This window comes from Bradyrhizobium zhengyangense (assembly GCF_022012435.1).
Taxonomy (GTDB): Bacteria; Pseudomonadota; Alphaproteobacteria; order Rhizobiales; family Xanthobacteraceae; genus Bradyrhizobium; species Bradyrhizobium zhengyangense.
In genome coordinates this window covers 510,274-567,944 of the sequence record NZ_JAKLUA010000002.1, presented here as the reverse complement: position 1 = coordinate 567,944, position 57,671 = coordinate 510,274, and the positions used below count along the sequence as shown (strand labels likewise).

Annotated in this window: 50 protein-coding genes (1 of these 50 running past the window's edge); 16 read left to right on the top strand and 34 right to left on the bottom strand. The window is 63.4% G+C overall.

The annotated features are described in order from the left end of the window. The 16 genes from L6637_RS11030 to L6637_RS10955 form a co-directional block, all read right to left on the bottom strand. Positions 1-357: the start of a YeeE/YedE family protein gene (locus tag L6637_RS11030; RefSeq protein WP_237870580.1), read on the bottom strand. 699 nt of this gene lie to the left of the window's left edge; 357 of the gene's 1,056 nt are visible here — the first part of the coding sequence; it begins with the start codon at positions 355-357; the stop codon falls past the left edge of the window. A gap of 2 nt (positions 358-359) precedes the next feature. Further along, positions 360-1,364, bottom strand: a complete 1,005-nt coding sequence (locus L6637_RS11025) for a quinone oxidoreductase family protein (RefSeq protein WP_237870578.1) — start codon at positions 1,362-1,364, stop codon at positions 360-362. A 75-nt stretch (positions 1,365-1,439) separates the two neighbouring features. After that, positions 1,440-2,771, bottom strand: coding sequence for a phenylacetate--CoA ligase PaaK (gene paaK, locus L6637_RS11020; protein ID WP_237863702.1), 1,332 nt, complete (start codon positions 2,769-2,771; stop codon positions 1,440-1,442). 30 nt (positions 2,772-2,801) lie between these two features. Then, positions 2,802-3,251 carry a hydroxyphenylacetyl-CoA thioesterase PaaI gene (gene paaI / locus L6637_RS11015; protein WP_237870576.1) on the bottom strand — a complete coding sequence of 150 codons (450 nt, stop codon included), beginning with the start codon at positions 3,249-3,251 and terminating at the stop codon, positions 2,802-2,804. 55 nt (positions 3,252-3,306) lie between these two features. Further along, complete coding sequence (gene paaE, locus L6637_RS11010; protein WP_237870574.1) at positions 3,307-4,389, bottom strand: 1,2-phenylacetyl-CoA epoxidase subunit PaaE; 1,083 nt, start codon at positions 4,387-4,389, stop codon at positions 3,307-3,309. 2 nt (positions 4,390-4,391) lie between these two features. After that, positions 4,392-4,895, bottom strand: a complete 504-nt coding sequence (gene paaD, locus L6637_RS11005) for a 1,2-phenylacetyl-CoA epoxidase subunit PaaD (protein ID WP_237870572.1) — start codon at positions 4,893-4,895, stop codon at positions 4,392-4,394. Continuing rightward, complete coding sequence (gene paaC / locus L6637_RS11000) at positions 4,889-5,665, bottom strand: 1,2-phenylacetyl-CoA epoxidase subunit PaaC (RefSeq protein ID WP_237863698.1); 777 nt, start codon at positions 5,663-5,665, stop codon at positions 4,889-4,891. Before paaC ends, paaD begins: the two co-directional genes overlap by 7 nt. Further along, on the bottom strand, positions 5,665-5,952 hold the full coding sequence (gene paaB / locus L6637_RS10995) for a 1,2-phenylacetyl-CoA epoxidase subunit PaaB (RefSeq protein ID WP_008136594.1): 288 nt from the start codon (positions 5,950-5,952) through the stop codon (positions 5,665-5,667). Before paaB ends, paaC begins: the two co-directional genes overlap by 1 nt. A gap of 10 nt (positions 5,953-5,962) precedes the next feature. Continuing rightward, on the bottom strand, positions 5,963-6,955 hold the full coding sequence (gene paaA, locus L6637_RS10990) for a 1,2-phenylacetyl-CoA epoxidase subunit PaaA (RefSeq protein WP_237870570.1): 993 nt from the start codon (positions 6,953-6,955) through the stop codon (positions 5,963-5,965). A gap of 76 nt (positions 6,956-7,031) precedes the next feature. Further along, a complete protein-coding gene (paaX, locus tag L6637_RS10985; protein WP_237870568.1) occupies positions 7,032-7,898 on the bottom strand; it encodes a phenylacetic acid degradation operon negative regulatory protein PaaX in 867 nt (288 codons plus the stop codon). A gap of 209 nt (positions 7,899-8,107) precedes the next feature. Further along, positions 8,108-8,878, bottom strand: a complete 771-nt coding sequence (locus L6637_RS10980; protein ID WP_237863695.1) for an esterase/lipase family protein — start codon at positions 8,876-8,878, stop codon at positions 8,108-8,110. A gap of 202 nt (positions 8,879-9,080) precedes the next feature. After that, positions 9,081-10,367 carry a DUF445 domain-containing protein gene (locus tag L6637_RS10975; RefSeq protein WP_237863694.1) on the bottom strand — a complete coding sequence of 429 codons (1,287 nt, stop codon included), beginning with the start codon at positions 10,365-10,367 and terminating at the stop codon, positions 9,081-9,083. Between the two features lie 199 nt (positions 10,368-10,566). Next, a complete protein-coding gene (locus L6637_RS10970; protein WP_237863693.1) occupies positions 10,567-11,022 on the bottom strand; it encodes a phasin in 456 nt (151 codons plus the stop codon). A gap of 227 nt (positions 11,023-11,249) precedes the next feature. Continuing rightward, complete coding sequence (locus L6637_RS10965; protein WP_237863692.1) at positions 11,250-11,843, bottom strand: GNAT family N-acetyltransferase; 594 nt, start codon at positions 11,841-11,843, stop codon at positions 11,250-11,252. Further along, positions 11,840-12,922 carry a PHA/PHB synthase family protein gene (locus L6637_RS10960; RefSeq protein WP_237863691.1) on the bottom strand — a complete coding sequence of 361 codons (1,083 nt, stop codon included), beginning with the start codon at positions 12,920-12,922 and terminating at the stop codon, positions 11,840-11,842. Before L6637_RS10960 ends, L6637_RS10965 begins: the two co-directional genes overlap by 4 nt. Continuing rightward, on the bottom strand, positions 12,919-13,299 hold the full coding sequence (locus tag L6637_RS10955) for a hypothetical protein (RefSeq protein ID WP_237863690.1): 381 nt from the start codon (positions 13,297-13,299) through the stop codon (positions 12,919-12,921). The genes L6637_RS10960 and L6637_RS10955 overlap by 4 nt, the downstream gene beginning before the upstream one ends. Positions 13,300-13,429: 130 nt before the next feature. Between L6637_RS10955 and L6637_RS10950 the strand changes: the two genes are divergently transcribed. Then, entirely contained in the window at positions 13,430-14,389 is a 960-nt protein-coding gene (locus L6637_RS10950; RefSeq protein WP_237863689.1) for an alpha/beta fold hydrolase, read from the top strand. Here the strand turns inward: L6637_RS10950 and L6637_RS10945 are convergent. The 6 genes from L6637_RS10945 to L6637_RS10920 are packed head-to-tail and all read right to left on the bottom strand — an operon-like array spanning position 14,386 to position 22,027. Beyond that, positions 14,386-15,060 carry a spermidine synthase family protein gene (locus L6637_RS10945; protein ID WP_237870566.1) on the bottom strand — a complete coding sequence of 225 codons (675 nt, stop codon included), beginning with the start codon at positions 15,058-15,060 and terminating at the stop codon, positions 14,386-14,388. The two genes, L6637_RS10950 and L6637_RS10945, sit on opposite strands and share 4 nt — an antisense overlap. Before the next feature lie 30 nt (positions 15,061-15,090). Then, complete coding sequence (locus L6637_RS10940; RefSeq protein ID WP_237870564.1) at positions 15,091-18,327, bottom strand: bifunctional cytochrome P450/NADPH--P450 reductase; 3,237 nt, start codon at positions 18,325-18,327, stop codon at positions 15,091-15,093. A gap of 31 nt (positions 18,328-18,358) precedes the next feature. Next, complete coding sequence (locus L6637_RS10935; protein ID WP_237870562.1) at positions 18,359-19,354, bottom strand: alpha/beta fold hydrolase; 996 nt, start codon at positions 19,352-19,354, stop codon at positions 18,359-18,361. 18 nt (positions 19,355-19,372) lie between these two features. Beyond that, positions 19,373-20,923: a wax ester/triacylglycerol synthase family O-acyltransferase gene (locus tag L6637_RS10930; protein ID WP_237863685.1), complete on the bottom strand. Its 1,551-nt coding sequence runs from the start codon at positions 20,921-20,923 to the stop codon at positions 19,373-19,375. 46 nt (positions 20,924-20,969) lie between these two features. Next, positions 20,970-21,770, bottom strand: coding sequence for an alpha/beta hydrolase family protein (locus L6637_RS10925; RefSeq protein ID WP_237870560.1), 801 nt, complete (start codon positions 21,768-21,770; stop codon positions 20,970-20,972). Further along, the gene (locus tag L6637_RS10920; protein ID WP_128953009.1) at positions 21,770-22,027 is read right to left on the bottom strand and encodes a DUF6489 family protein; all 258 of its coding nucleotides are present in this window, start codon (positions 22,025-22,027) and stop codon (positions 21,770-21,772) included. The genes L6637_RS10925 and L6637_RS10920 overlap by 1 nt, the downstream gene beginning before the upstream one ends. 374 nt (positions 22,028-22,401) lie before the next feature. Between L6637_RS10920 and L6637_RS10915 the strand changes: the two genes are divergently transcribed. The 12 genes from L6637_RS10915 (at position 22,402) to L6637_RS10860 (ending at position 36,130) form a co-directional block, all read left to right on the top strand. After that, entirely contained in the window at positions 22,402-24,000 is a 1,599-nt protein-coding gene (locus L6637_RS10915; RefSeq protein ID WP_237870558.1) for an ABC transporter substrate-binding protein, read from the top strand. 131 nt (positions 24,001-24,131) lie between these two features. Beyond that, complete coding sequence (locus L6637_RS10910; protein WP_237863682.1) at positions 24,132-25,112, top strand: ABC transporter permease; 981 nt, start codon at positions 24,132-24,134, stop codon at positions 25,110-25,112. A gap of 1 nt (position 25,113) precedes the next feature. Beyond that, positions 25,114-26,076, top strand: coding sequence for an ABC transporter permease (locus L6637_RS10905; protein ID WP_237863681.1), 963 nt, complete (start codon positions 25,114-25,116; stop codon positions 26,074-26,076). A gap of 13 nt (positions 26,077-26,089) precedes the next feature. Continuing rightward, complete coding sequence (locus L6637_RS10900) at positions 26,090-27,076, top strand: ABC transporter ATP-binding protein (protein ID WP_237863680.1); 987 nt, start codon at positions 26,090-26,092, stop codon at positions 27,074-27,076. Continuing rightward, the gene (locus L6637_RS10895; RefSeq protein ID WP_237863679.1) at positions 27,073-28,062 is read left to right on the top strand and encodes an ABC transporter ATP-binding protein; all 990 of its coding nucleotides are present in this window, start codon (positions 27,073-27,075) and stop codon (positions 28,060-28,062) included. The genes L6637_RS10900 and L6637_RS10895 overlap by 4 nt, the downstream gene beginning before the upstream one ends. 82 nt (positions 28,063-28,144) lie before the next feature. Further along, positions 28,145-29,950 (top strand): gamma-glutamyltransferase family protein, encoded by a 1,806-nt coding sequence (locus tag L6637_RS10890; protein WP_237870556.1) that lies wholly within the window; start codon positions 28,145-28,147, stop codon positions 29,948-29,950. 9 nt (positions 29,951-29,959) lie between these two features. Then, positions 29,960-30,670 carry a DUF1028 domain-containing protein gene (locus L6637_RS10885; RefSeq protein WP_237863677.1) on the top strand — a complete coding sequence of 237 codons (711 nt, stop codon included), beginning with the start codon at positions 29,960-29,962 and terminating at the stop codon, positions 30,668-30,670. Beyond that, the gene (locus L6637_RS10880) at positions 30,667-31,650 is read left to right on the top strand and encodes an ABC transporter ATP-binding protein (protein WP_237863676.1); all 984 of its coding nucleotides are present in this window, start codon (positions 30,667-30,669) and stop codon (positions 31,648-31,650) included. Before L6637_RS10885 ends, L6637_RS10880 begins: the two co-directional genes overlap by 4 nt. Beyond that, positions 31,650-32,756, top strand: a complete 1,107-nt coding sequence (locus L6637_RS10875) for an ABC transporter ATP-binding protein (protein ID WP_237870554.1) — start codon at positions 31,650-31,652, stop codon at positions 32,754-32,756. Before L6637_RS10880 ends, L6637_RS10875 begins: the two co-directional genes overlap by 1 nt. Positions 32,757-32,778: 22 nt before the next feature. Beyond that, on the top strand, positions 32,779-34,287 hold the full coding sequence (locus L6637_RS10870) for an ABC transporter substrate-binding protein (RefSeq protein ID WP_237863674.1): 1,509 nt from the start codon (positions 32,779-32,781) through the stop codon (positions 34,285-34,287). Between the two features lie 10 nt (positions 34,288-34,297). Next, entirely contained in the window at positions 34,298-35,239 is a 942-nt protein-coding gene (locus tag L6637_RS10865; protein WP_237863673.1) for an ABC transporter permease, read from the top strand. Between the two features lie 3 nt (positions 35,240-35,242). Next, positions 35,243-36,130: an ABC transporter permease gene (locus L6637_RS10860; protein ID WP_237863672.1), complete on the top strand. Its 888-nt coding sequence runs from the start codon at positions 35,243-35,245 to the stop codon at positions 36,128-36,130. Here L6637_RS10860 and cnbZ read toward each other — a convergent pair. The 10 genes from cnbZ to L6637_RS10810 all read right to left on the bottom strand — a co-directional run bounded on the left by cnbZ (position 36,127) and on the right by L6637_RS10810 (position 48,596). Beyond that, positions 36,127-36,873, bottom strand: a complete 747-nt coding sequence (gene cnbZ / locus L6637_RS10855) for a 2-amino-5-chloromuconate deaminase CnbZ (RefSeq protein ID WP_237863671.1) — start codon at positions 36,871-36,873, stop codon at positions 36,127-36,129. The genes L6637_RS10860 and cnbZ overlap by 4 nt on opposite strands. Before the next feature lie 8 nt (positions 36,874-36,881). Then, entirely contained in the window at positions 36,882-38,132 is a 1,251-nt protein-coding gene (locus L6637_RS10850; RefSeq protein WP_237863670.1) for an adenylate/guanylate cyclase domain-containing protein, read from the bottom strand. Continuing rightward, complete coding sequence (locus L6637_RS10845) at positions 38,129-38,518, bottom strand: response regulator (RefSeq protein ID WP_237863669.1); 390 nt, start codon at positions 38,516-38,518, stop codon at positions 38,129-38,131. The genes L6637_RS10850 and L6637_RS10845 overlap by 4 nt, the downstream gene beginning before the upstream one ends. Further along, a complete protein-coding gene (locus L6637_RS10840) occupies positions 38,515-41,094 on the bottom strand; it encodes a sensor histidine kinase (RefSeq protein WP_237870552.1) in 2,580 nt (859 codons plus the stop codon). Before L6637_RS10840 ends, L6637_RS10845 begins: the two co-directional genes overlap by 4 nt. Positions 41,095-41,147: 53 nt before the next feature. Then, positions 41,148-42,131: an ABC transporter substrate-binding protein gene (locus L6637_RS10835; RefSeq protein ID WP_237863667.1), complete on the bottom strand. Its 984-nt coding sequence runs from the start codon at positions 42,129-42,131 to the stop codon at positions 41,148-41,150. Between the two features lie 123 nt (positions 42,132-42,254). Then, a complete protein-coding gene (locus L6637_RS10830) occupies positions 42,255-45,350 on the bottom strand; it encodes a MexW/MexI family multidrug efflux RND transporter permease subunit (protein WP_237863666.1) in 3,096 nt (1,031 codons plus the stop codon). A 72-nt stretch (positions 45,351-45,422) separates the two neighbouring features. Further along, positions 45,423-46,616 (bottom strand): efflux RND transporter periplasmic adaptor subunit, encoded by a 1,194-nt coding sequence (locus L6637_RS10825; protein ID WP_237870550.1) that lies wholly within the window; start codon positions 46,614-46,616, stop codon positions 45,423-45,425. 1 nt (position 46,617) lies between these two features. Beyond that, positions 46,618-47,319: a TetR/AcrR family transcriptional regulator gene (locus tag L6637_RS10820; RefSeq protein WP_237863664.1), complete on the bottom strand. Its 702-nt coding sequence runs from the start codon at positions 47,317-47,319 to the stop codon at positions 46,618-46,620. A 144-nt stretch (positions 47,320-47,463) separates the two neighbouring features. Continuing rightward, a complete protein-coding gene (locus tag L6637_RS10815) occupies positions 47,464-48,054 on the bottom strand; it encodes a thiamine pyrophosphate-dependent enzyme (protein WP_237863663.1) in 591 nt (196 codons plus the stop codon). Continuing rightward, positions 48,051-48,596, bottom strand: a complete 546-nt coding sequence (locus L6637_RS10810; protein ID WP_237863662.1) for a phosphonopyruvate decarboxylase — start codon at positions 48,594-48,596, stop codon at positions 48,051-48,053. The genes L6637_RS10815 and L6637_RS10810 overlap by 4 nt, the downstream gene beginning before the upstream one ends. A gap of 106 nt (positions 48,597-48,702) precedes the next feature. Between L6637_RS10810 and L6637_RS10805 the strand changes: the two genes are divergently transcribed. The 3 genes from L6637_RS10805 to L6637_RS10795 all read left to right on the top strand — a co-directional run bounded on the left by L6637_RS10805 (position 48,703) and on the right by L6637_RS10795 (position 53,778). Further along, positions 48,703-49,923 (top strand): cytochrome P450, encoded by a 1,221-nt coding sequence (locus L6637_RS10805; protein ID WP_237870548.1) that lies wholly within the window; start codon positions 48,703-48,705, stop codon positions 49,921-49,923. A gap of 6 nt (positions 49,924-49,929) precedes the next feature. Continuing rightward, entirely contained in the window at positions 49,930-50,607 is a 678-nt protein-coding gene (locus tag L6637_RS10800) for a potassium channel family protein (protein ID WP_237863660.1), read from the top strand. Between the two features lie 312 nt (positions 50,608-50,919). Then, on the top strand, positions 50,920-53,778 hold the full coding sequence (locus L6637_RS10795) for a hypothetical protein (RefSeq protein WP_237870545.1): 2,859 nt from the start codon (positions 50,920-50,922) through the stop codon (positions 53,776-53,778). 183 nt (positions 53,779-53,961) lie between these two features. Here the strand turns inward: L6637_RS10795 and L6637_RS10790 are convergent, their stop codons facing one another. Both L6637_RS10790 and L6637_RS10785 read right to left on the bottom strand, forming a co-directional pair. Further along, positions 53,962-55,074: a phosphatase PAP2 family protein gene (locus tag L6637_RS10790; RefSeq protein ID WP_237870543.1), complete on the bottom strand. Its 1,113-nt coding sequence runs from the start codon at positions 55,072-55,074 to the stop codon at positions 53,962-53,964. 530 nt (positions 55,075-55,604) lie between these two features. Continuing rightward, on the bottom strand, positions 55,605-57,410 hold the full coding sequence (locus L6637_RS10785) for an adenylate/guanylate cyclase domain-containing protein (protein WP_377802747.1): 1,806 nt from the start codon (positions 57,408-57,410) through the stop codon (positions 55,605-55,607). Between the last annotated feature and the right edge of the window lie 261 nt (positions 57,411-57,671).

The following is a 57,671-nucleotide window of genomic DNA, read 5'->3' as shown; positions in this document are numbered from 1 at the left end:
GACGAAGGAGCGGAGATTGCCGCGCCCAAGCAGCACCAGCGCGCGCGAGCCGCAGCCGTTCGACAGCACCATGCCGTACCCGAACAGCAGGCCGCCCAGGAACAGCACCGGCACCGAAAAAGTCTGTTGCAGATAGATCGACTTGCCGAGATCGACCATGCCGTAACCGGCGAGGAGCTGGCTCGCGGTAATCGCGACTGCGATCGCCAGTGCATAGGAGCGCACAAGCCGTCCGTCTCCCTCCGCCAGCCATCCGCGCATGCTGCTCATCAGGCAGAAGCCGCTGAGCAGGCCGACGGAACCATAGAAGAGGCCAATGACGAGGCCGGCGAGGATGACGAGTTGGGTGGTTTCCATCGTCACGGCTTCAGGATAAGCCTATCGCGCGAGGAGCCCGCGACAGCAACATAGGCCTCCTTCGCGCGCTCCAGCGGATAGATCGCACCCGCCTTGATCGGGAACGGCTTCAACTGACCGCTCGCAAAGCCATGGCCAAGATCGCGCAGCACCGCGCCCGTCGCCGCGGACGACAGGCCGAGCGTATCAATCCCGACATAGGTATGCTGGCCGCGATAGAATTCGAGGATGTTGAACTGCACGATGCGGTCGATCGCGGCGATCAGGATCTGGCGGCCGCGCAAGCCGAGTGATTTGTGTGCCGCCTGGAAATAGGGATCGCCGACCGTGTTGAAGACGATGTCGGCACCCTTGCCGCCGGTCAGTTCGCGCACGCGTGTGGCGACATCGACGGCGGATGCATCGATCACCTCGATTGGCGCATTGCTGTGACCCTCATAGGCCTCGGCCTTGCGGACCACGCCGGCGACGCGCGCGCCTTGCCAGGTCGCGATCTGCACTGCGGCCTGACCGACCTTGCCGTTGACGCCGAACACAAGCACGGTCTCGCCCGGTTTCGGAATGCCGGCGCGGCGAAAACCTTCCATGGCGGTGACGAAGGGCACGCCGATGCCGGCGGCCTCCTCCCAGGACACCGTTTTCGGCTTCTCCACCACGGCATCGGCTTCGACGACGAGATGACTCGCGTGCGTGCCATCGCGGCGGATGCCGAGATCGCCTGAAGAGCCGAACACCTCGCGGCCGATCGTACCGGCGGGGCCGTCGATCACCACGCCGGCGTAGTCGCGGCCCGGCGTGCGCGGGAAAACGGCATAGGGCATCAGCCCGGTCGCAGCCTTGACGTCGGACGGGTTGACGGCCGCGGCCTTCACCTCGATCAGCAGATCGTTCGGCCCACGCGCGAGCGTGTGACGCTCCACGGTCGGAGCAAGCGCGGCGGCGTTCTCGGCCTTGGCGGTGAGGCGAACGCAGCGTGCTTCGACAGTTTTGGGATCGGCTGGTGACATGGAAAGACCCGGGATTTCTCGCGGGCCTTGTCGCCTTTGGGGGCGGTCAAGTCAATCCGTCAAGTCAGTCCTTGGTCAGTCCTTGGGCCGCTTGTCGTAGAGCCGCTTGGCCTTGCCGAGCGAGCGCTCCAGCGTCGCCGGCGCGACCACCTGGACCCTCGAGCTGACGCCGATCGTGTTCTTGATGTGAGTTGAAATCCGGTCGGCATGGTCGACAAGCCCGCGACCGTCCCAGCTTTCGGGCCGCGCCTCGGCGATGATGGTCAGCTCGTCCATGCGTCCTTCGCGGGTCAGCTCCAGGATGAAGTGGCCGCCGCACCAGTCGGTCGCGAGCAGCACCTCCTCGATCTGGGTCGGGAACAAATTGACACCGCGCAGGATGATCATGTCGTCCGAGCGGCCCGTCACCTTCTCCATCCGCCGCATGCCCGGCCGCGCCGTGCCCGGCAGCAGCCGCGTCAGGTCGCGGGTGCGATAGCGGATCACAGGGAAAGCTTCCTTGGTCAGCGAGGTGAACACCAGCTCGCCCTTCTCGCCGTCAGGCAGCACCGCGCCGGTCTCGGGGTCGATCACTTCGGGATAGAAATGGTCCTCCCAGATGTGCAAGCCGTCCTTGGTCTCGATGCATTCCTGCGCGACGCCGGGGCCGATCACCTCGGACAAGCCGTAGATGTCGGTCGCGTCCATGTCGAAGGCGTCCTCGATCTCGCCGCGCATGGCGTTGGTCCAGGGCTCGGCCCCGAAGATGCCGACCTTGAGCGAGCACTGGCGCGGATCGAGCTTCTGGCGCTTGAACTCGTCGAGGATCGCCAGCATGTAGCTCGGCGTCACCGTGATGATGTCAGGCCGAAAGTCGTTGATAAGCTGCACCTGCCGCTCGGTCATTCCGCCGGAGATCGGAACCACCGTGCAGCCGAGCTTCTCGGCACCGTAATGCACACCGAGCCCGCCGGTGAACAGGCCATAACCGTAGGCATTGTGGATGATCATGCCGTTGCGGCCGCCGGCGGCGCGGATCGAGCGCGCCATCACATCCGACCAGGTGTCGATATCGCGCTGGGTATAACCGACCACGATCGGCTTGCCCGTCGTGCCAGAGGAGGCATGCACGCGCACCAGTTTTTCGCGCGGCACGGCGAACATGTTGAAGGGATAGTTGTCGCGCAGGTCCGTCTTCACCGTAAACGGAAACTTTGCGAGATCGGAGAGCTCGCGAAAGTCCGAGGGATGCACCCCAGCCTTGTCAAAAGCCTTGCGGTAATGCGCGACGTTGTCATAGGCGTGCTTCAGCGACCAGGCCAGCCGCTGCGTCTGCAGCGCCATGATCTCATCGCGTGAGGCGCGCTCCTGTGCATCCATCTCGGCCCTATAGCTGCGGCCGTCGTCCTTCAGCTTCGTCGAAGCCATACTCGTTTCCCCACATATGTGTTCTTCTCTTTATTGATCTTGCGTCGGCAGCCACGCGCCGGGAATGACACGCGAATGCCCACGGAATTCAGCAATGACGGTATCGCCTGCCATGACGCGCACATCATAGATGCCGGAGCGGCCACCGCGGGTCACCTCGCGCGCCTTGGCGACGAGACGGTCGCCGAGCTTGCCCGGCTTGATAAACGTGATCTGCCCCTGCGCCGCGACGACACGGTCATTGTGGGAGTTGCAGGCAAAAGCGAAGGCGGAATCGGCTAGCGTGAAGATGAAGCCGCCATGGGCGATGCGCTGACCGTTGACCATGTCCGGCCGCACCGTCATGGCCAGCGTCGCAAAGCCCGGGCCGATCTCCACGATCTCCATGCCGAGGCCCTTGGACGCATCGTCCTCCGCCCACATCGCATCAGCGCAGGCGCGGGCAGCATCTTCAGGCGACAGGGCGGCTTTGACGTTCACGCGCTTCTCCCGGCGAACTCTTTGCTCATGATGTTCTGCTTGATGGTCAAGGCTGTCAAACGTGGTCGTAGTCGACCACGACCCGCTCGGACGACGGCTTGGCCTGGCAGGTCAGAACAAAGCCGGCCTTCAGCTCCCAGGGCTCCAGCGAATAGTTGATGTCCATGGGCGCCTCGCCCTCGACCAGCTTGGCGCGACAGGTCGAGCACATGCCGCCCTTGCAGGCGAAGGGCAGATCGACACCGGCGCGCAGCGCGGCATCGAGGATGGCCTCGTCCTCGGCGACCGGCACGTCGCGGCGTTTGCCGTCAATGATCAGCGAGGCGATCGCCTTGGGCGGCGCATCGGGTGCCACGGTCTTTTTCGGTCGCGGCTTGCCGCCGAACTCCGAAACGAAACGCTCGACATGGATACGATCATCGGCGATGCCCAGGTTGCGGCAGGTCGCCTCGATGTCTTCGCTCATGCCAGATGGACCGCAGATGAAGACGTGGTCGACGCTCTCGGCTGGCACCAGCGAGCGCAGCAGCACCCTCACCTTTTCGCCATCGAGCCGGCCATGCAGGATCGGGATGTCCTGCTCCTCGCCGGAGATGACGTGGAAGATGGACAGGCGGTCGATGAAGCGATCCTTCAGCTCCTCGAGCGCCTCCAGGAACATGATGTTGTCGGTCGCGCGGTTGCCGTAGAACAGGAAGAAGCGGCTGTCCGGCTCGCGTGCCAGCACGCCCTTGACGATCGACAGGATCGGCGTGATGCCGGAGCCTGCGGCAAAGCCGACATGGATGCGTCCGGCCTCGGCCGGAGGGATCACGCCAAAACGGCCCGTCGGCGTCATCACGTCGAGCTCGTCGCCATGTCTCAGCTCGTCCGCGGCCCAGCTCGAAAACGCGCCGCCGTCGACTTTCTTCACGGCAATGCGGATCTCGCCGTCGTCAGGGCCGGAGCAGATCGAATAGGAGCGGCGCACCTCCTCGCCATCGAGCGTGGTGCGCAGCGTGAGGTACTGGCCGGGACTGAAAGCATAGTCGCCGGCAAGTTCGCGGGGGATGGCGAAAGTCATCGAGACGGCGTCGGATGCCTCCCGGCGGAGGTCGTTGACGGCAAGGCGGTGAAAACGCGGTGCGGCTGCTGACATGGTCAATGACACTTGAAGTAATCGAAGGGTTCGCGGCAAGCCTTGCAGCGCCACAGCGCCTTGCAGGATGTCGAGCCGAATTCAGACAGCAGTTCGGTCTTGTCCGAGCCGCATTGCGGACACGCCACCGTCTGTTCGCCAAATAGCGCGCGGCGCGAGTGTGAAGATTGCGGCGGCGCGATGCCGTAGGCGCGCAGCTTCTGACGGCCTTCCTCGCTCATCCAGTCTGTGGTCCAGGCCGGCGACAGCACGGTCCGCACTTTCGAACGGCGAAAGCCGGCGCGTTCCAGCGCGATCTCGATTTCGAGCGCGATCATGTTCATCGCCGGGCAGCCCGAATAGGTCGGCGTGATCGCGACCTCGACATGGTCACCATCGAGGGTAACGTCGCGGAGCACACCGAGATCAGCGATGGTCAACACCGGAATCTCAGGGTCGACCACGCTCGCCGCGGCGTCCCAGGCGCGCTGGTGCAGCTCGCTGTCGCGCTCCAGCATCGTCACCATGTCTGCCCCGGAAACGTGCGCTGCATCGATTGCAGCTCGGACAGGAGGTGGCCGAGATGCTCGCTATGGCGGCCGGCACGGCCACCCTGCTGCATCCAGTCGTTCTCAGGCAGTCGAAGCGTTGCTTCACTGATGACATCGGAGAGCGTCGTCAGCCAGCGGCCGCGCAAGGTGCCGGGATCGATAGCGATACCGGCGTGGATCAGCGCGCGCTCGCCGTCATCGACGGCGAACATCTCGCCGGTAAAGGCCCAGAGGTGATCGATCGCCCGTTGCGCGCGTGCGTGGCTCTCGTCCGTGCCGTCGCCGAGCCGGATGATCCATTCCGAGGCATGACGCAGATGATAGGCGCTCTCCTTCTCCGACTTCGCGGCGATCGCGGCGAGCGTCGTATCGCGCGAGGTCATCATCGCGCGCCAATAGAGGTCGGCGAAGGCGGAATAGAAGAACTGTCGCACCAGCGTCTGGGCGAAGTCGCCATTCGGCTGCTCGACCAGCAGCAGATTGCGGTACTGCCTGACATCCCGCAGGTAAGCGAGCTTGTCCTCGTCGTTATTCCCGCCTTCGGCCTTGGCGGCGTAGCTGTAAAGCTCGCGCGCCTGGCCGATGAGGTCGAGCGCGATGTTGGAGAGCGCCATGTCCTCTTCCAGCATCGGCGCGTGCCCACACCATTCCGACAGCCGGTGACCGAGGATCAGCGCATCGTCAGCACGGCGCAGGGCGTAGAGCACCAGCGGCGTTTCGGAGACCTGGATGTTTGCAGTGGGCATCACATGTGCCCCACTTCCTCGGGCACCTCGTAAAAGGTCGGATGCCGGTAGATCTTCGATTCCGCCGGCTCGAACATCATGCCCTTCTCGGCGGGGTCGCTCGCGGTGATCGCGGTCGACGGCACGACCCAGATCGACAGGCCCTCACCGCGCCGGGTGTAGATGTCGCGGGCGGCTTGCAGGGCCATGGTGGCATCGCTCGCATGCAGCGAGCCGACATGCTTGTGCGCGAGCCCGTTGCGGCTGCGAATGAAGACTTCCCACAACGGAGTGTTCGGCGTGGCCATATTGATCTCCCTATTCCGCGGCTTGTGCGGTCTGACGCTGCGCGCGCTTTGCGGCATAGGCGGCCGCGGCCTCGCGCACCCAGGCGCCGTCATCATGTGCCTTGCGGCGCGCGGCCATGCGGTCGCGGTTGCAGGGACCGTTGCCGGCAAGCACCTGCTTGAACTCGGTCCAGTCGATCTCGCTGTAACGCCAGTGCCCGTCCGCATCCTGCGTCATGCCGGGATCGGGAATAGTAAGGCCGAGATATTGCGCCTGCGGCACAGTGGCGTCGACGAACTTCTGGCGCAGCTCGTCATTGGAAAAGCGCTTGATCTTCCACTTCGTCGAGGTGTCGCTGTGCTGGCTGGTCGCATCGGGCGGACCGAACATCATCAGCACCGGCCACCACCAGCGGTTCAACGCATCCTGCGCCATCGCCTTCTGCTCGTCCGAGCCGCGGCACAGGGTGAGCATGATCTCGTAGCCCTGGCGCTGGTGGAACGACTCCTCCTTGCAGACGCGGATCATCGCGCGCGCATAGGGGCCGTAGGAGCAGCGGCATAGCGGAATCTGGTTCATGATCGCGGCGCCGTCGACCAGCCAGCCAATGGTGCCGATGTCGGCCCAGGTCAGCGTCGGATAGTTGAAGATCGAGGAATACTTTGCTTTCCCCGCGAGCATGGCATCAACGAGTTCTTCGCGTGAACTGCCGAGCGTTTCAGCGGCGGCATACAGATAGAGCCCGTGGCCGCACTCGTCCTGCACCTTGGCGAGCAGCGCAGCCTTGCGGCGCAAGGTCGGCGCGCGCGTGATCCAGTTGCCCTCGGGCAGCATGCCGACGATTTCGGAATGAGCGTGCTGGGAGATCTGACGTGTCAGCGTCTTGCGATACGCCGCCGGCATCCAGTCATTCGGCTCGATGCGCTCCTCGGCATCGATGCGGGCCTGGAACTGCGCGGCTCGGACCGCATCCTCAAGACCCCGGTCGTCGGTCTCGGCCGTATTCAGCGCCTGGGTATACATGCGCAGTCCTCCCGTTTTGTTGGAGGCAATATATAACAAGAATTATGTCATGCAAGATATTTCTGTAACATGTAGATCAGGCCTCGAACCTCCTTTCCAGGAGCTTTCGCGCCGGGGGCAGCGGGCCTTTTTCATTGGTCCCATGGCGATCAAGCCATTGTTCCGACGGAGCAAGCAGCGCGCGATAGATCTCGCCGCAGAGCGTGCGGGCCGCCCTGCCCGGCCAGTCCGCCGGCAACAGGCTTTCGGGCAGCAGCGGATCGCGCAGCACGACACGGCGGTAATAGTGGATCAGCAGGATCCGCGCCGTGAAAGCGTCGGCCTCGGACAGTTCCGTGCCGCGCGCGAGTGCGGCGCGCAGCGGCTCGAACGTCTTCATGAATTTCAGATAGGCGTCGGCGGTGCGCTCCAGCGGCCAGCTCGCGCTGAGCAGGCGGCGCCCACTGTCATCCTCGGCCGAGACTTCGAGACGGATCGCGCCTGCCGCCTCCTCCGGCACCGGCACGCCTGACGGCGCGACCCACACGCCCGGCAGCGGGCTGCCGAAGCCGGCATTGCGCACGGCTTCGCGCGAGGCGTCGCGATCCTCACCATTGCCGATCAGCAACAGCTCGAAGCGGCCTGTCCAGTCGGACGGCGGCGGATCGTAGATGTGACGCGTCGCGGCTTCGAACGTCTCACGACCTTTCTCGGCGAGGCGATAAAAGCTGTTACGGCCCACCTTCTCGCGCGTCAGCCAGCCATCGGCCGCAAGGCGCGACATCGCCGTGCGCACCACGCTGCCATCGATGTCCAGGCCCTCGAAGAACGCCAGCAGCGTGCCGAGCCAAACCGAGCCGCCGCGCGGCACGACGGCATCGCCGAACATCGTGATGACGATGGAGCCGGTACGTGACGGCTCACGCTTGAGCTGATCGATGATGCGAGAAAGCGGATGCGCCATGCGCGAGGCATAGCGCGTTTGGTGCGGGCGGGACAATGGATGGGAGCGACGGTCTTACTCTCCCTCTCCCCGTTCTTACGGGGGGAGAGGGTTGGGGCGAGGGGCCTCTCTCCTCGAATGAGATCGACGTGAGACCTGTACCCCCTCACCCGGATCGCAAGAGAGCGATCCGACCTCTCCCCGCAAGCGGGGAGAGGTGAAGATGCGCGCTACCGATGCGGATCGGGATAGGCGAGGCTGCGCCAGCCGCTGCGATCGAACGGCCGCCACGCGCCTTCCTTCTGCGCGAGACGGTCGGCGACCGCGTAGACGGCGGCGGGATGATGGCCCATGCCGCAATGGCTGCTGTCGACCTCGATGCTCTCGGTCTGCGCGCCGGTCTTTTCCATGCAGCCTTGCCAGGCGCAGACGCCGTCGGTGCGGCTGAAGATGGCGGTGGTTGGCACCGGCGGCGGCACGGCAAGCTCGCCACCGAAGCGCGGATCAACTTCGTCGGACTTCCGTCCGCTCGCCCATTCGTAGACGCGCCAGGCATTGGTCGACCGGGGGTTACCCGCGAAGGGGCTGCCGAGGGTGATCACCTGGCGCACGCGCTCAGGCATCATCTTGGCGAGTTGGCGCGCATAGAGGCCACCAAGGCTCCAGCCGACCAGGCTGATCTTGCGACCGTGCGTATCGTTGAGCTCCTCGACCAGATCGATCATCCCATCCTGCACGCCCTCGCGCAGGCCGTAATTGCGGCCCTGACGCCAGCCGCTGACCGCATAGCCCTTGCTGGTCAGAAAGGTGCGCAGCGCGCCCGTGGAGGCATCGGAGGCCACAAGGCCGGGCAGCACCAGCACCGGATGCCCGTCGCCACGCGGCGCGAGGCTCAGCAGCGGCAACGCGCCGAGGAATGCGCCGAACTCGTGGATCGCGCGCCCTTCCAGAAACATCAGAGTGCGGGACGGCGGACGCAGCGTCTGGGCAGTTGCGGTCATCAATGGATCCCCTTGGGAAGAATTCCTGAAGAGCCCGCCGGCCGCGATGCCGGCAATGGGCATGAATTCCAATACGCCGGCTTCTTGATCGTTCCGCAGCGCAACATGAATCAGCTAGGCGGCCGGTTCCACACATTCAAGCGGGAGAGATGCCGGGCCACAATAGGCTCGCGCGTTAATGCTGTTGGGCGTGACGCAAAAGTCACAACAATCGGAGCAGGAATTCTACGCAGTACAGCGCCAATCCCGCGAGTCCGCCGATCAGCGAGCCGTTGAAGCGGATGTATTGCAGGTCGCGTCCGATGTTGATTTCGATCAGCGAAATCAGCTGCGCCATGTCCCACGACTTGACCTGGTCGGAGATGAAGGTCGAGACGCCGCTCTTCTGGTCGGCGACGAAGCTGCGCAGCACCGTCACCAGGCCCTGGTTGATCTCACCGCGCAGCTCGGCATCGCCGGCGAGCGCATCGCCCGCCGAAACGAACATGCCGGCGAGATGATGCTGCAGCACCTGCGTTTCACCGGATGCGCTGCGCTCGATGAAGGAGCGCGTGTTGGCCCAGACGGTGCGGGCGAGATCGGCAAGCTCTGGCCGCGCCAGGAAATCGCGCTTCAAGCCATCGATGCGATCGATATAGGCCTGGTCGGTACCGAGCCGATCGACGAAGCTCAGCACCATGCGGTCGAACTCGCCGCGGAACGGATGCTTGGGATCGCTGCGCACCTCGTTGAAGAAAGCCGTTGCCGACGAGACAATCTTGTTCACGAGAAACTTGTCGGCGCGATAGAGGTTGAGCAGGGTCGGCAACTCCGCGCGCACCTTGTCGCGGATCATTGCCATGGTCTCTTTCTGGGTCAGCGTCTCGTGCATCACGCGCAGCAGATCGTCAAACAGGATCTGGTGCCGCCCCTCCGCGACGAAGCCGCGCAGCGTGCCGGCTGCGAGCGGCGCGAGGTCGATCGCCTGGATTTGTGTCGACATGCGGCGGATGATGAAGGTCATCAGGCCGGAGCTTTCCGTCGCGGACACGGCCTCCGGCAATAGCCGCAGAGCAAAGCGAGCAAGATCATCGCTGCGTTTGCGATCGCGCAGCCAGTCGGCGACGAAAGAGCCGAAATCGATCTCTCTCAGCTTGGCGTCGACCGGACCAGCCTCGAGGAAATGCACCTGGATGAACTCGCCGAGCTTGTCGGCGATGCGGGCCTGATTGCTCTGGATGATCGCGGTGTGCGGAATCGGCAGGCCGAGCGGCCGCTTGAACAGCGCGACCACAGCATACCAGTCGGCGAGCCCGCCGATGGTGGCGGCTTCCGCGAAAGCGGCGATGAAGCCGAACGCGGGATGCACCGGCAGCAGCCATTTCGCGACGACGAACAGCAGAAGCGTCGAGGCCAGCACCAGCGTCGCCAGCGCCTTGACGCGGCGCAGCTCGGCTGCCCGTTCCGCGTCGGCAGGTGTATCAAACGAGAAGTTGGTAGATGAATCCATGACTGCATCACAGTACTCCGTCATTGCGAGCGAAGCGAAGCAATCCAGAGTCTTTCCACGGAGGGACTCTGGATTGCTTCGTCGCATCAGCGCAAAATTGCTACGCAATTTTGTCGCGAGCTCCTCGCAATGACGGCAGCGCAAACAAAAGGCCCGCCGAAGCGGGCCTCAAATTTCAGTTTGGTCTCAGGGCGCCAGATCAGGCGGTCTTGTTGTAGACCTTGGCAAAGTTGTCCTGAGCGGACTTCGCACCGTTGGCGGCGAGCTTGCCGAGATAGTCGGCGGTCGCCTTGGTGCGCGAGACGAACGCTTCGCCGCGGGCGCGGAGCAGGCTCGACTGGATCTCGACGGCTTCGCTGAACGACTTGGCGGACGCGAGCTTGTCGATACCCGCGAAGAACGCCTCGGCGTCCTCGTAGATCGCCTGCTGAATGTTGCGGCTGATCTTGCCGGCTTCAGTGACGGACTCGGTCACCGCGTTCTCGACGGCGGCGGTCACGCGCTCGGAGCCAGCGAACACCTCGGCAGCACGGTCCTTGGCGGTGTTGGCGGTCTTCTTGACGAATTCGCGGGCAGCCTCGGGAACTTCCAGGTTCTGGATGTTCTTGAAAGCGTCTTTGAAGCCCTCGAAGGCGGTGTTGGTTTCGGTGGTCATGGGGGTTCTCTCCATCCTCATTGGGTTGAGCTATGGGCTCACCCCGTCCTCGATGGCCCGGGGCACGGCTTATATGGCATAGTTAATTGTGCGATGCAACAATCATGTTGCATCGCGATATCACGAATTCGTGATCAGCCTTATTTGGAGGCATTCTGATGCCTCCCTGGCCCGCCGCCCTACTGTGCATGGGGTTGATTTCGAGTTTTGGTCGGTAGGCGACGCCTTTAATGCTGGACGGCGCCTGGCAGCCCATACGCCTCCATCTGGGCCTGGACCTGCGCGATGTTGTGGCCGAGCACGACGATGTCGTGGGTCTTGCCGGCGACGTCCCGGACATGGTCCCGGAGCAGCGCCTCGGCCTTGAAGCCGAGGCTCTCGAACAGCGCGATCGCCGCCTGCTGGTCGACCGTCATCTGGACCGAGAGCTTCTCCAGCCCCGCCCCGAGCGCGAGCGCAAAGGTCTCCTGCGACAGCGCCTTCCCCACCCCCTTCCCGCGCACGTCCTGCGACACCACCATGCGGATCTCGCCGACATGGGGCGACCAGGAGTGCGGATCGCGCACCAGCGTGCCGCAGCCGACGACCTTGCCGTCCTTCACCGCGAGCAGGCTCTGAATGGCGCCGCGCTCGATCTCCTTGACCCAGGCCGACAGCACCTTCGGCTCGCTGATGTTGCGCGGCAGGAACAGCAGGTCATGGGTCGGCAGGCCCTTGCCGAAGGCGAGCACGGCCGCTTCATCAGCAGGCGACATCAGGCGGATCTCGATATCGCCCGCGTCGGTCTTGACGTGACGCGGATAGGAACGCTGCTCACTCATGTCGATCTTGTCCCCAGCCAGGAATCCAGTTTCGGCCATAGCCGCTTGATGGCGTTGGCGCCGGCGACCAGCGAAACGTGACCGCCTTTCAGCATCACCTCTTCCTTGTCCACCGAGCCGATCTTCGCGATCAGATGCTTGGCCGCGTCATAAGGCACGATGTGATCGTGCTCGGCGACCGCGTGCAGGATCGGCACCTTGATGTTCGCGAGCTTCGCTGGCCGCCCCCCGACCGACATGGTGTCGTTGTAGAGCTTGTTGTCCCACATCAGGTCTTTGGTGATGGTGCGGAAATATTCGCCCGCCAGCGGCAGCGTGTCGGTCGCCCAGCGGTCGAACATCCGGTACGATTTCACGAACTCGTCGTTCCAGATGTTTTCCCACAGCTGGATCTGGCTCGCGGCGCGCGAGGCCGGACGAAGCATCTCGAACGAAGACAGGATCATCTCCGGCGGCACGTTGCCGACGCTGTCGACGAGGCGGTCGACGTCGAAATAGCGGCGGTCGGAGAAATTGGAGAACAGCTTCATCTCGCGAAAGTCGATCGGCGTGGTGAAGCAGATCAGATTCTTCATCGGCCCGTCCGGGAAGATCGAGCCGTAGAGCAGCGACAATACGCCGCCGAAGCAATAGCCGATCACCGAGACGTCCTGCTCGCCGGAATCGGCCTGCACCCGGCGGACGCAATCCGGGATGAAGTCGAGGACATAGTCCTCCATGCGCAGGCTTCGCTCCTCCGGCCGCGGCGCGCTCCAGTCGAGCATGTAGACGTCGTAGCCGCGCCTCAGCAGGAACTCGATGAAACTCTGGCCCGGCACGAGGTCGAGGATGTAGCCGCGATTGGTGGTCGCCATCACGACCAGCACCGGCACGCGATAAATCTCGTCCGACATCGGCCGGTAGTGGTAGAGGCTCATCGTGCCGCGCGAATGCAGCACGTCCTTTGGGGTCGATCCGAGTGTCGGACCGGAGGTCGAGAAATATTCCACGCCCTTGATGCTGCGCTGGATGGCGCGCTGCACCTCGGCCTGGATGCGCTCCGGGATTGCTGCGAAATCAAGTCCCGTCGGCGCGTTCATTTCGGCCCTCCGCCTTCGGACGGCGGACGTTTCGTGCGAGGCGGCCGCGGTGCGGTATCGATCGGCGATCCACCTGACGCCGCCGACATCTGGCTCAGCATCGACTTGATCTCGCCGATCTGCCCCTCGATGGCTTGCAGGCGCTCGGCAATGCCGGTCATCTGCTCGCGGCTCGGCAGATTCATCGAGAGGAGATATTTCTCCATGAGATCGCCGAACTGTTTCTGAGCACCCGCAGCAGCGCCGCCGGCGCGATTCATGGCCTGCGAGAATTCGGGCGTCTCCATCGCCTTGGTGGCGAAGGAGTTGAAGCCCTTCTCCATCTCGCCAACCATCTTCTGCCACAGGGCGACAGGGTCGGTGATCTTGTCGGTCATCGGCGTCCTCCAGGTCTCGAGGGCTTCTTGCGCCCCTCTTTTGTCGCCATACCACACCGTTGCGACGGGCCGGTCAACGGCTAAGCGACAGGGCGATGTCGCACGCACGGCTTCTTTGCGACGGCAAACCATGCGATACAATTCCGGCCTGCCACAGGGGAACAATCCGGTGAACGCCTCCACCCATCAGCCGCCGCAGACCGTCCGCGCCAACGGCATCGACATCTGCTATGAGATCTTCGGCAACGACAATGCCGAGCCGCTGCTGCTGATCATGGGGCTCGGGGCGCAAATGATCCATTGGGACGATGCGTTCTGCGAGCAGCTCGCCGCCCGCGGCTTTCGCGTGATCCGTTTCGACAACCGCGACATCGGAAAGTCGAGCCATCTGACCGGGGGCAAGCGCCTGACGCCGCTCGAACTGCTCAAGCTTCGCTTCCTCAGGATTCCGGTCGCCGCGACGTACAAGCTGATCGACATGGCCAAGGACACGGTCGGCCTGATGGACGCGCTCGGGATCAAATCGGCACATCTGGTCGGCGCATCGATGGGCGGCATGATCGCGCAGGAGGTGACGCTATCGTTTCCGCAGCGCGTGCGCTCGCTGACCTCGATCATGTCGACGACAGGCAATCCGCGCGTGCCGCCGCCGACGCGGGAGGCCGCCGCGATGCTGATGGCGCCGCCGCCGCGCAGCAAGGAAGAGTTCGTCACCCGCTTCGGCGAGACCTGGAAGGTCTTGCGCGCCGGCTCCTTTCCCGAGGAAGAAGCGCTCGACCCAGGTCGTGCCGAACGCGTCTTCGCCCGCGGGCTCAATCCCGCTGGCGTCGGTCGGCAGCTCCGTGCCGTGCTGGCCTCCGGCAGCCGCAAGGAACGGCTGCATGGCGTGAAGACGCCGACGCTCGTGATCCACGGCACGGTCGATCCGCTGGTCCGCCCTGAAGGCGGCAAGGACACGGCGGAGTCAGTTCATGGCGCAAAGTTGTTGATGATCGAGGGCATGGGCCACGCGCTGCCGATGCGGTTCTGGCCAGAGATCATCGGCGCGATCGACAAGCACGCGCATGGTGCAGCGGCGAAGGCAGCTTAAGACTTCTTCGCGATCCAGATCACATGGCGCGCGCCGCCGCCTCTGCCGGTGGCGCGGACGGCGACCTCGTTGACGTCGAAGCCGGCGCGCCCGAGACGCTTGGTGAAGGCGGGGTTCGGTCCTGACGACCAGACAGCGAGCACACCGCCGGGCCGCAGCGCAGCCTTCGCCGCCGCCAATCCGCTCGCACTGTAGAGCGCGTCATTGCCCTTCCGCGTCAGCCCTTCCGGCCCATTGTCGACGTCGAGCAGGATCGCGTCGAAGGTCGAGTCCTTCGCACGGATGATTTCGCCAACATCGGTCTCCCGGATGCTCACCCTGGCATCATCGAGGCTGTCGCCGAAGACCTCCGCCATCGGACCTCGCGCCCACGCAACCACCGCCGGCACCAGTTCAGAGACTATGATCTTTGCCTTGCTTCCGAGCACGGCGAGCGCAGCGCGCAGCGTAAAGCCCATGCCGAGCCCCCCGATCAGAACAGCGGGCTTTGCGACTTTCTCGATCTGCTTCGCCGCAAGCGTCGCGAGCGCGGCTTCGGAGCCCGACAGGCGGTTATTCATCAGCTCGTTAGTGCCGAGCTTGATCGAGAACTCCTTGCCCCGCCGCATCAGGCGGAGCTCCTCGTCGGAGCCGGGGATTTTGGCGGTGTCGAGCTTTTCCCAGGGAATCATGGCAGACGTTTAGCACGATTGGGCTGGCGGTCACCCGCCGGCCCACACGTCCAGCACGTAGCGGTTCTTCGTACCCATCTCCTCGATCCAGCGGGCGCCCGCAGCCGCATCGCCACCGCTCTTCTCCCGGTAGATCGCAACCAGCGCCGCCTTCACGTCGGGCTCCATCCTGCTGCCGTCGCCGCAGACGTAGATGATCGCGCCCTGCTCGATCAGCGGCCAGACCTTGTCCTTCTGCACGGCGAGCACGTGCTGGACATAGGTCTTCGGTCCTTCCGCCCGCGAGAACGCAGTGAACAGCTCGGTGATGCCGCTCGCAGCCAGTGCCTTCAGCTCGTCAGCATAGAGAAAATCCTGATCGGGATGGCGGCAACCGAAAAACAACATGGACGAGCCGAGGCTGGCCCCCTTGGCCTTGCGCGCCGCTCGCTCCTGGAGGAAGCCGCGGAACGGCGCGAGTCCCGTGCCCGGGCCAATCATGATAACAGGCACGGATGGATCGTCGGGCAGCCGGAAGCCAGCCTTGGTCTCGCGGACAGTCGCGTAGACCGTATCGCCCGCGCGCCGGTTGGCGAGGTAGTTCGAGCAAATGCCCTTGTAGGTGCCGCGCCCTGAGGCCGCCGGTCCTTCGACCACGCCGACGGTGACGCTGCAACGCGCAGGGTCGACCGATGGCGAGGACGAGATTGAGTAATAGCGCGGCGCAAGCAGCGAGAGCATTTCCAGATAGACGTGGAATGGCAATTCGCAGGCTGGGTATTCGAGCAACAGGTCAAACACCGACTTGCGCTTGCCCAGAATCTCGGCGCGGTATCGCTCGAGCGTGTCAGGCTCGTCGCCGACGAAAGCCAGCAGCTTCGGCTTGGTGACCGGGCAGCGGGTGTGCTCGGCCATGGTCTGGATCTGCTTCCGTGTCGCAACCTGCTGCAACTCGACGAACTCGCTGAGCAGGCGTCCGACCGACACGGCATTGCCAACCGGCAATTGCGCGCGGCGGCCCTCGGCGACCTGAAGCCTGATCTGGTCGGCCGGCAGGAAGCCGAACCGCCGGGCGACGGAATCCACCAGCGTCGGATCGTTGCGCGGGACGACGCTCAAGTGATCCCCGACGCGGTAGCTGATATTGGCCGGCAGTTGAACCTCGATATGACGTGTCGAGCGCTCCGACGGATTGGAGCCTGACCTGTTCTGAAGCTCGTCATTGGCCAGCACCTTCATCGCGACGGCGCCACCCTGGGCGACGATGGTGTTGACGGCGGTCACCGCGACAGGCTCGATCGCGTAGAGCGGATCGTCCTCTGCGGTGCGGGTGAAATTCCAGTCGATGCCGAATTCCTTGGTGGCGACCTGGGCAGCCGCTGGGAACCATTTCTGGAACTGACCGTCGAGATCGCTGCGCGCATCGCCCTCGCCGCGCGGATAGACCGCGCGGGCGCCATGCATGGACAATTGCTCGTCGATGAAGCGCGGCACCGATTGATAGGTCGCGGCCCAGTCGCTGTTGCCGCAGCCGAACACGGCGTAGCGCACACCGGCAAAGGCATCCTTCGGCAGATCCTCGCCGAGCCATTTGACGAATTGCGTCGCATTGTCGGGCGGGGCGCCGTTATACGACGCGCAGATGATCAGCACGCCGCCCTGCTGCGGCAGCTTCCCGACATACTCGTCGAGCGGCCCAAGATGCACGGCAAAGCCGTTGATCTCGGCAAGATCGGCCATGCGCGTTGCAAGCTCCTCGGCGGTGCCGAGATTGGAGCCATAAAGAACCAGCATCGGCGTGTTGTGACCGGGCCGCGTGGTCGGCTGGCGCGGTGCCCGTGGCGCAGACGCCGTAGCTGCGACCGGGCCGCCATAGGCACCGCGCTCGCGATCGGCGCGCGGACGCACCTTGATCTTGAAGCCTTCCGGCTTCATTGTCAGCGTTTCCTTCAGGTGCATCTGATAGCGCTGATGGTCGATCAGCTTGAAGCGCTGGAGGATCATGCCGAGCGCGAGCGCGGCCTCGTGCATGGCGAAGCCGCGACCGATGCAGGCACGCTGGCCGTTGCCAAACGGCTTCCAGGCATTGATCGGCCGTTTTGCTTCGGCTTCCTTGCTGAAATTCTCGGGATCGAACGCATCGGGATTGGGTCCCCAGACGCTGGGGTCGCGATGCAGTGCGGTCACCAGGATCGTGATGAACGTGCCTTTCCTGAGCTTGTACTTGCCGCCGCCAATGGTCTCGTCATTCAGTGGTGAGATGCCGTAGGCCGGCGCCGGTGGCCACAGCCGCAGCGCCTCCTTCAGGATCTGCGTGATGTAAGTGAGCTGCGTGACCTGCTGGTAGGTCGGCTTCGCGTTGACGTCTGGGCCGAAGACGCGATCGACCTCGTCATAGGCCTTCTTGAGAATATCCGGGTGCTTCAGAAGCGCATAGAGCGTGTAGGACAAAAGGCCGCTGGTGGTCTCGTGGCCCGCGATCAGGAACGTGTTGATCTGGTAGCGGATGTTGACGTCGTCGAGCTGCTCGCCGGTCGAGCGGTCGACGCCGGTCATCATCGCGGCGAGCATGTCCTTCTTGTCGTCAATGCCTTCCGCGCTCTTGCGGCGCTCGGCGATGATCTCGTCGACCATCTTGTTCATGAAGGCGACGTCTTCGCCAAGCGTCTTTCTGCGCTTCTGCATCCAGAGCTGCTCGAACGGCAGGCCGCGCGTCATCATGATGGTTTCGAGCGAGCGCACCAGCGACTCGACGAAGGGGTGGTAGTCGCGCCGGTAGAACGAGTTGAAGCGGTATTCGAAGCCACAGAGGCCGATGGTATCGAGTGTCAGCGCGGTCATGTCGTGGACGACGTCGATTTCGTCGTCGGCGTTCAGACGCTCCCATTTGTGGACGAGCTGCTCGGCGATATCGACCATGCTCGGATGGTAGGACTGCATGGCGCGGTTACCGAACGGCTGGAGCAGGATGTTGTGCGCCTTGCTCCAGTTCGGCTCCTTGGTATCAGCCGTGAACAGGCCGTCGCCGCCGACCGCACGCACACGCCGCAGCGCACCGCGCACCGTCTTGTCGAAGCGCTTCTCATCGGAGAGCTCGTCGACGAGATCATGGCCGGACACGACGACGATCGGCGAGCCCATCATATCGAGCCAGAAGATAGGGCCGAGCTCCTTGGCAAGTCGCGTCAGATGCTGCACGGGCGCAGCCGAATCCAGCGACAGCATGTTGCCGACCACTGGCTTGGTCGGCGGCTGCGGAATCGGGTCCAGACGGTTCTTCGATGACATTGCTACGCTTCCCCCTGCTCGCAATGACGAGCTAACCAAACCGCCTTCTACGCCATTCGATCAAGATGGCGCTGACCTCTTCCGGCTTCTCCTGCTGCGTCCAATGGCCGCTGTCCTTCACCAGGTATTTCTCGAGGTCAGCCACCAGTCTCTCCATGCCGTCGGCCGCCGACGGCGGCAGCACCGCGTCGTTCTCGGCCATGATCATCAGCGACGGCACGGTGATGTGGTGATCGAGCCCCTTCGAGCGTTCCCAATTGCGGGTGAAATTACGATACCAATTGATGCCGCCGGTGAAGCCGGTTGTCGTGAAGGTGTCGACGAATACTTTCTTCTCGTCTGCCGAGAGGATCGGCGTACGCGGATCGACCTTGGCATCATAGGCCGCGATCATCTGAGGAAACGCCAGATTGGTCTTTGACGATGCGCCAACGCCGGCGATCGGCGGCTCCTCTGATTTCGCCGCCGGCCGCGCCAACGGTTTGCGCATGAAGGCATCAAAGGTCTGCTCGACGCGGCTACCGAAAATCCTGTCCGGCTCGCGCGCGGGATCCTGGAACTGGACAATGTACATGTCGTCGCCGAAGCGCTGGCGGAACAGCGCGATCGGATCCATTGGCGCACGGTCCCAGTGCGGCGTGTTGACACCGACAACGCCGGCAACGCGCTTAGGGTGCCGCAGCGGCATCTGCCAGACAACGAAGCCGCCCCAATCGTGGCCGACGAAGATCGCCTTCTCGATGTCGAGATGATCGAGCAGCCCGACGAGATCGCCGGTCAGGTGCTCCATGTCATAGGCTTCGACCGGCTCTGGCCGGTCGGTTGCGCCATAGCCGCGCTGGTCCGGTGCGATCACGCGGATGCCGGCTTCGCTCAGCGCTTTGATCTGGTGGCGCCAGGAGAAGGCGAGCTCGGGCCAGCCATGACACAAGACAACCGGCGGCTTGTCAGTCACTGGGCCCGCCTCGTAATAGCCCATGCGGATTCCGTTCGTCTGCGCGAACTTGAGCGGCGGCATTTCGATCATTGCAATAATCCTGACTTCCTATTCAGCCGCGCCTTTGACTTCGGCCGCGGGCGGCGCATAGGCCGCCTCCAACGCAGCGAACTCCTCCGGCAGCATGTCGCACATCACCTGCACATGCGGAATGATGTTGGCGCCGACGATGAAGCCGAAATCGAGCTGGTCGCGATAGCTCTGCACGGTGATGTTGAGCGCCTGCCCGTGCGTCGAGATCGACACTGGGAAGATGTGCAACAGCTCGGCGCCGGCCGCATAGAGCGTCTGCCGCGGCCCCGGCACGTTGGACACGGTGATGTTGGCCGCCGGCGGCAGCACATCCGACAGGTCCGAGCGGCTGTAGAGCAGCGCCAGGATCTGGACGATGATCGGAGTCCCCAGCATCGAGATGTTGGAGACTTGCGGCATCAGGGCCCGCAACGGATGCGACATCTCCTTGGACTTGGTCGACTGCGCGATGATGGCCTCGAGCCGCGCCTTGGGATCCGCGATATTAGTCGCGATCGAGCAGATCATGCCGAACACCTGGTTGTTGGCCTCGGTGTTACCCTCTTCGCGTAGCGAGATCGGCACTGCAGCGGTCAACGATTTCGCCGGCAGCGTGCCGTACTGCAGGAGGTAGCGGCGGACGACGCCGGAGGCGAGCGCCAGCACGACGTCGTTGAGCTTGCCGCCGGCCTGCTTGGCCAGCGCCTTGGAGCGCGACAGCGAGATCGACACGCCGGCAAAGCTCCGCTCCGATGAAATCGTCTTGTTGAGCATGGTCGGCGGCGACACCATGCTGGCGAGGCTTTCGCGCGACTTCGGATCGGAGATCTTTCCGAGAACGTCGGAGACGCTCTTGACCATGGTTGGAATATTTCCGGCGAAGCGTACTGCGCTCTCGATCTGGTACATCGCGTTGTCGAACAGGATCGAGCCGATGTCGCTCTTGCCGGTGCGCGGCAACTGCAGATTCTTCGCAGCCGCCGACGCTTCGAGCGGCTGGCTGAAGAGTTGCTGATAGGAATCGAGCAGGTTGGCTGCGATGTCGCGCGGCTCCTGCCCGGGCTTGGACGCGCCCGTCGGCGGCTCGACCTTCCGCGGGATCGGCGAGATGTCGTAGATCATGTTGGTCAGGGCCGCGCCGGCGCCGCCGTCGATGGCGGCATGGTGCATCTTGGAATAGAGCCCGACCTCATTGTCCTTCATGCCTTCAAACACATAGAATTCCCAGAGCGGGCGGGCACGGTTCAGGAGCTTGGCATGCATCCAGCCGACGATGCGTTCGAGCGTGGCGCGGTCGCGCGGCGCCGGCAGGCTGGCGCGGAAGATGTGACGGTCGATGTCGAACTGGTCGTCTTCAACCCAGGTCGGATGATCAATGTCGAGCGGCGCCTTCTCCAGGCGCGCCTTGAGGATCGGCGCGATGTGCAGCCGCGAGACGATCATCGCCTTGAAGTCTTCGAAAAAGTCGCCCTTGTAGTCGTCGGGCAGGCGAAAGATCGCCATGCTGCCGACATGCATCGGCATCTCAGGCGTTTCCAGATAGAGAAATGATGCGTCCAGCGACGACAGTTTCTTACCGTCAGCCATAGTTCCCTCCACTCATATTCGACTGGCGCCTTGCTGGCGCTTCTCGTCAGGCCGATATTGCCCGCTCCGGCGGGGCATATGCAATGGCAAACGGTCCGGCCCGATCAAATGGCCAGAACTCCCCCTCCGGTTGCGCCAGGCGATCGGCCACGGCCCACAACGCCGCGGGGTTCACCCCGAGCCCGATATGGCTGGCGAAATACACTTCGAGGTTCTCGGCGCGCTCGGAGGGGCGCAACAGGCAGGTCCGCCAATTCACGACGCCATCTGCGCGCGAATAGATCGATGTCGCCGGCACCTTGAGATCCCCGGCGATCGCCTCGCGCAGCTCGGCAAAGTCCTCGACCCGCTCGCCGGATAGCGCCTCGTACAGCGCGGTCGCATTGGTCGCCCGCACATCATTGGCAAAAGGGCTGCCGAGTGTGATGACATAACGGACCAGCTCGGGCGCCTGCAGCGCGAGATCGCGAGCATAGACACCGCCGAGGCTCCATCCGACCAGGCTGACCTTGCGCCCGGTTGCGGCATGGATCTCGGTGAGACGGGCGCGCAAGGCTTCCCGCATCCGCGACAGCCCGCCGAGATTTCGACCCATCCGCCAGGCATGGGCCTCATAGCCGAGTCCGCCGAGATAGCGCCGCATCGGTGCCATCGACAGATCGCTGGCGAGAAAGCCCGGCAGCGCCAGCACCGGATGGCCATCGCCCCTGGGCGCGCGCATCAGCAGTGGTGACAGCAGGACGCTGGCGTTGAATTCGAACAGACTGCGCGCCTCGGCGAGCAGCAGGCCAAGGGCTGGCGGACGAAGCCCGTCCGAGCCTGGCGCTCCGTCGCGCGCGTCGGGCATTACTTCTTCTTGTCGCCGCTGCGCGGGGCGCCGAGACCGGCCATGGTGACGAACATGTCCTGAAACCGTTCCGCCAGCTTGGGATCGAAGGTGAACCAACTCTGGATCAGCGATTCCGGCGAGACCTTCTCGATGTTGCTCAAAACCTGCTGCTGGAGCTTGTCCATCACCGCGGTCTGCATCGGCGACACATCAGGCAATCCGAAAAACTGGCGGGCCTCGAGGGGGGTGCAGTCGATTTCGATGTTAACTTTCATGTCCCCTCCGGATGAGATTCGAGCGGCGTCACGCAGTATCACCGCGACACGGTGTGCGACGCAAGCGACCTGAGCCGGGGACGGGGAGCCGGCTTCCGCAACCGGCGGATATGGTCAATCAAATTGTCGGCGCGAACGGGCGCTGGCGGACCGTTTCCACCCTCATTTTCGAGGCCTGACCGGGCCGAAAGTCCAATGTCGCCCGCACGCCTCTCTCCCCTAAAAGCTGGTCAGCATTGCTGCACAGCGGCGCAACTTGGCGCGTTCCTTGCTGGAATGGCGCTTGCACGGGCCGAGAACTCTGGGCAACATGGATCGATCATCCCCACCGAACAATCAAAAATCACGGTGCGGGCGAGTGGAGAGGGTCAAGAATGTCAGTCGGACGAAGTTTGTTTGCGGCGACGCTCGCCGGTGTGCTTGCGTTGGCGGTCTCGCCGGCGTCGAGCCAGACGCTGCGCTACGCCAACCAGGGTGAGCTGAAGTCGCTCGATCCCTACACGCTGAATGAGTCGACCACCAGTGCGCATCTCGGCCATGTCTATGAGGGCCTGGTGGCCCGCGGCAAGGACCTGAAGATCATCCCGGCGCTCGCCGAAAGCTGGGAGACGCCGGAGCCGACACGCTGGCGCTTTCATCTGCGCAAGGGTGTGAAATTCCACAACGGTGACCCCTTCACCGCTGATGACGTCGTATTCTCGGCCGAGCGCGTGCGAGCGAAAGGCTCGAACTTCCAGAGCCGCGTTCCTGCCGACGCCAAGGTCGTCAAGATCGACGATTACACCGTCGATTTCGTCCTGACCTCGCCCAATCCGATCCTGACCGCGTTGTGGGCGACCTGGTACATCATGGACAAGAAATGGGCAGAGGCGAACGATGCGGTGGCACCGACGCCCGCGGCCGCGACGACCCCGAGCTACGCCTCGCTGCATGAAAACGGCACCGGGCCCTTCACCATCGAGAGCCATCAGCCGGGCGTGAAGACTGTCTTCAAGGCCAACCCGAACTGGTGGCGCAAGCCGGAACATAATTTGAAGGAGATCGTCTTCACGCCGATCGCCAACCCCGCCACGCGTGTCGCGGCCCTGTTGTCGGGCGAGGTCGATGTGATCGAGCCAGTTCCGGTGCAGGACATCGAGCGCGTGAAGGCGAGCCCCAACGCCACCGTCCTGACCGGACCTGAACTCCGCACCATCTTCGTCGGCATGGATCAGGCGCGCGACGAGCTCCTTTATTCGAACGTCAAGGGCAAGAACCCGTTCAAGGACGTTCGCGTCCGCGAAGCCGTCTACCGGGCGATCGACGTCGACTTGATCAAGAATCGCGTCATGCGCGGGCTGTCCACGCCGTCCGCACTGATGGTCGCACCAGAGATCTTTTCCGCGAAGGACTTAATCCGGCCGAAGTTCGACCCCGACGCCGCCAAGAAGCTTCTGGCGGACGCCGGATATGCCGACGGTTTCGAAGTGACGATGGACTGTCCGAACGACCGCTACGTCAATGACGCGGCCATCTGCCAGGCGATCGTCGGCATGCTCGCCCGCATCAACATCAAGGTGGATCTGTTGGCGCAGCCCAAGGCCCAGTATTTCGCCAAGGTGCTGAAGCCCGGCGGCTACAAGACCTCGCTGTTCTTGCTGGGCTGGACCCCGGATACGCTCGATTCCCAGAACGTGCTGCACGACATCATGGGCTGCCGGGACGATCCCAAGGATCCCAACCGCGGCGAAGCCAATCTCGCCGGCTATTGCAACAAGCAGTTCGACGAGCTCGCCGACAAGGTTCTCGTGGAGTCCGATGCGGCCAAGCGCGATCAGCTGATCAAGCAGGCCTTCGAGCTGTCGATGAAGGACTGGGCCTATATTCCGCTGCACCAGCAGGCGCTTGCCTGGGGCGTATCGAAAAAGGTGAAGCTGACCCAGCGTGCGGACAACATGGTCATGCTCTACTGGGCGACCAAGCAGGAAGAGTAAGTATCGACCTCTTGTGAAGTCCCGGAAGCCATCGCTTTCAAGATCTGGCTTCCGGGACTTGCTATTTGGAAGACTTGCCGTTTCAGGTTAACGCAATGATGCGTGCTGCTGAAGAGATGTGAAAGGAACAGATGCTCGCTTTCACACTGCGCCGAGCCATCCAGGCCATCGGTGTCATGATCGCCGTCGGGATCATCTCATTTTCGATGTTCCGCTTCGCCGGCGACCCCGTGAACCAGATGGTCGGAATGGATACCTCAGGCGCCGAGCGCGCCGCGATCCGCAAATCGCTCGGCCTGGACGATCCCTTCATCGTGCAGTTCGGCCGCTACGTCGGCAACGCTGCGCAGTTCAAATTCGGCGTGTCCTACCAGTTCCGCCTGCCCGTCTCCGACCTGCTGATGGAGCGGATGCCCGCAACGCTGGAGCTCGCGATTTGCGCCACCATCTTCGCGATGATTAGCGGAATCCTGATGGGGGTCTATTCGGCGCTTCGCCGCGACAGCTGGCTCGCGCACATCTTCCAGGCCGTCTCGCTGATCGGCATCTCGCTGCCGACCTTCCTGATCGGCATTCTCATGATCTACCTTTTCTCGGTGACGCTCGGTTGGCTGCCCTCGTTTGGCCGTGGCGACGTCGTGCATATCGGCTGGTGGACGACGGGGCTGCTGACACTGTCGGGCCTGAAGGCGCTCATCATGCCCTCGATCACGCTTGGCCTGTTCCAGATGACGCTGATCATGCGGCTGGTGCGCGCCGAGATGCTGGAAGTGCTGCGAACCGACTATATCCGCTTCGCCCGCGCCCGCGGTCTGACCACGCGGGCAATCCATTTCGGACACGCGCTGCGCAACACGCTGGTTCCCGTGATCACCGTTGCAGGTCTACAATTCGGCTCGGTCATTGCTTTCGCGATCATCACCGAAACCGTGTTCCAATGGCCTGGCATGGGGCTCCTGTTCGTGCAGGCCGTTCAGAACGTCGATATCCCAATCATGGCAGCGTATTTGATGATGGTGTCCTTGATCTTCGTCACCATCAACCTCGTGGTTGATATCCTCTACACCATCGTCGATCCGCGGCTGCGCTCGACGGTCAGCCGGGCACACTGACATGAGCGAAGCCGTCGTTTCCCATCCGACCGAGAAGCGTCCTGCGGCGGCGCCTGGCTGGTTCAGGCGCGCGCTCGACAGCGACTTGTTCTATTCGTTCCGTCGCTCCAAGATCACGATGATCGCAGCGGGCGTGACGCTGCTGTTCTTCCTGATCGCGATCTTCGCCTCGGTGCTATCGGTGCAAAATCCGTTCGACCCGGCGCAGCTCCAGCTGATGAATTCGCGCATCTCGCCGCTCTGGACCGCCGACGGCCAGAGCCCGTTCCTGCTCGGCACCGACGAGCAGGGCCGCGACGTGCTGTCGGCGATCCTCTACGGCCTGCGCATCTCGCTGCTCGTCGGCGTGCTCGGCGTGGTTTTGTCCGGCGCGATCGGCATCCTGCTTGGGCTGACGGCGGGCTATTTCGGCGGCGCCGTCGATGGGCTAATCATGCGCATTGCCGACGTGCAGCTTTCGTTTCCGGCCATCCTGATCGCGCTCTTGATCAACGGCATTGCCAAATCGGTCTTTGGCAACAAGCTCGACGAGATGAGCATGCTGGCCGTTCTGGTCTTCGCGATCGGTCTGAGCTTTTGGGTGCAGTATGCGCGTACGGTGCGTGGTTCGGTCCTGGTCGAGAAGAACAAGGATTACGTCGCGGCCGCGCAATTGATCGGCCTTCCCGCCCCCGTGATCATGCTGCGCCACGTGCTGCCGAACACCACGGGGCCGATCCTCGTGATCGCCACCATCAACCTCGCGCTCGCCATCATCACCGAGGCAACGCTCTCGTTCCTCGGCTCGGGCATGCCCGAAACCATGCCGTCGCTCGGCACGCTGATCCGCATCGGCAACGGCTATCTGTTCGCAGGCGAATGGTGGATCGTCGCCTTCCCCGGGATCGCACTCGCGGCGCTGATCCTGTCGATCAATCTGCTCGGCGACTGGCTGCGCGACGCGCTCAACCCCAAACTCCGATGAGTCTACAGCGTTCATGACCGAACCCGTTCTCTCCGTCCGCAATCTCAAGGTGGAGTTCGCCTCTCGCCGCGGGACGTTGCGCGCCATCGACGGCGTCTCCTTCGACATCGCCAAGGGTGAAGTGCTCGGGGTGGTCGGCGAATCCGGCGCCGGCAAATCCGTGACCGGCCTTTCGGTGATCGGCCTGATCGACCCGCCCGGCCGCATTGCCGGCGGCGAGATTCGCCTCGCCGGCCTGCGCATCGACGATCTGCCGCCGGAGGAGATGCGCCGTATCCGCGGCAAACGCATCGGCATGATCTTCCAGGATCCGCTGACCTCGCTCAATCCGCTGTACAGGGTCGGCGACCAGATCGTGGAGACGATCCGGACCCATCTCAATCTGTCCGAACAGGCCGCGCGCCGCCGCGCCATCGACCTGCTCGCCGAAGTCGGCATCCCCGCGCCGGACAAGCGCATCGACGGCTACCCGCACGAGTTCTCCGGCGGCATGCGCCAGCGCGTGGTGATTGCGCTTGCGATCTGCGCCGAGCCCGAACTGATCATCGCGGACGAGCCGACCACCGCGCTCGACGTCTCCGTACAGGCGCAGATCATCTCGCTGATCAAGCGGCTCGGCCGCGATCACGGCACCGCCGTGATGCTGGTCACCCACGACATGGGCGTGATCGCGGAGACCTCGGATCGCGTCGCGGTGATGTATGCCGGTCGTGTCGCCGAGATCGGACCGGTGCAGGACGTTGTCAGGAATCCGCTGCACCCCTACGCCAAGGGCCTGATGGGCGCGATCCCGACGCTTGCCGGCGACGACAAGCGCCTGGTGCAGATCCCCGGCTCGATGCCGCGGCTCTCGAACATCCCGCGCGGCTGCTCGTTCAACCCGCGCTGCGCCTCCGTTTTCGATCGTTGCCGGGTGGACCGGCCGGAGCCGCTGTCGCGCGGCGCGCAATCGGTTGCCTGCCATCTCTATGACCCCGCGTCGGCGGAGACCGCGGCATGAGCACTCCCTTCGTCCAGGGCACAAATCTGCGCCGCGTCTTCGACGTTTCAAAGCCTTGGCTCAACCGCGTGCTCGAGGGCGGCCAACTTGAATATCTCAAGGCCGTCGACGGCGTCACCTTCGATATCAAGAAGGGCGAGACCTTTGCGCTGGTCGGTGAGTCCGGTTCGGGCAAAACCACGGTGGCGCGGATGGTCGTCGGCCTGTTGCCGCCGAGCTCCGGCGACGTCCTGATCGACGGCGTCTCGATGACCGATCCACGGCAAGCCCCGGCTCGCCGAAAGCTGCGCCGGCGCATCCAAATGATCTTCCAGGATCCCTATGCGAGCCTGAACCCGCGCTTCCGTGTCGATGGCATCATCTCCGAGCCGATCCGCGCCTTCGACCTGATCCAGGGCGAACGCGACATCCAGGCCCGCGTCGGCGAGCTGCTCAGCCTCGTCGGCCTGCATCCCGACGACCGGCTGAAATTCCCACACGAATTCTCCGGCGGCCAGCGCCAGCGTATCGCGATCGCGCGGGCGCTCGCCTCCGACGCGGAATTCATCGTCTGTGACGAGCCGACCTCGGCGCTCGACGTCTCCGTGCAGGCACAGATCCTGAACCTGATGCGCGACCTCCAGGACAAGTTCGGCCTGACCTACATGTTCATCAGCCACAACCTCGCCGTGGTCCGCCACATGGCGAGCCGGGTCGGCGTGATGTATCTCGGCCGTATCGTCGAGATCGCGGAGGGGCGCGAGCTGTTTGCCCGCCCGCGCATGCCCTACACGAAGATGCTGTTGGGCGCTGTGCCTGACCTCGCCATGAGCGGCCGCCAGCGCATTCCGGTGAAAGGCGAGATCCCGAACCCGATTAATCCGCCGTCGGGCTGTGCCTTCAATCCGCGATGTCCGCTGGCGTTCGAGCTTTGCCGCAAGGAAGTTCCAAAGCTGATCGACGGCGTCGCGTGCCATGCCGTTAACACCGCGCCGGTCCCGGCATAACGCGCGCGTGCCATGCGGCCTGTGCATTTGGTATCCCAGCGCCTGATGTGATCAATTGCGCGCGCCGTCAACGAGGTAGCCCATGGCCAGCAAAGTCAATCCAGACCCTTTCACGACGCGTCCCGAGATCGAGGGCACGTTCGGGGTCGTCGCGTCAACGCACTGGATCGCGACTGCCGTCGGCATGGCTATCCTGGAAAAGGGCGGCAACGCGTTCGATGCGGGCGTCGCTACCGCCTTCGCCCTTCAGGTGGTCGAGCCGCATCTGAATGGCCCCGGCGGCGATGTCCCCATCATCGTGCACGACGTGAAACGTGGTCGCACCGAGGTGATCTGCGGCCAGGGCCCGGCCCCGGCGCGCGCCACCATCGCGCACTACAAGAGCGAAGGCCTCGATATGGTGCCAGGCACCGGCCTGCTCGCCGCCTGCGTGCCCGGCACCTTCGAATCCTGGATGATGCTGCTGCGCGACTACGGCACGATGCGCGTGCGCGACGTGCTGGAGCCCGCGATCTCCTACGCCCGCGACGGCTATCCGCTGGTTGAGCGCGCCTGCGCCACGATCCAGACCGTCGAGCAATTGTTCCGCAAGCACTGGCCAACTTCGGCCGCGGTCTATCTGCCGAACGGCGAGGTGCCGAAACCCGGCACGATCTTCACCAACAAGACGCTGGCTGCGACCTACGCCCGCATTTTGAATGAGGCCGAGAGCGGCGGTGGCGGCCGCGATGCCGAAATCGAGCGCGCACGCAAGGCCTGGTCGCAAGGCTTCGTGGCCGAAGCCATCGACAGGTTCTGCCGGACGCAGGAGGTGATGGACGTCAGCGGCTCCCCGCATCGCGGCGTGCTATCCGCCGATGACATGGCGCGCTGGCAGCCGACGGTCGAGGCGCCGCTCACCTATGATTATGGCCGCTACACGGTCTGCAAGGCCGGCGTCTGGAGCCAGGGCCCTGTGACACTGCAACAGCTGGCGCTGTTGAAAGGCTTTGCACTCGACGGGCTCGATCCGACCGGGCCGGAGTTCATCCATCTCCAGATCGAATGCGCGAAACTCGCCTTTGCCGACCGCGAAAAATTCTACGGCGACCCCAAGTTCTCCGACATCCCGATCGGAACGCTGCTATCGGACGCATATAACGACGAGCGCCGCAAGCTCGTCACCGACAAGGCATCGCTCGATTTCGTGCCCGGCACGGTCGAAGGTTTTGGTGGTGTGGTGAAGCTGCGCCGCGCCGAGGGACAGCGCGAGGCGGTTGGCGCGCTCGGCGCCGGCGAGCCGACCGTGGGACGCTTCGGCGAGGTGCGCGGCGATACCGTGCATTTCGATATCATCGACAAGGCCGGCAACATGGTGTCCTCGACACCGTCAGGTGGCTGGCTGCAATCCTCGCCTGTTATTCCCGAGCTCGGTTTCTGCCTCGGCAGCCGGGCCCAGATGTTCTGGCTGGAGGAAAATCATCCCGGCTCGCTCGCGCCCGGCAAGCGGCCACGCACGACGTTGTCGCCGACCATGGCACTGCGCGACGGCGAGCCGTATCTCGCCTGGGGCTCGCCCGGCGGCGATCAGCAGGACCAATGGATCACGCAGTTCTTCCTGCGCCACGTCCATTGCAACCTGAATCTGCAGGAGTCTATCGACGCCCCGGCCTGGCACTCCGAGCATTTCCCGATCTCGTTCTGGCCGCGCACCGCGCGTCCTGGCGTGCTCGTGGTCGAGAACCGCGTGCCGAAGGCAACGATCGAGAATTTGCGCGAGCGCGGCCATATCGTCGAGGTCGGGCCCGACTGGTCGGAGGGCCGTCTCACCGCGGCCTCCCGTGTCGGCGTGCGCCGCCGCGCCGCCGCCAATCCGCGCGGCATGCAAGGCTACGCCGCCGGACGCTGAAGGCATCTCATGACCTGGTCGATCATCGCGCGAGATCCTGCCACCGGCCAGTTCGGCATTGCGGTCGCGACCCGCTTCTTTGCCGTCGGCGCCCGCGTGCCCTATATCGCGGCCGGCCTCGGCGCGATCGCAACCCAGGCCTTCGTCAATCCCTATTACGGCATCGATGGCGTCAAGCTGCTCCGCGAAGGCCTTAACGCGCATGACGCGCTCGCCACGCTGCTCGCGACCGATGACGGCCGCGAGAGCCGCCAGATCCACATCATGGATGCGAGCGGCGCGGTCGCCGCGCATACCGGGCGCGACTGTGTCGACTGGTGCGGGCACATCGCCGGCAGCGGATTCTCGGTCGCCGGCAACATGCTTGCGGGCGCCGATGTGCTCGCCGAGACGGCGAAAACCTACATCGCCAATGACAGCCTGCCCTTCCCGCGCCGCCTGCTCGCGGCAATGCGTGCAGGCGAAGCTGCCGGCGGCGACAAGCGCGGCAAGCAATCGGCTGCGCTGCTTATCCACGGCGAGGAGGAATGGCCGGCGCTGGACATCCGCGCCGACGATCATCCCGATCCGCTCGGCGAGCTCGAGCGGCTCGAACGGGTCAGCCACGAGCTCTGGGTCCACTTCCGCCCCTCCATGCCGACCCGGCAAAATCCGGCCGGCAACACCGATCGCAGTGTCATCGATGCCAGCATCGCTGCGGCGCGGGCAAGACAAGCATGAGCCCTCTCATCGAGATCAGGGACCTGCGTATCCGCTTTCACGGCGACGACGGCCGTATCACCCATGCCGTCGATAGCGTCGATCTCAGCGTTGCTAATGGCGCGACGCTCGGTCTCGTTGGCGAATCCGGGTGCGGCAAGAGCGTGACTTCATTGGCGATCATGGGGCTTTTGCCAAAGCAGACGACGGAGATTACTGGCGCGATCCGCTTCGACGGTTTTGATCTCCTGAAGACCCCGGACCAGACTCTGCGCGATTTGCGTGGCAACCGGCTCGCGATGATCTTTCAGGAGCCCATGACGTCGCTCAACCCGAGTTTTACGATCGGCGACCAGATCATCGAGACGATTTTGCGCCATCGCGGCGGCTCGCGGAAAAGCGCGCGCGAGCGGGCCATCGAGTTGCTGCGCCGCGTGCACATACCCTCGCCCGAGCGGAGGATCGACGAATATCCGCACAAGCTCTCCGGCGGCATGCGCCAGCGCGTGATGATCGCGATGGCGCTCGCCTGCGATCCGCAGCTGCTGATCGCGGACGAGCCGACCACCGCGCTCGACGTCACGCTACAAGCCCAGATCCTGGAGTTGATGCGCGAGTTGAAGGCCGCCAGCGGCGCCGCCATCATCCTGATTACTCACGATCTCGGCGTCGTCGCCGAAGTCTGCGACGAAGTCGCGGTGATGTATGCCGGCGAAATCGTCGAGCGCGCGCCGGTCGAAGAATTGTTTTCGGTTCCGCAGCATCCCTACACCATTGGTCTGCTTGGCTCGATCCCGCGGCTCGACCATCGCGCCGAGCAGCTGGCGACCATCGAAGGCATGGTGCCGAACATGGCGCAGCCGCCCGCCGGCTGCCGCTTCGCGGCGCGCTGTCCCTTCGTGCTGGAGGCCTGCACCAAGGCGCCGCCGCCACTGATCGCCGTCAGCCCCGGCCACGTCTCGCGCTGCATCCGCACGCCGCTCGAATTGCTGGTGTCGTGATGGCTCTCCTCGAGGTCAACGGCCTGGTCAAGCATTTCGTCGCCGAGCGCTCGTTGCTCGGCCGGGCGCGCGCGCATGTCAAAGCCGTCGATGGCGTGTCGTTCTCGCTCGAGGCCGGAAAGACTCTCGCCCTGGTCGGCGAGTCCGGCTGCGGCAAGTCCACCGTCAGCCGCCTGGTGCTGCGGCTGATCGAGCCGGATGCAGGCAGCGTGCAGTTCGACGGCCGCGATCTGCTCTCCCTCGATGCCGATGCGCTCCGAAAATTCCGCCGCGAGGCGCAGATCATCTTCCAGGACCCCTACGCCTCGCTCAATCCACGCATGACGGTTGCGCAGATTCTGACCGAGCCGCTGGCGCTGCACGATCTCGTGCCACCGGCGCAGCGGCGCGAGCGCGTCGCGGAAATCTTGCGGCTGGTCGGGCTCGAGCCGCGACTGGCGCGGCGCTATCCGCACGAGTTCTCCGGCGGCCAGCGCCAGCGCATCGCCATTGCGCGCGCGCTCGCGGTCCAGCCGAAGCTGATCATCTGCGACGAGCCGGTCTCGGCGCTCGACGTATCGATCCGCTCGCAGATCCTAAACCTGCTGCGCGAGCTTCAGGATAGACTTGGCCTCGCCTATATCTTCGTCTCGCACGACCTCGCCGTGGTCAAGCACATCGCAGACCGCGTCGCAGTGATGAATCTCGGCTGCATCGTCGAAGAGGCCGACGCGGACAAGTTGTTCGCCCAGCCCCGCCATCCCTATAGTCGCGCGCTGCTGTCCGCGATTCCCCTGCCGCAACCCCACGCCAAGCGGGCGAAGGTCGTACTGCAAGGCGAGATCCCGAGCGCTCTTAATCCGCCATCTGGCTGCCGCTTCCACACCCGCTGCCCCTTCGTGATCGACCGCTGCCGCGCTGAGGCGCCGGCGCTGGTGGCGGACGGCGCTGGCCACGCCACTGCCTGCCACCGGGTCAGCGAACTGCCTTCGGCCGACACGATCCTGCCCGCAACGGCCGGATTTTCACCGGCACTGGCAAAATTAGTCGCGGCTTTCAGCCGAAAGACGGAAGGCGCGAACCCGGCTGGTGTTGGTATACAGAGTGCAAGGCCTACAACGACGTAGCCGGAGCAATGGGGACTGTCCGATGAATATGTTTCGCCTGGCCGCGACGGCTGCCGTCGCCCTGCTGACGCTTGGAGCCGCCCAAGCCCAGACCACGCTGCGGATTGGGCTTGCCGAGGATCCTGATATCCTCGATCCCACCATGGCGCGCACCTATGTCGGCCGCATCGTGTTCGCCGCCTTCTGCGACAAGCTGTTCGACATCGACGAGAAGCTGAACATCGTGCCGCAGCTCGCGCTGTCGAGCGAGACCGTCGATGACGGCAAGGGCCTCGTGATAAAGCTCCGGCCCGGCGTGAAATTCCACGACGGCGAGCCGTTCGATGCTGAGGCCGCCAAGTTCTCACTGGAGCGCCATCTGACCTTCCCCGGCTCGTTCCGCAAGCCGGAGCTCGCCTCGCTCGACCACATCGATGTCGTCGATCCCCTCACCATCAAGCTGGTGCTGAAATCGCCGTTCTCACCGCTGCTCGCCCAGCTCACCGATCGCGCCGGCATGATGGTGTCGCCAAAGGCCGCGAAGGAAGCCGGCGACAAGTTCGGCCTGCATCCGGTCTGCGCCGGCCCTTACAAATTCGTCGAGCGCGTGCAGCAGGATCGCATCGTATTCGAGAAGTTCGCCGACTACTGGAACAAGGACAACGTCTTCATCGACAAGATCGTGTTCCAGCCGATCGTCGACGCCACTGTGCGGCTGGCGAACCTGAAATCCGGCGGCCTCGATCTGATCGAGCGCGTGCTCGCCACTGACCTCAAGGAGGTGCGCAGTGATTCACGGCTCAAGGTCGCCACCGCCATCGAGCTCGGCTATCAAGGCGTCACGCTCAACATCGGCAAGGACAAGGCCAAGGGGCCGCTCAGCCAATCAGCAAAAGTCAGGCAGGCGCTCGATCTTGCCATCGACCGCGAGGCGATCAATCAGGTCGTCTTCAACGGCGAGTTCCAGGTCGGCAATCAATGGGTCAATCCTGACCATCCCTACTATCAGAAATCCCTTCCGGTCCGTGCCCGCGACGTGGAGAAGGCCAAGGCCCTGCTGAAGGAAGCTGGCGTGAAGCCGCCGGTCAGCGTCGATTTCCTGGTGCCGAAGGGCGCGGAGACGGAGACGCCCGCGCAGGTGATCCAATCGATGGCCGCGGAAGCCGGCTTCGACATGAAGATCCGCGTCACCGAATTCGCAACCGGACTGAAGCAGGCTGAGGCCGGTGACTACCAGGCCTTCATGCTCGGCTGGAGCGGCCGTGTCGATCCTGACGGCAACAGCTTCATCTTCCTGCACAGCAACGCGCCTCAGAATTACGGCGACTGGAATAATGCGCAGGCAGACAAGGCACTGGAAGACGCGCGGCTCGTGACGGATCCCGCCAAGCGCAAGGCCAGCTACGAAATCCTGGCCAAGCTCGTCCAGGACGAAGAGCCGATCCTCTATCTCTACCATCGCCGCATCATCATTGCGCACACCACCAAGCTCGAAGGCTACAAGCAGATGCCCGACGGCCTCGTGCGCGTTGTCGGCCTCAAGCTGAAGTAACGCTGCAAGGATGCTGAACTTCCTCGCCCGCCGGCTTGCGCAGATCGTCCCGACGCTATTCTTCGTGTCGGTGCTGATTTTCTCGCTGCAGCAATTGCTGCCGGGCGATCCCGCGCTGGTGATGGCGGGCGAAGAACGCGATCCGGCCGTTATCGAGCAAATCCGGCACCAATACCGGCTCGATCAGCCCGTCCCCGTACAATATGCGTACTGGATCAAGGGTGTGCTTGTCGGCGATTTCGGCGAATCGCTACGCAACAAGATGCCAGTGCGCGAGCTGATTGCGCAAAAGCTGCCGGTGACGCTGCAGCTCGGCGCCATGGCGATCATCATCGCCTTCCTGATCGGCATCCCCGCCGGGATCGTCGCGGCCGTGAAGAAGGGGACGGCTTGGGACTACGGCGCCAATTTCTTTGCGCTGTGGGGCATCTCGACGCCGAATTTCTGGCTCGGCATCATGCTCATCTTCCTGTTCTCGATCGAGCTCGGCTGGCTGCCGGCCTCCGGCTATGTGCCTCTGACCGAGAACTGGCGCGCGAGCCTTGCCGCCACCATCATGCCGGCCTTCGTGCTCGGGAACGCCATTGCAGCGATCCTGATGCGGCATACCCGCAGCGCCATGCTCCAGGTGCTGGAAAGCGATTACGTCCGCACTGCGCGTGCCAAGGGCCTGTCCGAGCGCTCTGTGATTCTCAAGCACGCCATGCGCAACGCGCTCACGCCCATCATCACACTCGGCGCCCTCGAACTCGGTACGCTCTTGTCCGGCGCGGTACTGACCGAGCAGATCTTCTCCATTCCCGGATTCGGCAAGCTGATCGTGGACGCCGTGTTCAACCGCGATTACGCCGTCGTGCAGGGTGTGGTGCTGGTGACCGCCACGGTCTACATCACGCTCAATCTGGTCGCCGACGTCGCCTATATCCTCGTCAATCCGCGGCTGAGGGGCTAGGCCATGACCGACGCCGTGCTCGCGGCCACCTCCGTCACCGATGCCGGGGAGCTCGACAGTCCGGCGCGCCGGGCACGACGTCGCCTGTTCAAGCGCAAGGCTGCGGTCGCGGGCCTTTTGGTCCTCATCGTGTTCATCCTGCTTGCGCTGCTGGCGCCTCTGATCGTGCCATACGACCCCATCGCGACAAGCTGGAGCCTGGTGCGCAAGCCGCCGACAGCAGCGCACTGGTTCGGCACTGACGAGCTCGGCCGCGATATCCTGAGCCGCGTCATCTATGGCGCACGCGCCTCGCTGCTGGCAGGCCTGATCTCGGTTGCGATTGCGCTTGGCATCGGCGTCCCTCTTGGCCTGCTCTCCGGCTATCGCGGCGGATTCGTCGATGCGCTGATCAGCCGGATCACCGATGCGATGCTCGCCTGTCCGTTCCTGATCCTGGCCATTGCGTTGGCGGCGTTCCTTGGTCCGAGCCTCGGCAATGCCATGATCGCGATCGGCATCTCGGCAACGCCGGTCTTCATCCGTCTCACCCGTGGTCAGGTGCTGAGCGTCAAGGCCGAGGACTATGTCGAGGCGGCCCGCGCGCTCGGCAATCCCGACTGGCGAATCGCGGTCTCGCACATCCTGCCGAACATCCTGCCCGCACTGCTGGTCCAGGCGACGCTGTCGATCGCCGCAGCCATCATCGCGGAAGCCGCCCTGTCGTTCCTCGGGTTAGGCCAGCAGCCGCCTTCGCCATCCTGGGGCAGCATGCTCAATGCAGCGCAACGTTTCCTGACCCAGGCACCCTGGATGGCGATCTGGCCGGGGCTGGCGATCTTCCTCGTGGTCTTGTCACTAAACCTGCTTGGCGACGGGCTGCGCGATGCGCTGGATCCGCGGCAACGTTAGATAACAATCTCGCGCATCACGCGCCGGCAATCCATCTCATATTCGAGATCGACCACCGGCGGCCGCGCGAAGTGCCAGGTGAGCCCCGAGCGCAGCGCGCCGCGCCGAACCAGTTCGTCGACCAGCGTGTGATGGAAGTCATGCACGGAATAGGCCTGCACGCCCGTGGTATCCTTCCAGCCGAATCCGAACGTCGTCATCCGGCTCTCCATCTGCGAGGTCGTGGTGAAGCGTACCTTCTCGCGCAGGCCTTCCGGACTGAGGTCGCGGTAGCGCACCGTGCGCTCGACATAAGTGCCGCTGCCCTCGCGTGCCTCAGCACCACCGGCGATCACGAAGGACGGCGCCTTCGAATTCGTCGGGCGAGTGAACGAGAACGCGTAGAACGACGGCTCCGCGGGCGGATCGATCTCGGGACAGACATTGCTGCGTGCGACCGGATTGATGCTGCCGTCGAAGATGCCCCACTCCGACAGCGTCTTCACATAGTGCAGGTTGAACGCGCGAAAGCCTTCTTCGCTGAAGGCCGCCGGCGAGCGCAACTCGCAGGCACAGAAGGCCGTCAGTGGACGCCCCGCCGCCTGGATGTAGTTTGCAGCCAGCGCAAACCCGTCGGCGAGCGGGACCAGACGATCGAACCTGACACGCTCGATCTCATAGCCGTCGTCGGCAGCAGCACCAGCAGAATACTGGAACACGGAGGGGATGAACCGGTAATTTCCGGCGGAGAATTCACGCGTCATGTCGAACCCTAATCCAGTTGGATACGAATGCCTTTGGCGCCGTTGAGCAGGCGTCTCAAGTGAAAGCCGGCGAGCGGATCATCGGCGTGCATCCCGACCAGCGCGGCGAAGGCCGGCATCGCCGCGACGTCGCCCGTCTGCATCCTGGCAAACGCCTCGGCATATTGTGCTGTCGCGGGTGCATCAAACCTGTCATGTGGCAGCGGCTCGAATGCGCGCAACGGTTCGCTGCGTCCGCGGAGCATCAAATCACCCACCGGGCGACCCTGAAAGTTCGAGGCTGCCTCGGCGACACTGGAGCTGACACAGATGCGGGTGCCGAGCTGCTTGTTGGCGGCCTCCAGCCGCGCCGCGATGTTGATCGTGTCCCCATAGGCGGTGTAATCGAAGAAGCGATTGCCGCCGAAATTGCCGACCAGTGCGGATCCTGCGTGAATGCCGATACGGGTTGTGCCAAAATTGACGCCGCTCGCCTTCTGACGCACGCAAAAATCCTGCGCCCAGCGGTCGAGATCGTGCGCGCAGGCGACCGCGCGCGTCGCATAATCGGGCTGATCGCCGGGCGCATTGAACAGCACATGGATCGCGTCGCCGATGATCTTGGCCACCGTCCCCTCATGCGCGAAGATCACTTCGGTCATCCCACCGACATATTCATTGAGGAGCGCGCCCAGGGTCTCAGGCGCCGCGCTCTCGACCAGCGATGTGAAGCCGGTGATGTCAGTGAAGATGACGGCGACATCGCGCCATTGCACCTCGATTCCCTCGCCGTCACCGCTTGACGCCAGACGTTTGGCGAGCTCGGGCGAGAAATGGCGCGACAACGCGGCGTGGGCCCGCTCAGCCTCCGCCTGACGGCGCCGCACCTCGCGCAGCATCTCGATGTGGCGAAGGGTCTTCGCGATCGTGGTCTCGAGGTCGGCGAAATCTATCGGCTTGGTGAGAAAATCGAATGCGCCGCGGTTCATGGCGGTGCGGATATTGCTCATGTCGCCATAGGCCGAGACGATGATGGTCGACTTCTTGTCCTCGGCTTCCTGCAGCTTTTGCAACAGCGACAGCCCGTCCATCCTGGGCATATTGATGTCCGAGACCACCATGTCGACATGCGGATTCTGCTCGAGCGACTCCAGCGCTTCGAGACCATCGCGTGCGAACATGATGGCGACGAGCCCATCACGGATCTGCCTGCGGAATTTTTGCAGGATCAGCGCCTCGAGATCGGGCTCATCGTCGACGAAGAGGATGGTCGGGGTCATGCCGCCTGCTCGAGCCTCGTGTCGATCTGCTGGCGCAGCAGCGCGAAATCGATCGGCTTGGTGAGGAGCCCGGTGGCGCCGCGCTCGATCGCCTTGCGATACGTCTCGGCATCGCCGTAGGCCGTGATCATGATCACAGGAACATGCGGATGCTCCGCGCGCACCCTGGGCAGCATATCGAGCCCGCTCATGCCGGGCATGTTGATATCAGACAAGATCAGGATCAACGAGGGGTCGCGCACCTCGGCGGCACGCTTCAGCGCATCGGGCGCAGAGGGTGCGAATTCCATCTGGAAACGGCCGGCGCGCAGGTCGCGCCGGAATTGCTGCCGGAACAGCGCCTCGACATCGGGCTCGTCATCGACGACCAGGATGTAAACGTTCACGTCTTGCCTCCGGAAGTGCCGCCTGCCGCCATTGCGCGCGGCAAGGTGATGATGAATTCGGTGAAGACACCGGGTGTGGTGTTCACGTCGATCGTGCCTCCATGCTGTTTCACGACGATGTCGTGGCTCATGGACAGGCCAAGCCCCGTTCCCTCGCCTGCCGGCTTGGTGGTGAAGAAGGGATTGAACATCTTCTCCTTCACCTCCTGCGGAATACCCGTGCCGTTGTCGCGGATCCGGATCTCGACCCTGTTGCCGAGATCCTTCGTCGCTGCGCTCAGGGTCGGCTCGAAGCTGTCAGCAGCGCTCTCCTTGTGCTTGGCCGCCGCATAGAACCCGTTCGAGATCAGGTTGAGGAAGACGCGGGTGATTTCCTGCGGGTAGACATCGACCATGCCGGCTGCGGGGTCGAGATCGCGCTTGAGCGTGACGTTGAAGTTGGGCTTCTCGGCGCGCGCGCCGTGATAGGCCAGATTGAGGCTCTCCTCCACGATCGCGTTGATGTCGGCGGGGCGATGCTCGCCGGAGCCTTCGCGGGAATGCAGCAGCATGTTCCTGACGATGGAATCGGCGCGCTTGCCGTGCTGCACGACCTTCTCGAGATTGCCCTTGAGCATACTTGTCAGCTCGTCGACCTCTTCCTTGGTCTTGTCGTCGAGAGAAGCCGTGTGCAGAACCTCCTTGAGCTCGTCGATCAGCTCGGTCGATACCGAGGAGAAATTATTGACGAAGTTGAGCGGGTTCTTGATCTCGTGGGCGATGCCCGCCGTGAGCTGGCCGAGCGAAGCAAGCTTTTCGGTCTGGATCAGGCGGCCTTGAGCGGCGCGCAGGTCGTCGAGGGATCGTGATAGCTCTCTGGTGCGCTCCTGGACTTCGTCGAACAAGCGTAGATTCTCAATCGCGATCAAGGCCTGGTCTGCAAAGGTCGTTGCGAGCTCGATCTGTTTTTCGCTGAAGGGACGCACGACATGCCGCGTCAAGACGAAGACGCCGATGGGCGCCCCCTCCCGCAGCAGTGGAACACCTAGCATCGTACGCACGTTGGCGCGTCTTCGCGCAGACGAAGGTGCATACTCCGGATCGGCCTGCACATCGGGAATATGGACTGTCTTGCGATCGAGCAATGTGCGTCCCACGACGCTTCCGCGCTCCGGCACGGAAGCAAATGTCCGAAGCTTGTTCTCCTGCTCCGCATCGAGGCCGCAGCTTGCTGACAGATAAAAGACGCCATCGCGGGGTCTGAAGATCGTTCCTTCGTCGGCATCGCACAAGCGGGCAGCCGATCCCACCAGCGTGTCGAGCACGGTCTGCAGATCAAATGTCGAGCGGCTGATCACCTTCAGCACATCGGCGGTTGCGGTCTGCTGCTGTAGCGCTTCGCGCAATTCGGCGGTCCGCCGCTCGACCTTGTTCTCGAGGTCGGCATAGGATTCCTGCAAGCGCGAGCCCATGTCATTGAACTGGTCCGCCAGCCCCTCCAGCTCGTCGCCAGTCTTGATCGAGATGCGCTGAGAAAAATCGCCGCCGCCGATCCGCTCGGCGCCGCTGCGCAGTGCCTGGATCGGGCCGACCATGCGGCGCGCCAGGAAAATTCCCGCGAGCACCGCAAAAATCGATGCGGCGAGCAGCACGAACGCGAGCCGCTGCAACGAGGCGTAGAGCGAGGCATAGGCCTCCTCGACGGGCAGCTCGACGAACATGGTCCAATGCAGCGGCTCGATCGGGGCCGAGGCGGTCAGAACCTTCTGACCCTGGATGTTGACCGCCTCCTGAAGCGCATCGGGCATGGCGCCGCCGCCGGCCTGCGCTGCGCGTACCTGTGCAAGGCCGGACATGTCAGTGTTGCGCAGCACCAAGCTGATGTCGGGATGCGCGATCAGCCGCCCTTCGGGGCCGACCACGTAGGCGTGCCCATGCTGGCCGACCTTGATCTGGGAGACGACATCCCAGATCAGCTTCAGGTTCACTTCCGCGATGCTGACCCCGGCATCCTTCCGTGCCCCGGCCAGTGCCAGCGTCATGTAGGGCTCGGACTCGCGGCGAAAATAGACCGGTCCGTAATAGACCTTGTGCGCCACGGCTTCCGTGAACTTTGGATCACCAGACAGATCGATGCCGCTGTCGATCGCGTCCATCGCCAGCCGTGAGACGCGCAGGCGCTCCTTGCCGGTCGAATCCACCTGGGCGAGCTCGGTGATCGCAGGCACCTGGCGCAGCAGGCGCAGCGCGTCGAACCGGCGCGGCTCGACCGAACCCGCAGACCAGGGCAGCTGCGTGGTCCAGCCGAGCTGGCTCTCGATCTCCTTGACGAACTGGCTGATCTTGGCGGCGGCCGCCTCGGCCTGCTCGTGCTGGACCCGGATCAGAGCGGCCTTGTGCTCCCTGTAGTAGAAGAAGACCTCGAACAGGCCATTGGCCAGCAGGGCGACCGCGACCACGGCCACGAACAGCACGACATATTTGGTGAACAGCCGGGTCCTGATCCCCCGACCCGCCTCGGCGGATGCGATCCCGTTCCCGGCCGCGCTCGGCAGAGTCCTGGTTTGCGGGGTGTCGGGATGGACCGAAATGCTCATTGCCCCGAGCCTAGCAAGAAGGCCGCACCTTGTCTCTTGCCACAACGGCAAGATTACTCGATGACCTCGTCGGCAAGTGCAAGCAAGGTCGGGGGAATTTCAAGCCCGGTCGACTTGGCCGTCTTCAGATTGATCACCAGGGGATAGCGGGTCGGCAGCTCGAATGGCAGATCGCCGGGGTTGGCCCCGTTGAAAATGCGGGCGACCAGGGCCGCCGCCCGCTCGAAGGATTCCGAGGAATCCGCGCCATAGGACATCAGACCGCCGTCGCGGGCGAACTGGTCGAATTCGTAGATCGCCGGCAGTTTCCGGACGGCAGCAAACTCGAACACGCGCTCCCGGTTGAGAATGGTCAGCGCATCCGCCACCATCAGGATGCCGTCAGGCAAATCGTTGTTCATCACCGAGAAGGCTTCGTCGAAATCGTCCGGCTCGCGCACGCCGAGCGCCTGTACGGTCAGTCCAAGCGCCTGGGCTGCCTTTGCGGACGCCTGATAGCGCATGGTCATGCCAAGATCGTCCTTATTCCAGAGCATCGCAACCTTGGTCAGCTTTGGCGACAGCTCCTTGAGCAGCGACAGCCGCTTGGCGCTGAGCGTCGCCGCGACATCCGAAATCCCGGTGATCTTGCCACCCGGATGCGCCAGGCTCTCGATCAGCCTGGTTTCGACGGGATCGCCGACACCGCTGGCCGCAACGGTGGCGAGGCCGGCCGCTTTGGCGGCCATCGCGGTCGGGTAGCCAATGATGACGATGACGTCGACATTCTTGGCCTTCAGTTCCGACATCAAAGACGGCAGCATCGCGACGTCGCCCAGCGCACCCCGCGCCTCAAAGGTCAGGTTCTGGCCAAGCTTGAACCCCCGCTCTTCAAGCACCTTGACCAGGATCTTGCCGCCGGGGCTCTCCGCCGTAACAGGCACGATCGGCGTCACGGTGCCGATGCGATAGATGCGGCCCGGCGTATCGGCCGACGCCATGCCCGGCCGAGCCAATGCCGCCCCGCCAAGCACCGCCAGAAATTCACGCCTCTTCATCCGACGCCTCGCCTCAAGCGCACATTCGTGGCGCTCCAGCCATCATATTATGAGATTCTGCACGACAAAAAAAAGCGGCAACAGCGATGGCTGTTGCCGCTTCGCACGTTCATGGAGCGTCGGTCAGGTCGGCCGCAGCGCCTTGGCATTGAGGTCGAGCTCGTTGACCTGCTTGTTCCGCTCGGAATCGGCGGCCGCGCGATGGTCGGTCGCCAGCACGACATAGACGGCCGGCAGTACGAACAGGGTGAACAGCGTCCCGATCGACATACCGGCGACGACCACGAGGCCGATCGAGAAGCGGCTGGCGGCGCCAGCGCCGGTCGCAGTCAGCAGCGGGATCAGACCGGTCACCATCGCAGCCGTCGTCATCAAGATCGGCCGCAAGCGGATGCGGGCCGACATTTCGATGGCCGAGCGGCGGTCAAGCCGTTCATTCACCTGGAGCTCGTTGGCGAACTCCACCATCAGGATGCCGTGCTTGGTGATCAGGCCGACCAGGGTGAGCAGACCGACCTGAGTGTAGATGTTCATGGTCGCCACGCCGAAGAACAGCGGGATCAAGGCACCGACGATCGCCATCGGCACCGAAATCATGATCACCAGTGGATCGCGCAAGCTCTCGAACTGGGCCGCCAGCACCAGGAAGATGATGATCAGCGCGAAACCGAAGGTGATCGCGAGCTGGTTGCCCTCCTGCACATACTGCCTTGAATCCGCGAGATAGTCGTGGCTGAAGCCCTGCGGCAGCTTCTTGGCCTCACCCTCGAGGAAGTCCACTGCGGCGCCGACGGTCACGCCGGGCATCGGCACGGCCGAGAACGTCGCCGAGTTGAGCTGATTGTAGTGCGTCAGCGAGTTCGGATCGGTCTTGGTCTTGATCGACACTACGGTCGACAGCGGGAGCTGCTGGCCGGTGTTGGTCGTCACGTAGAAGCCACCAAGCGATTCCGGCGAGAGACGGTCGCTGCGCGGCACCTGCGGGATCACCTGGTAGGACCGGCCCTCGAGATTGAAGCGGTTGATGTAGTTGCCGCCGAGCAGAACCGCGAGCGTACTACCGAGGTTCTGCATGTTGACGCCGAGATCCTGCGCCTTGCTGCGGTCGATCGTGACCGTCACGCTCGGCTGGTTAAAGGCGAGGTCGCTGTCGGAAACGATGAACATGCCGCTCTTGCGCGCAGCGTCCTTCAGCTTCTCCATCTGCTCAAAGACGGTCTGGTAGCCCGCGGTGGAATTGATGACCATCTGCACCGGCAGACCGCCCGGACCACCCGGCAGCGGCGGCAGGTTGAAGGCGAACGCCTGCACGCCCTCGATCTTGGAGAGCTCGGCCTGAACCAGCGGCTTCAGCGCGATCGACGAGCGCTTGCGCTCCTCCCACGGCTTGAGCAGCATGCCGGCAATACCGCCCTGCGGGCCGTTGATGCCGTTCAGCACGAAACGCAGATCGGTCTCGGGGAAGCTTTGAAACTTCTTGTCGAGCTTGTCGCCGTAGAAATCGACGTAGTCGATGTTGGCGTATTTCGGCGCCTTGGTCACCGCGAAGACGATGCCCTGGTCCTCCTCAGGTGCCAGCTCCTTCGAGGTGTGCATATAGAGGAAGCCGACGAGCCCGAGGATCGTGATCGCGAACAGGCCGGTAATCGCCTTGTAATCGAGCGACCGGTCGAGCCTGCGGCCATACCAGCGCGTCACTGCACCAAACACCTTGTTGACCAGCTTGGCGAAGCGGCCTTCTTCGGTGTTCTTGAGCAGCACTGAGCACATCATCGGCGACAAGGTCAGCGCGATCACGCCCGATACGATCACCGAGCCGGCGAGCGTGAAGGCGAATTCCCGGAACAGCGACCCGGTGAGACCGCCGAGGAAGCCGATCGGGGCATACACCGCGGCAAGGGTAATGGTCATCGACACGACGGGACCGACGATCTCGCGCGCGCCTTCTAGCGCCGACTGTACCGGTGTCTTTCCCTCCTCGAGATGTCGATGGATGTTCTCCACCACCACGATGGCGTCGTCGACCACGAGGCCGATCGCGAGCACCATCGCGAGCAAGGTCAGCAGATTGAAGGTGAACCCGAGCGCCAGCATCAGGGTACAGACACCGATCATCGACAACGGGATGGTGACAACAGGAATGATGACCGATCGCAGCGAGGCCAGGAACAGGAAGATCACCACGATCACGATGATCACGGCTTCGCCCAGCGTCTTCTTCACCTCGTCGATCGAGGATTGGATGAACTTGGTCGAGTCGTAGGCGACCTTCATCTTCATCGATGGCGGCAGGTTGCGCTCGAGCTCGGGGAACAGCGCCCGGACGCCCTTGACCAGCGTCAGCGGATTGCCCTGCGGCGTCGCGTTCACGCCAATGAAGATCGCGTGCTCGCCGTTGAAGGCGACACTCGCATCGGTGCTCTGCGCGGCAAGCTCGACCGTGGCTATGTCCTCCATGCGGACGAAGCCACCATCCTTGGCCTTGACGATCATCTTCCTGAACTGGTTGACGTCGGTCAGACTGGTGTTGGTCGAGATGTTGGAAACGACCAGATAGCCCTTGGTCTGGCCCGCGGCGGACTGGAAGTTGTTGGCCTGAATCGCGGCCGCAACATCGGACGGCGACACGCTGCGGCCGGCCATCTTCACGGGATCGAGCCAGATCCGCATCGCAAAGGTCTGTCCGCCAAGAATGTCGGCGGAGGCGACGCCGTCGACGGTGGACAGCACCGGCTGCACCACGCGCGTCAGATAATCCGATATCGCCGAGCCCGACAGTTCCTCCGAGGAGAAGCCGAGATACATCACGGCCGTGGTCTGGCCCGTGGTCTTGGTGACGATCGGGTCGTTCGATTCCTTCGGAATCAGATATTTGACCGAGTTCGTCTTGGCCAGCACCTCGGTGAGCGCCTGGTTCGGATCGAAGTTCAGCTTGATGTAGACTTGGATCGTCGAGGTGCCGAGCACCGAGGACGAGGTCATATAGTCGACGCCCTCGGCCGAGGCGACCGCCTGCTCGATCGGCGTCGTGATGAAGCCCTGGATCAAATCCGCGGACGCGCCGGGATAGACGGTCGTGATGTTGATGACCGTATTCGACAGCTTCGGGTACTGCCGGATCGGCAGCACCATCGCCGCGCGCAGCCCGATCAGCAGGATCAGCAAGCTGACGACGACCGACAGAACCGGGCGCTTGATGAAAATATCAGTAAAGGCCATCGCGGCGATCTCGATTTCGCTTGTCTCAAGAAACGTGATCCGGCCAGGCCGGATCACGCGATGTATTTATTGTCAGTAGCGCGGCGGCTGCGCCGGGACCGACGGAGCGGGGTCGGTCGAAATTGCGACAGCGGCGCCCGACTGCAGCTTGAGCTGGCCGACGGCGACGACCTTGTCGCCCGCCTTCACGCCCTTGATGATCTCGACGCGGCCGTTGACCCGATTGCCGGTCTGCACGAACGTGCGCACCGCGCTCAGCGTCGTCTTGCCGTCGTCTTCCTTCTTCTCTGTGATCATGAACACGGAGTCGCCGTACAGGGTGTAGTCGACCGCCGTTTCCGGAACGGTGATCACGGCCGGCTTGTCCGGCAGCACCACCGTGGTGGTCACGAACATGCCGGGCTTCAGGATCTTCTCCGGGTTGGCAACCGCTGCCTGCACGCGAATATTGCGGGTGTCGGCAGCAATCTGAGGCTCGATCGTGGTGATCTTGCCGTCGAAGGTGCGGCCCGGATAGGCGTCGACCTTCAGCCGTACCGACTGGCCAACCTTGAGGTTGCCCGAGTCCTTTTCCGTCACCGTGAAGTTGGCCCAGAGCTCCGACAGGTCGGTCAGCGACACGATCGCCGTACCGGCGGTGAGGTATTGTCCGACCTCGACCTTGCGGACACCAAGATCGCCGGAGAACGGCGCGCGCACCAGCTTCTGCGAGATCAGCGCTTCCGTCTTGCTAATGCCGGCCATGGCCTGGTCATAGGTCGCCTGCGCGGCATCGACGGTCGACTGCGGACCGAACTGGCGCGCCGCCAATTGCTTGGCGCGGTCGAGCGCGAGTTGCGCGCCGGTCGCCTGCGCCTTGTAGTTGGCAAGATCGCCCTGCTCCGGCCCGTCGAACAGCTGCACCAGCGGCATGCCGGCCTCGACGTGCATGCCCGGCTCAAACTTGATCTCGATGACGCGTCCATTGACGTCGGAGGTGACGTCGACCTGGTGCACGGCAGCGAGGCCGCCGACTGCGGTCAGCAGGTTCGGCACCACCTCGGACTTCGCTTCGGCCGCGCTCACCAGGGTCGGCGGCGGCTTGTTGTTGGCAAAGAACTGCTTGATCATCTGGCCACGGAAATAATTGAACCAGACGAAACCACCGACGAGCACGCCCAGAAGCGTGCCGATGATGATGAACCAGAGCACCGGCCGAACCGGACGCTTGGGGGCCTTGCTGTCGATCGGTTCGCCCGAAATCTTGTGTTCGGCTACGATGTTCATGTCATGCACTCTCTGCAATCGCCGTCTTGTCCGCACCCGGGGCCAATTCGTGGCCCAGATGCGAAGCAATTGCGGCGTCGTTAAGTCCGATGCCTCTCAGGAGAAACTCACAGAGCTGCCGCTCCAGATCGTTCGCCCCGCCATAGGCGAGACAGTGCACCGAGGGCAGCCTGGTCAGCGCAGCGGTCATCACCGTGTGGTGCGCAAACCAGAACAGGTTGAGCGGTTCGCTGCCGCAGGCCCGCGCATCCCCGGCAGCGACGGCGCGTTCGAGCGAGGCGACGAAGACCGCGCCGATCAGCGTCTCGATCTTGGCATATAGCAAACGGGCAAACTCGCCGTCATCCAGATGACTGGTGACCATCAGTCGCAGACGCTGGGCCTCTTCCTGGTCGGGGCCGTCGGCGGTCTCCAGGAAATGCTGGACCATGCTGCGGATCAACTCGACCAGGGTGGCCGTCGACGGCTCCCGCTCGAGCAGTTCCATCAGCGCCGGGTCTGCCTCGCACTCATCGCTGAGGATTTCGGCATACAGCGCCGCCTTGGAAGGGAAATGCTTGAACAGCAGTGCCTCGGAAATGGCAGCGGCGGCCGCCACGCTCTTGGTCGTGGTGCCGGTATAGCCGTGTCGGGCAAAGCAGCGTTTTGCGGCTCCGAGGATCAATTGACGCCTCAGGTCGCTCGTCATACGCAATGAGCTCATGCTAGTGAGTAAGCACTCACCCACGCAAAAGTCAAGCCAAATGGTGCGACGCAACCTAGATGAGTGGGATCTGTTGGAAATTGGTCACAGGTTACCTCCGCGGGGAGAACGCCGCCTGCGGGGACCGGATCAGGAGGGACCGCGTCAGATCGGCTGGAAACCGAGGTCGCCGCGGATCCGATTGACGATGTAAGTCCCGTCCCGGCTCGGCAGGATCCGCTCGACGTTGGCGCTGTCGATCTTCACATTGGCAAAGCGCGGCCCTCCCGAGAGGTCGTGGATGGTCTTGGCGAAGGCTTCGACCTCGGCCATGGTCGAGATCGCACGGCTGTCGGCAATGCCACAGGCCCTGGCGACGCCGACCAGGTCGGCGGCGGCCGAGGTGTGGCTGGTCTGGCCGCCGGTCTCGCCATAGGCCTCGTTGTCGAGCACCACGATTGAGAGATTGGACGGCTTCTGCAGGCCGATGGTGGCAAGGCTCCCCATCCCCATCAGCATCTCGCCGTCGCCGGTGATGACCAGCACCGGCAGTTTTGGCTGCGCCAGCGCCAAGCCTAGCCCAATCATCGCAGCGCCGCCCATGCCACCCCAGAGATAGAAATTGCGGGCATGGTCGCCGGCGGCAGTGATGTCGTTAGTGGAGGCGCCGAGGCCCCCGATGGCGACCACGTCCTTACGATCCGCAAGCAGCGCGGAGACCACCTGGCGGCGGTCGAGAAGATTGGCCTTGCTCATTTGGTGAAAACCTTGGCCCCGATCAGGCGTTGCGACAGCAGGACGGCGGTGGGCGTGAGCGCGTTGTAGGCCTGGGCGGCTGCCGCCTCCAGCACCGCCGGCACTTCGGCTGCGTTCGAGGCGCGGAGCACCTTGACGCCGGACAGTTCGAGCACGCCCTGCGTGGTCGAGCCCATCGGCACCTGCCACGGATTGAACTCGCCCCACTCGCCGCGCATGGTCACGAGGGTAAGGAACGGAAAGCGCAGGATCGGGATCAGCGACAGCATGTTGATACAGTTGCCGACGCCGCTCGACTGCATCAGCAGGACGCCGCGCTGGCCGCCGGTCCAGGCGCCCGCGAGCAGCGCCACGCCCTCCTCCTCCGTCGTCAGGGGAATGCCCCGCATCGTGGATGAGCCGAGCACACGCTGGATCAGCTTCGAATGGCCGGCGTCGGGCACGTAAGGCACCTGCCGCACGTCGAAGCGTTGCAAGGTCGCGAAAATGTCGTCGGGCCAGGTCGGCGTCGTCGTGTCGGCAGCGTCAGCGCGGGCGTGCATTTTTCTGTCCGGTCGGCTAGCAAATCACGGCGAGACTGTAGACGGTGATCCGCACGGCTCGAAAGAGCGAAAACGGCATATCGGTCTCATCAGGCGAGTATGGCGGATGAACGCAAGTGCGAAAGAATTGGCGGCCAGGTTCGATCTGGCGAAGCTGACCAGTGAATTCTACGACGATCCCTACCCGACTTATCGTGCACTGCGGGAGAAGGAACCGGTCAAGCGCCTTGCGAGCGGCACCGTGTTCCTGACGCGCTACGACGACCTTGTCACCACCTACAAGAACACAAAGTCGTTCAGCTCGGACAAGAAGCGCGAGTTCGCGCCGAAATATGGCGATACGCCGCTCTACGAGCATCACACCACGAGTCTCGTCTTCAATGATCCGCCCGCTCACACCCGCGTGCGGCGCCTGATCATGGGCGCGCTGTCGCCGCGCGCGATCGCCGGCATGGAGGGCGACCTCGTCAAGCTGGTCGACGGATTGCTCGATGCCATCGCCGCCAAGGGCCATTGCGAGCTGATCGAGGATTTTGGCGCCTCGATCCCGATCGAGGTGATCGGCAATCTGCTCGACGTGCCCCATGACGAACGTGCGCCGCTGCGCGACTGGTCGCTGGCGATCCTTGGCGCGCTCGAGCCGGTCGTCTCGCCGGAGGTTGCCGCGCGCGGCAACAAGGCCGTGACGGATTTCCTCACCTATCTCGAAACGCTGGTCGCGCGCCGGCGCCGGCAGCCGGGCAACCCTGATCGCGACGTGCTGACACGCCTGATCCAGGGTGAAGACAACGGCGAGCGGCTGACCGAGAAGGAGCTGCTGCACAATTGCATCTTCCTGCTCAATGCCGGTCACGAGACCACCACCAATCTGATCGGTAACGGCCTCGTGGCGCTGCATCGCAATCCCGACCAGAAGCAAAGGCTGATCGACAGCCCTGACCTGATCAAGACCGCGGTGGAAGAGATCCTTCGCTACGAAAGCTCGAACCAGCTCGGCAACCGCATGACGACCGAGCCGGTCGAGCTCGGCGGCGTCATGCTGGAGGCCGGCACATCGGTGACGCTGTGCATTGGCGCTGCCAACCGCGACCCCGCGCAGTTTCCCGACCCTGAACGCTTCGACATCGCGCGCACGCCGAACCGGCATCTTGCCTTTGCCACCGGCGCGCATCAATGCGCCGGCATGGCGCTGGCACGGCTCGAGGGCGCGATTGCGATTTCGCGCTTCCTGGCGCGCTTCCCGAACTATGCCGTGAGCGGCCAGCCCGTGCGCGGCGGCCGCGTGCGGTTTCGTGGCTTTCTGAGCGTCCCCTGCTCGATCGGCTGAGGCGTCATGACCATCGATCAATTGCGCGAACGCTGGGCAGATCCCGCCCTGACGGTGCTGACAGTGCTGATGGTGGTCATGATGTTCGTGGTCGCGCCGTTGCAGGCGCTGGGGCTGTTCGCGTTCCAGGTGTCCGAGCTGGTGCTGGCGCTGCTGCTCGTCGTCGGCATCTTCGTGATATCAGGCAGCCCGTTCGCGGTGGTCGGCATGCTGATCGCGCTCGGCATGATCGTAACAGGCGCTATCCTGAGGATCAGATCGCCATCCATCCTCGACCTGAATTTGTTTGCCGGCTCGTGGTTCATCGTGGGAACAACGATGGCCTGGGCGGTGGCGCGTCAGACCTTTGCGCCGGGTCGCGTGACCTACCATCGCGTGATCGGCGCGGTGCTGCTCTATCTGACCGTCGCGGTGATCTTCGCGGCGCTCTACACTTTCATCGGCTCGCTCGATCCAGCCGCCTTTGTCAGCATGAAGGTGGAGGACAGCCCGAAGCTCGCGAGCGAGGTGATCTACTTCAGCTTCGCGACGATGACCACGACCGGATATGGCGACGTCGCGCCGCTGCATCCCGTCGCGCGCAGCCTGTGCAACATGGAGGCGATTTTCGGCCAGCTCTATCCGGCGACGCTGCTGGCCCGGCTGGTCACGCTCGAGATCGAGCATCGCAGGCAGGATTCCTGAGCCCCAACGATCCAAAAGTCGAAAACAACCCCATGCACAGTAGACGGCGGGTTGATCGACAATAACAGGTGGGCACACAGAACCATTTGATACGCCAGAGCAAATCGGCAGCATCGCGCATGACGAGGCGCTCGGGACATTGCGCCCCCCGGCAGCAGGGCTCAACCTTCGGCGGCAAGCTGCTTGCCTGTGCGATTGGCTATCGCGAGATGGCGGCATGGAGTAGAATTCATCGACAACGACGCCAGGCACAAGTGCGCACACCATTGAGCTCCGTCACAGCGAGGCGGCCTCAAGCAGGAGGGGTGGCAGATGGCAGATAAAGTTGCTCGCCGACCGCGCGATTTAGCAGAATGGCATCCCAGCAAATATGCGCTCTGGAGTGAGCGCTGGGGCGATGCGGTCAACGAACCGACCTCTATCGTGCTGCGTCATCCAACGGCTCCGTTTCTGAGAACCGTTCCCAAAATTGATGATTCCAATATGCAACGCGTGGGAAATGCTTACCTCGAAGCGGTGGCAGGCAATCCCGATATCGATCCGCCCATCCGTCTGCCGCGAGTGTTCAAGACCAACTCGCCGGACTTCTTCAAGCGTCGCTTTTCGGGCTTGATGCGGTGGCTGCCCCTTGGCTGGCCTCCTGCCGATCCACACGATGACACGGCCGGCGACCCGTTCGTGTCGTTCCGAGTTGAGCGCGAGCGGGCGGGCGAGATCTTCGATCAGACCGTGATTTTGGTGGCTTCCGAGTGGATTCCCGATCCCAGCTCCAAACTTAAATCGACCGGCCATTTCCTGGGCTCGGGGTTCGGCATCCGCGTCGTCGCGCATGTGCGGCCCAAGAATAAAAAATACGAAATACGCATCACCGGGATGACCGCGTCACTTCCGTTCGGTCCTTACAGCACCGCCGAAGTGTTCGGTTTGTTGAACAAGGACGAGAAAGCGTTCGCAGCGATCTTCAATACGGACAAGCTTGCTCGGGTCAAAGCCGAGATGTCCGGTCAGCTTGGTTTGAAAGATCAATCCGTCTCCATTCGCGGCGTCCGGATCGCCACCACATCCGACGGAGAGACAGCGCTTGTCCAATGGCAAGCTACGAGCAAGCCCGAAACGGAGGGCGGGCGAACCGGGGCCACACCATATTCGTTCGTGTTCTCCGGGACGCCGACTGAGGCTGGGGCTCTTGTCAGCAAGGTTGAGCTCGTCGCCGACGCGATAACGCCTGGACACGCGTGGGTGTTTCCGATTGATCCTGCCTCGCAGCAGCCGCCGGCCGATCTTCGCAAGCGGCGCCCGACACGCAGCGAAGAGACACTCGACCAATATCGCGACGATGAGGCAATCACCGCGTATCGGTCGGATCCGTTGATCTTCCCGCCAACGACGTTTCCGCTGCCATCAGGATTCACCGAAGATGAAAGGGTGGTGGTTTGCCCCGGATTTGTCATTGCCGACGGTCCTCCCCCTCCCTATCCCTATCCTCCTCCCCCTTACCCCAAGCCGGGAGATCCGAAGACAGTCGATCTGCCTGGCACGTCCGCGCCTCCCGTTCGATCGAACGGCTTCGCGGCAATCAGCGCCTACAACAATGTCAGGCAATTCTTCCTGCGGCTCGATGCGTATGGAATGAGTGCGGCTTCCTACTTTCGGATCACGAGCCTGCCGCTCAAGATCTTTTATCGCTCCGGGGTGAGGCCGGGGCCGGGCAAGGACGGGCAGACAGTCAACGCGCGTGTTCTTCCGGAGGGCTGGCCGGTCGACTACGTCGGACCGACCGCGCTCGGCGATCGTCCGATTCTGCAACTGCATTTGGCGCTGGGCGACCTGTCGACCCGGGCACGCAAGCCGTGGGACGGAACCAACCGCTCGCAAGCGAAGCCGCTCGGCATCGCGGCCGACGCGCGCTGGATCTGGCACGAGATCGGACACGTGCTTCTGATGTGCTCGGTCGGCGAACTGGAATTCCGTTTCGCCCACAGCGCCGGCGACGCGCTCGCAGCGATCGTCTCAGACCCGCAATCGCAATTGGCGGGAGATGCCAATTGGCGCGGCGCGACGTTCCCGTGGGTGTTTACGCCGCGTCGCCACGACCGATGCGTGTCGCATGGATGGAGCTGGGGCGGCGCGTTGCACTATGCACTGTCCCAGGTTCCCGATTCAACGCCGCCTCGCCGCAAGGGTTATTGGACCGAGCAGATCCTCTCGTCATCACTGTTCCGGCTGTACCGCGCCATTGGCGGCGATACGAAGGTGGTGGGAACGCCAAACCAGCCTGACCGAACCGCTCGCGAGTCGGCTTCGCTCTATTCCGTCTACCTCATCATGAGGGGGATTCAGATTCTGCCGACGTCGACCACGGTGTTGGCCAACGAGCCGGATCAGTTGGTCTCCGCGCTGATCGACGCCGATATCGGCACCATTCCCTGGAACGTCCACTGGGACGTGACTTTTCCTCCGCCCCCGTACGGCACCAGCAGCACCAAATCGTTCTCATTCCAACGGATTGGCGGCTGTGTGCACAAAGTCATTCGCTGGGCGTTCGAAGTCCAGGGCCTGTATACCGCTGCCGGAACGATCACCAACGCGCCAGGCCTTCCACCCCCGGTCGACATCTACATCCTGGACCGACGACCACTTTCGGAAGTCACGCCCTGCGACGATATCGCGTACGGACCGGGCAGCTACAATCCGGTCTCGCTCGATTGGGATCCCCAACAGTCCGGTTCAGATGCCCCGCCCTTGTGGCAGGCCGACCAAGACGCGATCGTCGTGTCGGGCGGCAAGATTTCCGTGAAGGTCGGAAGCCGCGGTAGTCAGCAGGCAAAGAACGTGAAAGTCAGCGTTTGGTGGCACGCATGGCCCAGTGGCAGCGCCCCGCCGAAATGGAATGATCCATCACCAGGATCAACACCGTGGAAAAAGTGCACCCCGTCACCAAGCCCCGGCAAGACCATCAACCCTGGTGCTCCGCCTGTCGAATTTAAATTCACGTTCAACCCACCCTCAACCGGGACCCGCTATGTGGTGCTGGCTATCGCGACATGCGGGGACGATGCAGCCAACACGGACCCAACGACGCTCCTCCCGTGCAGCCAATTGCCCACGGCACTCATTGACCTCGTCCCCAATGACAACAACCTTGGTCTCATCGTCGTGGGCCGCCCCTAAAGCGCGATGAGAGTGGGATGAATCATCATCGCGCTTGAGGTTGTTGTTCGAGCATGATCTCCGCGCAAACGCGTTCCGCTGATGTCGCGAGGGAAAACCGCTGCACACTTTCCCGGATCATGCTCTAGCGGCAGCCCGAGCTTCGTTGTTCAGGTCCCGCGGAGCAGAGCGGACAAAGCTCGCTCAGGTCCACTTCGTCGGCCACTCGGCGGTCGCGTGGGCAAGCACCGAGTTGAGCGTCGAACAATAGATGCGGCTCGGCGTGCTGTCGTGAAGCAGCGCCCGCCAGATACCCGCTGCGATGTGACGACTTCCGGAGGAGTCCGAAGGATAGTGGACGCCGAGACGTTCGCGGTTCTTTGCGATACGCCCGGCAAGCCAAAGCAGCGGCGAATCAATCTCGCGACGCCCCGCCAGTGGGTTTCGGACAAGTGTTTGTACGCCCGATTGCGTGCTTCCGAGAGTACTAACGGGGGTAGGCGTCGTGTTGGGGTTCGGCGGAGAACTGGAAATCTGAAAGGCACCAGCCGTCCCGGTCGGTATCACATAGTAAGTCGTTCCAGGTGCAATCGGCGCTGGAAGCGCGCCGCCAGCCGTCGTCTGGAAAAACACCGGATCGCCGGCGTTCAGCGCCACGTTCCCTTGGACCACAGCCGGGTTAGCCAAAGAAATGGTCACCGTTACGGGTAGACATGGATCGATCGCATTGCCCGGCGAGCCCTTGTAGGGAGCGGCGAACAATCCGTAGCGCTGGCGAAGCGCCGGTATCTCCAGGAGCAGGAGCGCGATGAAGTGACCGATGAAGGAATGCCCGCTGGTAAACGACGGATGGGCGGGAGGACCGAACGGAGGCGCGAGTCCCGGGCATAACGTCGAGGGGCGAACGCGCCTGAACTGCTGCTTGTAGTAAAAATATGCGATGTTGCCGATGGCGTACCCGCAGTTGATGAGCTCCATTGTCCACGGGCGCCGTGCTTCACTGGTGTCGATGAATGAAGTGATGTAGCCGCCACTGCCATCCGCCTGCTCGATGATTTCGGCCATGTAACGATCGCGATCGTCCTGCATCAACATTTGCAGTTGTTCAATTTCGCTGCGGATCGAGTCGAAGGCGTCGGCTATCGCGTTGGTCCAATCGGAACCTGTGGCGCCAGGGTAGTGATCGGGATTCTGAGGATTCCGCCGTGGATCTGGCTGCCACGCCAGATCGAGGCTCTCCAGCCAGCTCCTCGCAAGCAGGTCAGCCCGGCTGAATTGCCATTGATGGGGTTGGCCACCGAATTCCTGCGCCACCATGATTGACGGCCGAGAAGGATCGACTGCCTTCAGCCATTGCCTGAGATGACGGTCGTATGGGAGCGTCCAGAACCGCAATGCCGGGTCCCAATCATCGGTCGTCCATTCGAGGAACGCATCCTGCCCGGTTGCGTCGACCTGATAGGGATTTACGACTTCCGCCCACGGATACGGCGGATTCCCGGCGTCATCCGGAGTGAAGTCGAGTGCCCAAGATCGGAAGCCCAGGTCCCATGGAGTTGCGTAAAAACTGCGCCCCGTGCCCGGCCCTGCTTCGGCACTGTACGCCGCGGCGGCTCCGGCTCCCGCACCGGCTCCAGCGCCCGCGCCTGCTCCTGCCCCCGCGCCAGCACCTGCCCCGGCGCCAGCGCCTGCTCCGGCGCCTGCTCCGGCGCCTGCTCCAGCACCTGCGCCCGCTCCGGCGCCTGCGCCTGCGCCTGCTCCCGCTCCGGCACCTGCCCCCGCACCTGCGCCCGCTCCCGCACCAGCTCCCATGTTAAGCCTCCCTGACGCTTGAAATTTACATGCGGCTATTCCGGTAACCCCGCGGCGCGCAATCCCTTCGCCAAACGATCCAGATCATCCTTACGCAGCGGATACCAGGAAACGAAAGTTGAGACTCTAAACGAAGGTTCAATTTCGAGAAGCTCTCGAGCCGCCAATTCGGCTCCAGCTTCGTCACCCGAAAGGGCGAGCGCGGCGGCGAGAGTTCGTATGCAGGGACGGAAAAGTAGATTCGCCCGCCGTGACCTGTTCAGGTAAACGATTGCTTCATCGTATCGCCCAGCGACGAACTCGGCAATTCCCGCCACGATCCAAAAATAAAAGTTCAAGGGATCGAAGGGATTAAGACGCCATACGTTCTGCAATCGCTCCAGCGCTTCGTCGGGCCGCCCCAAATAGGCGAGCGTCAAGGCGCTCAAGCCCCATGCGAACGCCAAGTTCTCGTTGAGCGCCAGCGCCCGCCCAAAAAGCTCCAGCGCTTCTTCCGGTGATTTTCCCATGAAAGAGAGAATGTGCCCGGCCACCGCCAGCGCAAACGGATCGTCGGGGTCGAGTTCGATGGCACGCCGCGACACGATGAGGGCACGCGCCCGATCGCTGTCCGGATCCAGCGACCAACCTTCGCCAAACTGGAAGTTTAGCCACCACGCAAGGTAGGCATGGGCCTGAGCATAGTGCGGATCGAGCACGATCGCCCGCTCCAGGAGTTGACCCGCTTCCCGGTGGCTTTCTTCGGTAAGGAGATAAAGAAGCGACATCGCGCGGAGGACGCAATGGAACGCATCCAAACTCTCGGTCGGGCGGTCAGCGACGCGAGCCATCTCGACTGCACGCACGCGCGGCTCGATCGAGGACAATATGCTTGAGGCAATTCGATCCTGAAATTCAAACAGGTCGTCGGCAGAACCTTCGTAACGTTGGGCCCAGATCGAGACATTCCCCAAGATGTCGGTCAACTCCGTGTTGATTCTCAATCGCCTGCCCTGGCGTTGGACGCTGCCGTCGAGCAGGTAACGAACATCGAGCTCAGTGGCGATCTGTCGCAGGTCTCTTCCGCCGGCGCTATAACGAAGGGTAGAATTGCGCGCAATGACGTAAAGCGACCGATTTCTGGAGAGGCCGGTAATGATCGAGTCCGTGATCCCTTCACCATAATAGCTGTCGTCGTCGGTACCGCCGATTGTCCGGAATGGCAGCACGGCGAGCGTCGGCTTCGACGCCCATTGCAGGTATGGCTGCGCGATCTGGCGGTCAGCGTCTCCCTCAGTCCACTCGACGGAGTAGACATGAATGGTTCGCATGATATTTTTCATCACAGGCGCGCCGAGGTGATGAAATGTCAGTGGCAGTCGATTGATGACATAGTCGCGGACGGCCGCCGTGACGACTATCTGGCCAGGCTGCGCGGCCTGGTGGATACGGGACGCAACGTTGACGCCGTCGCCCTGCAATATTCCATCTTCGTCAATGATATCGTCGACGTTGATGCCAATGCGAAGATGCAGCGCGAATGGATCCTTATCGCCGACGACGCGCTCTTGAACGCGTTGAACGTCGGTAGCCCAACGCACGGCGTTCACGACGCTCGGGAATTCGACCAGAACGGCGTCGCCCGCAATCTCGGCAATCCGTCCACCGTGGCGAGCCATGTGAGGCTCCATAATCTCGGTCCGCAACGCCCTCCAGCGCATGACGGTCTCGACGTCCTTCAGCCCCATGAGCCGGGAAAAGCCGGCGACATCGGCAAAGGCGATGGCAGCTAGCCGCCTCGTAATCATCGACGGTGCGATGGACGGCGCCTCTGTCGCTTGCTCAGCCTGATTCATGCGCACCTTGCCATTCCAACGGACCAAGTACCCGGGCACCTTCCGAGCAGTGACGCGCGATCACGGAACCTTACAACATTCGGTTGACCTGCGCGACCGCCGTTGAGCAGATGGCTGGATCGGGTCGAGCCGGCAGCAAGTCCGACCATGGCCATTCTGCCACCGAAAACGGGGGTAAAGTGTCATGTGCATCACAACCGCCGAGTTTGCCGAACCCGTCCTGGACGATTTCTGTGCCACGCCGAGCGGCGCCCCGAAGGCGCGTCT

What these genes read in the sequence shown, in the direction of transcription:
- L6637_RS10960 (WP_237863691.1), bottom strand. Translation starts at nt 12,922, where the DNA reads ATGAACGCGCCGACGGGACTTGATTTCGCAGCAATCCCGGAGCGCATC.
- L6637_RS10820 (WP_237863664.1), bottom strand. Translation starts at nt 47,319, where the DNA reads ATGAGCTCATTGCGTATGACGAGCGACCTGAGGCGTCAATTGATCCTC.
- L6637_RS10830 (WP_237863666.1), bottom strand. Translation starts at nt 45,350, where the DNA reads ATGGCCTTTACTGATATTTTCATCAAGCGCCCGGTTCTGTCGGTCGTC.
- L6637_RS10910 (WP_237863682.1), top strand. Translation starts at nt 24,132, where the DNA reads ATGCTCGCTTTCACACTGCGCCGAGCCATCCAGGCCATCGGTGTCATG.
- L6637_RS10860 (WP_237863672.1), top strand. Translation starts at nt 35,243, where the DNA reads ATGACCGACGCCGTGCTCGCGGCCACCTCCGTCACCGATGCCGGGGAG.
- L6637_RS10840 (WP_237870552.1), bottom strand. Translation starts at nt 41,094, where the DNA reads ATGAGCATTTCGGTCCATCCCGACACCCCGCAAACCAGGACTCTGCCG.
- L6637_RS10945 (WP_237870566.1), bottom strand. Translation starts at nt 15,060, where the DNA reads ATGATTCCCTGGGAAAAGCTCGACACCGCCAAAATCCCCGGCTCCGAC.
- L6637_RS10935 (WP_237870562.1), bottom strand. Translation starts at nt 19,354, where the DNA reads ATGATCGAAATGCCGCCGCTCAAGTTCGCGCAGACGAACGGAATCCGC.
- L6637_RS10880 (WP_237863676.1), top strand. Translation starts at nt 30,667, where the DNA reads ATGAGCCCTCTCATCGAGATCAGGGACCTGCGTATCCGCTTTCACGGC.
- L6637_RS10925 (WP_237870560.1), bottom strand. Translation starts at nt 21,770, where the DNA reads ATGCCCGACGCGCGCGACGGAGCGCCAGGCTCGGACGGGCTTCGTCCG.
- paaD (WP_237870572.1), bottom strand. Translation starts at nt 4,895, where the DNA reads ATGGTGACGATGCTGGAGCGCGACAGCGAGCTGCACCAGCGCGCCTGG.
- L6637_RS10865 (WP_237863673.1), top strand. Translation starts at nt 34,298, where the DNA reads ATGCTGAACTTCCTCGCCCGCCGGCTTGCGCAGATCGTCCCGACGCTA.
- L6637_RS10805 (WP_237870548.1), top strand. Translation starts at nt 48,703, where the DNA reads ATGAACGCAAGTGCGAAAGAATTGGCGGCCAGGTTCGATCTGGCGAAG.
- L6637_RS10905 (WP_237863681.1), top strand. Translation starts at nt 25,114, where the DNA reads ATGAGCGAAGCCGTCGTTTCCCATCCGACCGAGAAGCGTCCTGCGGCG.
- L6637_RS10835 (WP_237863667.1), bottom strand. Translation starts at nt 42,131, where the DNA reads ATGAAGAGGCGTGAATTTCTGGCGGTGCTTGGCGGGGCGGCATTGGCT.
- L6637_RS10825 (WP_237870550.1), bottom strand. Translation starts at nt 46,616, where the DNA reads ATGAACATCGTAGCCGAACACAAGATTTCGGGCGAACCGATCGACAGC.
- L6637_RS10885 (WP_237863677.1), top strand. Translation starts at nt 29,960, where the DNA reads ATGACCTGGTCGATCATCGCGCGAGATCCTGCCACCGGCCAGTTCGGC.
- paaB (WP_008136594.1), bottom strand. Translation starts at nt 5,952, where the DNA reads ATGGCCACGCCGAACACTCCGTTGTGGGAAGTCTTCATTCGCAGCCGC.
- L6637_RS10870 (WP_237863674.1), top strand. Translation starts at nt 32,779, where the DNA reads ATGAATATGTTTCGCCTGGCCGCGACGGCTGCCGTCGCCCTGCTGACG.
- L6637_RS10815 (WP_237863663.1), bottom strand. Translation starts at nt 48,054, where the DNA reads ATGAGCAAGGCCAATCTTCTCGACCGCCGCCAGGTGGTCTCCGCGCTG.
- L6637_RS10980 (WP_237863695.1), bottom strand. Translation starts at nt 8,878, where the DNA reads ATGACCGCAACTGCCCAGACGCTGCGTCCGCCGTCCCGCACTCTGATG.
- L6637_RS10800 (WP_237863660.1), top strand. Translation starts at nt 49,930, where the DNA reads ATGACCATCGATCAATTGCGCGAACGCTGGGCAGATCCCGCCCTGACG.
- paaC (WP_237863698.1), bottom strand. Translation starts at nt 5,665, where the DNA reads ATGCCCACTGCAAACATCCAGGTCTCCGAAACGCCGCTGGTGCTCTAC.
- L6637_RS10975 (WP_237863694.1), bottom strand. Translation starts at nt 10,367, where the DNA reads ATGGATTCATCTACCAACTTCTCGTTTGATACACCTGCCGACGCGGAA.
- L6637_RS11025 (WP_237870578.1), bottom strand. Translation starts at nt 1,364, where the DNA reads ATGTCACCAGCCGATCCCAAAACTGTCGAAGCACGCTGCGTTCGCCTC.
- paaX (WP_237870568.1), bottom strand. Translation starts at nt 7,898, where the DNA reads ATGGCGCATCCGCTTTCTCGCATCATCGATCAGCTCAAGCGTGAGCCG.
- L6637_RS10950 (WP_237863689.1), top strand. Translation starts at nt 13,430, where the DNA reads ATGCGATACAATTCCGGCCTGCCACAGGGGAACAATCCGGTGAACGCC.
- L6637_RS10970 (WP_237863693.1), bottom strand. Translation starts at nt 11,022, where the DNA reads ATGACCACCGAAACCAACACCGCCTTCGAGGGCTTCAAAGACGCTTTC.
- L6637_RS10965 (WP_237863692.1), bottom strand. Translation starts at nt 11,843, where the DNA reads ATGAGTGAGCAGCGTTCCTATCCGCGTCACGTCAAGACCGACGCGGGC.
- L6637_RS10795 (WP_237870545.1), top strand. Translation starts at nt 50,920, where the DNA reads ATGGCAGATAAAGTTGCTCGCCGACCGCGCGATTTAGCAGAATGGCAT.
- paaE (WP_237870574.1), bottom strand. Translation starts at nt 4,389, where the DNA reads ATGTCAGCAGCCGCACCGCGTTTTCACCGCCTTGCCGTCAACGACCTC.
- L6637_RS10850 (WP_237863670.1), bottom strand. Translation starts at nt 38,132, where the DNA reads ATGACCCCGACCATCCTCTTCGTCGACGATGAGCCCGATCTCGAGGCG.
- L6637_RS10915 (WP_237870558.1), top strand. Translation starts at nt 22,402, where the DNA reads ATGTCAGTCGGACGAAGTTTGTTTGCGGCGACGCTCGCCGGTGTGCTT.
- L6637_RS10940 (WP_237870564.1), bottom strand. Translation starts at nt 18,327, where the DNA reads ATGTCATCGAAGAACCGTCTGGACCCGATTCCGCAGCCGCCGACCAAG.
- L6637_RS10900 (WP_237863680.1), top strand. Translation starts at nt 26,090, where the DNA reads ATGACCGAACCCGTTCTCTCCGTCCGCAATCTCAAGGTGGAGTTCGCC.
- paaA (WP_237870570.1), bottom strand. Translation starts at nt 6,955, where the DNA reads ATGTATACCCAGGCGCTGAATACGGCCGAGACCGACGACCGGGGTCTT.
- L6637_RS10895 (WP_237863679.1), top strand. Translation starts at nt 27,073, where the DNA reads ATGAGCACTCCCTTCGTCCAGGGCACAAATCTGCGCCGCGTCTTCGAC.
- L6637_RS10930 (WP_237863685.1), bottom strand. Translation starts at nt 20,923, where the DNA reads ATGGCTGACGGTAAGAAACTGTCGTCGCTGGACGCATCATTTCTCTAT.
- L6637_RS10810 (WP_237863662.1), bottom strand. Translation starts at nt 48,596, where the DNA reads ATGCACGCCCGCGCTGACGCTGCCGACACGACGACGCCGACCTGGCCC.
- L6637_RS10875 (WP_237870554.1), top strand. Translation starts at nt 31,650, where the DNA reads ATGGCTCTCCTCGAGGTCAACGGCCTGGTCAAGCATTTCGTCGCCGAG.
- L6637_RS10920 (WP_128953009.1), bottom strand. Translation starts at nt 22,027, where the DNA reads ATGAAAGTTAACATCGAAATCGACTGCACCCCCCTCGAGGCCCGCCAG.
- paaK (WP_237863702.1), bottom strand. Translation starts at nt 2,771, where the DNA reads ATGGCTTCGACGAAGCTGAAGGACGACGGCCGCAGCTATAGGGCCGAG.
- cnbZ (WP_237863671.1), bottom strand. Translation starts at nt 36,873, where the DNA reads ATGACGCGTGAATTCTCCGCCGGAAATTACCGGTTCATCCCCTCCGTG.
- L6637_RS10790 (WP_237870543.1), bottom strand. Translation starts at nt 55,074, where the DNA reads ATGGTGGCGCAGGAATTCGGTGGCCAACCCCATCAATGGCAATTCAGC.
- L6637_RS10890 (WP_237870556.1), top strand. Translation starts at nt 28,145, where the DNA reads ATGGCCAGCAAAGTCAATCCAGACCCTTTCACGACGCGTCCCGAGATC.
- L6637_RS10955 (WP_237863690.1), bottom strand. Translation starts at nt 13,299, where the DNA reads ATGACCGACAAGATCACCGACCCTGTCGCCCTGTGGCAGAAGATGGTT.